Origin of the sequence: Tardiphaga sp. 619_E2_N8_4 (assembly GCF_051810905.1) — a bacterium.
Lineage (GTDB): Bacteria > Pseudomonadota > Alphaproteobacteria > Rhizobiales > Xanthobacteraceae > Tardiphaga > Tardiphaga robiniae.
This window is the reverse complement of sequence record NZ_JBPWQJ010000001.1, coordinates 4,379,012-4,436,682: the sequence shown is the minus strand read 5'-3', so window position 1 is coordinate 4,436,682 and position 57,671 is coordinate 4,379,012. Positions and strand designations below refer to the sequence as shown.

Annotated in this window: 52 protein-coding genes and 1 tRNA gene (2 of these 53 running past the window's edge); 24 read left to right on the top strand and 29 right to left on the bottom strand. The window is 59.7% G+C overall.

Features of this window, described 5'->3' with window-relative positions:
• On the top strand, positions 1-312 hold the 3' end of the coding sequence (locus AB8A23_RS21330) for a DUF262 domain-containing protein (protein WP_439058288.1). Its footprint begins 462 nt before the window's first position; the window shows 312 of its 774 coding nt (coding positions 463-774); the start codon falls outside the window, past its left edge; the stop codon is at positions 310-312.
• Positions 313-314: 2 nt separating this feature from the next.
• Here the strand turns inward: AB8A23_RS21330 and AB8A23_RS21325 are convergent, their stop codons facing one another.
• Together AB8A23_RS21325 and AB8A23_RS21320 are read right to left on the bottom strand one after the other, a co-directional pair.
• Complete coding sequence (locus AB8A23_RS21325) at positions 315-482, bottom strand: hypothetical protein (protein WP_439058289.1); 168 nt, start codon at positions 480-482, stop codon at positions 315-317.
• Between the two features lie 298 nt (positions 483-780).
• On the bottom strand, positions 781-1,125 hold the full coding sequence (locus tag AB8A23_RS21320) for a metallophosphoesterase (RefSeq protein WP_439058290.1): 345 nt from the start codon (positions 1,123-1,125) through the stop codon (positions 781-783).
• Positions 1,126-1,577: 452 nt separating this feature from the next.
• Here AB8A23_RS21320 and AB8A23_RS21315 point away from each other — a divergent pair, with 452 nt between their 5' ends.
• A complete protein-coding gene (locus tag AB8A23_RS21315) occupies positions 1,578-3,179 on the top strand; it encodes a hypothetical protein (RefSeq protein WP_439058291.1) in 1,602 nt (533 codons plus the stop codon).
• 49 nt (positions 3,180-3,228) lie between these two features.
• Here the strand turns inward: AB8A23_RS21315 and AB8A23_RS21310 are convergent, their stop codons facing one another.
• Positions 3,229-4,077, bottom strand: a complete 849-nt coding sequence (locus AB8A23_RS21310) for a SphA family protein (protein ID WP_439058292.1) — start codon at positions 4,075-4,077, stop codon at positions 3,229-3,231.
• Between the two features lie 1,011 nt (positions 4,078-5,088).
• Here AB8A23_RS21310 and AB8A23_RS21305 point away from each other — a divergent pair.
• The 7 genes from AB8A23_RS21305 (at position 5,089) to AB8A23_RS21275 (ending at position 10,507) form a co-directional block, all read left to right on the top strand.
• The gene (locus AB8A23_RS21305; RefSeq protein WP_439058293.1) at positions 5,089-6,063 is read left to right on the top strand and encodes a formylglycine-generating enzyme family protein; all 975 of its coding nucleotides are present in this window, start codon (positions 5,089-5,091) and stop codon (positions 6,061-6,063) included.
• Entirely contained in the window at positions 6,060-6,569 is a 510-nt protein-coding gene (locus AB8A23_RS21300; RefSeq protein WP_439058294.1) for a hypothetical protein, read from the top strand. Before AB8A23_RS21305 ends, AB8A23_RS21300 begins: the two co-directional genes overlap by 4 nt.
• A gap of 14 nt (positions 6,570-6,583) precedes the next feature.
• Positions 6,584-7,045 (top strand): YidH family protein, encoded by a 462-nt coding sequence (locus tag AB8A23_RS21295; RefSeq protein ID WP_439058295.1) that lies wholly within the window; start codon positions 6,584-6,586, stop codon positions 7,043-7,045.
• 94 nt (positions 7,046-7,139) lie between these two features.
• The gene (locus AB8A23_RS21290; RefSeq protein WP_439058296.1) at positions 7,140-8,684 is read left to right on the top strand and encodes an arylsulfatase; all 1,545 of its coding nucleotides are present in this window, start codon (positions 7,140-7,142) and stop codon (positions 8,682-8,684) included.
• Positions 8,685-8,789: 105 nt separating this feature from the next.
• The gene (locus AB8A23_RS21285) at positions 8,790-9,167 is read left to right on the top strand and encodes a DUF1622 domain-containing protein (protein WP_439058297.1); all 378 of its coding nucleotides are present in this window, start codon (positions 8,790-8,792) and stop codon (positions 9,165-9,167) included.
• 2 nt (positions 9,168-9,169) lie between these two features.
• Positions 9,170-10,159: an HAD family hydrolase gene (locus AB8A23_RS21280; protein WP_439058298.1), complete on the top strand. Its 990-nt coding sequence runs from the start codon at positions 9,170-9,172 to the stop codon at positions 10,157-10,159.
• 30 nt (positions 10,160-10,189) lie between these two features.
• Positions 10,190-10,507 carry a hypothetical protein gene (locus AB8A23_RS21275; RefSeq protein ID WP_439058299.1) on the top strand — a complete coding sequence of 106 codons (318 nt, stop codon included), beginning with the start codon at positions 10,190-10,192 and terminating at the stop codon, positions 10,505-10,507.
• A 99-nt stretch (positions 10,508-10,606) separates the two neighbouring features.
• Here AB8A23_RS21275 and AB8A23_RS21270 read toward each other — a convergent pair whose 3' ends face one another.
• Positions 10,607-14,548: an autotransporter outer membrane beta-barrel domain-containing protein gene (locus AB8A23_RS21270; protein WP_439058300.1), complete on the bottom strand. Its 3,942-nt coding sequence runs from the start codon at positions 14,546-14,548 to the stop codon at positions 10,607-10,609.
• A 1,496-nt stretch (positions 14,549-16,044) separates the two neighbouring features.
• Here AB8A23_RS21270 and AB8A23_RS21265 point away from each other — a divergent pair.
• Positions 16,045-16,227: a hypothetical protein gene (locus AB8A23_RS21265; RefSeq protein ID WP_439058301.1), complete on the top strand. Its 183-nt coding sequence runs from the start codon at positions 16,045-16,047 to the stop codon at positions 16,225-16,227.
• A gap of 181 nt (positions 16,228-16,408) precedes the next feature.
• Here the strand turns inward: AB8A23_RS21265 and AB8A23_RS21260 are convergent, their stop codons facing one another.
• From AB8A23_RS21260 to AB8A23_RS21225, 8 genes are all read right to left on the bottom strand, one after another.
• The gene (locus AB8A23_RS21260) at positions 16,409-17,887 is read right to left on the bottom strand and encodes a PAS domain-containing protein (RefSeq protein ID WP_439058302.1); all 1,479 of its coding nucleotides are present in this window, start codon (positions 17,885-17,887) and stop codon (positions 16,409-16,411) included.
• 308 nt (positions 17,888-18,195) lie between these two features.
• Positions 18,196-19,320: a metallophosphoesterase gene (locus AB8A23_RS21255; protein WP_439060481.1), complete on the bottom strand. Its 1,125-nt coding sequence runs from the start codon at positions 19,318-19,320 to the stop codon at positions 18,196-18,198.
• Positions 19,321-19,419: 99 nt separating this feature from the next.
• Positions 19,420-20,523, bottom strand: a complete 1,104-nt coding sequence (gene dinB, locus AB8A23_RS21250) for a DNA polymerase IV (RefSeq protein WP_439058303.1) — start codon at positions 20,521-20,523, stop codon at positions 19,420-19,422.
• Positions 20,502-20,771 (bottom strand): hypothetical protein, encoded by a 270-nt coding sequence (locus tag AB8A23_RS21245; RefSeq protein WP_439058304.1) that lies wholly within the window; start codon positions 20,769-20,771, stop codon positions 20,502-20,504. The genes dinB and AB8A23_RS21245 overlap by 22 nt, the downstream gene beginning before the upstream one ends.
• Positions 20,761-21,483: an SOS response-associated peptidase gene (locus tag AB8A23_RS21240; RefSeq protein WP_439058305.1), complete on the bottom strand. Its 723-nt coding sequence runs from the start codon at positions 21,481-21,483 to the stop codon at positions 20,761-20,763. The genes AB8A23_RS21245 and AB8A23_RS21240 overlap by 11 nt, the downstream gene beginning before the upstream one ends.
• On the bottom strand, positions 21,476-22,075 hold the full coding sequence (locus AB8A23_RS21235; RefSeq protein ID WP_439058306.1) for a hypothetical protein: 600 nt from the start codon (positions 22,073-22,075) through the stop codon (positions 21,476-21,478). The genes AB8A23_RS21240 and AB8A23_RS21235 overlap by 8 nt, the downstream gene beginning before the upstream one ends.
• 21 nt (positions 22,076-22,096) lie before the next feature.
• Positions 22,097-22,549, bottom strand: coding sequence for a hypothetical protein (locus tag AB8A23_RS21230; protein WP_439058307.1), 453 nt, complete (start codon positions 22,547-22,549; stop codon positions 22,097-22,099).
• A gap of 45 nt (positions 22,550-22,594) precedes the next feature.
• Entirely contained in the window at positions 22,595-23,002 is a 408-nt protein-coding gene (locus AB8A23_RS21225; protein WP_439058308.1) for a hypothetical protein, read from the bottom strand.
• Between the two features lie 364 nt (positions 23,003-23,366).
• On the opposite strand from AB8A23_RS21225, the gene AB8A23_RS21220 reads away from it, so the two are divergent.
• The 5 genes from AB8A23_RS21220 to AB8A23_RS21200 all read left to right on the top strand — a co-directional run bounded on the left by AB8A23_RS21220 (position 23,367) and on the right by AB8A23_RS21200 (position 30,427).
• On the top strand, positions 23,367-24,536 hold the full coding sequence (locus AB8A23_RS21220; RefSeq protein ID WP_439058309.1) for a metallohydrolase: 1,170 nt from the start codon (positions 23,367-23,369) through the stop codon (positions 24,534-24,536).
• Between the two features lie 2 nt (positions 24,537-24,538).
• Complete coding sequence (locus tag AB8A23_RS21215) at positions 24,539-26,839, top strand: ThiF family adenylyltransferase (RefSeq protein ID WP_439058310.1); 2,301 nt, start codon at positions 24,539-24,541, stop codon at positions 26,837-26,839.
• Positions 26,836-27,642, top strand: a complete 807-nt coding sequence (locus AB8A23_RS21210; RefSeq protein ID WP_439058311.1) for a hypothetical protein — start codon at positions 26,836-26,838, stop codon at positions 27,640-27,642. The genes AB8A23_RS21215 and AB8A23_RS21210 overlap by 4 nt, the downstream gene beginning before the upstream one ends.
• 27 nt (positions 27,643-27,669) lie before the next feature.
• Positions 27,670-29,430, top strand: a complete 1,761-nt coding sequence (locus tag AB8A23_RS21205; RefSeq protein WP_439058312.1) for a metallophosphoesterase — start codon at positions 27,670-27,672, stop codon at positions 29,428-29,430.
• Between the two features lie 244 nt (positions 29,431-29,674).
• The gene (locus AB8A23_RS21200; RefSeq protein ID WP_439058313.1) at positions 29,675-30,427 is read left to right on the top strand and encodes a DUF3800 domain-containing protein; all 753 of its coding nucleotides are present in this window, start codon (positions 29,675-29,677) and stop codon (positions 30,425-30,427) included.
• 22 nt (positions 30,428-30,449) lie between these two features.
• On the opposite strand, the gene AB8A23_RS21195 is transcribed toward AB8A23_RS21200, so the two are convergent.
• Together AB8A23_RS21195 and AB8A23_RS21190 are read right to left on the bottom strand one after the other, a co-directional pair.
• A complete protein-coding gene (locus tag AB8A23_RS21195) occupies positions 30,450-31,352 on the bottom strand; it encodes a hypothetical protein (protein WP_439058314.1) in 903 nt (300 codons plus the stop codon).
• A gap of 424 nt (positions 31,353-31,776) precedes the next feature.
• On the bottom strand, positions 31,777-32,682 hold the full coding sequence (locus tag AB8A23_RS21190) for a hypothetical protein (protein WP_439058315.1): 906 nt from the start codon (positions 32,680-32,682) through the stop codon (positions 31,777-31,779).
• A 108-nt stretch (positions 32,683-32,790) separates the two neighbouring features.
• Between AB8A23_RS21190 and AB8A23_RS21185 the strand changes: the two genes are divergently transcribed.
• From AB8A23_RS21185 to AB8A23_RS21175, 3 genes are all read left to right on the top strand, one after another.
• On the top strand, positions 32,791-33,315 hold the full coding sequence (locus AB8A23_RS21185) for a hypothetical protein (protein WP_439058316.1): 525 nt from the start codon (positions 32,791-32,793) through the stop codon (positions 33,313-33,315).
• Between the two features lie 9 nt (positions 33,316-33,324).
• Entirely contained in the window at positions 33,325-33,594 is a 270-nt protein-coding gene (locus AB8A23_RS21180) for a DUF968 domain-containing protein (RefSeq protein ID WP_439058317.1), read from the top strand.
• A 190-nt stretch (positions 33,595-33,784) separates the two neighbouring features.
• Entirely contained in the window at positions 33,785-33,910 is a 126-nt protein-coding gene (locus AB8A23_RS21175; protein ID WP_439058318.1) for a hypothetical protein, read from the top strand.
• Positions 33,911-34,059: 149 nt separating this feature from the next.
• Here the strand turns inward: AB8A23_RS21175 and AB8A23_RS21170 are convergent, their stop codons facing one another.
• The 3 genes from AB8A23_RS21170 to AB8A23_RS21160 all read right to left on the bottom strand — a co-directional run bounded on the left by AB8A23_RS21170 (position 34,060) and on the right by AB8A23_RS21160 (position 39,378).
• Positions 34,060-35,652 carry a hypothetical protein gene (locus AB8A23_RS21170; RefSeq protein ID WP_439058319.1) on the bottom strand — a complete coding sequence of 531 codons (1,593 nt, stop codon included), beginning with the start codon at positions 35,650-35,652 and terminating at the stop codon, positions 34,060-34,062.
• A 20-nt stretch (positions 35,653-35,672) separates the two neighbouring features.
• On the bottom strand, positions 35,673-38,714 hold the full coding sequence (locus AB8A23_RS21165) for an AAA family ATPase (protein WP_439058320.1): 3,042 nt from the start codon (positions 38,712-38,714) through the stop codon (positions 35,673-35,675).
• A gap of 268 nt (positions 38,715-38,982) precedes the next feature.
• Complete coding sequence (locus tag AB8A23_RS21160) at positions 38,983-39,378, bottom strand: hypothetical protein (protein ID WP_439058321.1); 396 nt, start codon at positions 39,376-39,378, stop codon at positions 38,983-38,985.
• A gap of 620 nt (positions 39,379-39,998) precedes the next feature.
• Between AB8A23_RS21160 and AB8A23_RS21155 the strand changes: the two genes are divergently transcribed.
• A complete protein-coding gene (locus AB8A23_RS21155; protein ID WP_439058322.1) occupies positions 39,999-40,391 on the top strand; it encodes a hypothetical protein in 393 nt (130 codons plus the stop codon).
• A 152-nt stretch (positions 40,392-40,543) separates the two neighbouring features.
• On the opposite strand, the gene AB8A23_RS21150 is transcribed toward AB8A23_RS21155, so the two are convergent.
• Positions 40,544-40,759 carry a hypothetical protein gene (locus AB8A23_RS21150; protein ID WP_068730943.1) on the bottom strand — a complete coding sequence of 72 codons (216 nt, stop codon included), beginning with the start codon at positions 40,757-40,759 and terminating at the stop codon, positions 40,544-40,546.
• A 344-nt stretch (positions 40,760-41,103) separates the two neighbouring features.
• Between AB8A23_RS21150 and AB8A23_RS21145 the strand changes: the two genes are divergently transcribed.
• Complete coding sequence (locus tag AB8A23_RS21145) at positions 41,104-41,343, top strand: BrnA antitoxin family protein (protein WP_149534053.1); 240 nt, start codon at positions 41,104-41,106, stop codon at positions 41,341-41,343.
• A gap of 22 nt (positions 41,344-41,365) precedes the next feature.
• On the opposite strand, the gene AB8A23_RS21140 is transcribed toward AB8A23_RS21145, so the two are convergent.
• The 8 genes from AB8A23_RS21140 to AB8A23_RS21105 form a co-directional block, all read right to left on the bottom strand.
• Entirely contained in the window at positions 41,366-42,796 is a 1,431-nt protein-coding gene (locus tag AB8A23_RS21140) for a caspase family protein (RefSeq protein WP_439058323.1), read from the bottom strand.
• A 130-nt stretch (positions 42,797-42,926) separates the two neighbouring features.
• Complete coding sequence (locus tag AB8A23_RS21135; RefSeq protein ID WP_439058324.1) at positions 42,927-43,805, bottom strand: DMT family transporter; 879 nt, start codon at positions 43,803-43,805, stop codon at positions 42,927-42,929.
• A gap of 221 nt (positions 43,806-44,026) precedes the next feature.
• A complete protein-coding gene (locus AB8A23_RS21130) occupies positions 44,027-44,524 on the bottom strand; it encodes a hypothetical protein (RefSeq protein WP_439058325.1) in 498 nt (165 codons plus the stop codon).
• 22 nt (positions 44,525-44,546) lie between these two features.
• Complete coding sequence (locus AB8A23_RS21125) at positions 44,547-44,906, bottom strand: hypothetical protein (protein ID WP_439058326.1); 360 nt, start codon at positions 44,904-44,906, stop codon at positions 44,547-44,549.
• A gap of 190 nt (positions 44,907-45,096) precedes the next feature.
• Positions 45,097-45,684 carry a formyltransferase family protein gene (locus AB8A23_RS21120; protein WP_089264406.1) on the bottom strand — a complete coding sequence of 196 codons (588 nt, stop codon included), beginning with the start codon at positions 45,682-45,684 and terminating at the stop codon, positions 45,097-45,099.
• A gap of 73 nt (positions 45,685-45,757) precedes the next feature.
• A tRNA-Lys gene (locus tag AB8A23_RS21115) sits at positions 45,758-45,832 on the bottom strand.
• Positions 45,833-46,023: 191 nt separating this feature from the next.
• Positions 46,024-48,693 (bottom strand): glycosyltransferase, encoded by a 2,670-nt coding sequence (locus tag AB8A23_RS21110; RefSeq protein WP_439058327.1) that lies wholly within the window; start codon positions 48,691-48,693, stop codon positions 46,024-46,026.
• Between the two features lie 200 nt (positions 48,694-48,893).
• Complete coding sequence (locus tag AB8A23_RS21105) at positions 48,894-49,472, bottom strand: beta-1-3, beta-1-6-glucan biosynthesis protein (protein WP_184516392.1); 579 nt, start codon at positions 49,470-49,472, stop codon at positions 48,894-48,896.
• Between the two features lie 202 nt (positions 49,473-49,674).
• Here AB8A23_RS21105 and AB8A23_RS21100 point away from each other — a divergent pair, with 202 nt between their 5' ends.
• On the top strand, positions 49,675-51,342 hold the full coding sequence (locus AB8A23_RS21100; protein ID WP_439060482.1) for a beta-(1-6) glucans synthase: 1,668 nt from the start codon (positions 49,675-49,677) through the stop codon (positions 51,340-51,342).
• Here AB8A23_RS21100 and AB8A23_RS21095 read toward each other — a convergent pair.
• Both AB8A23_RS21095 and AB8A23_RS21090 read right to left on the bottom strand, forming a co-directional pair.
• Entirely contained in the window at positions 51,302-51,682 is a 381-nt protein-coding gene (locus tag AB8A23_RS21095; protein WP_068730752.1) for a hypothetical protein, read from the bottom strand. The genes AB8A23_RS21100 and AB8A23_RS21095 overlap by 41 nt on opposite strands.
• 122 nt (positions 51,683-51,804) lie before the next feature.
• Complete coding sequence (locus tag AB8A23_RS21090) at positions 51,805-53,046, bottom strand: hypothetical protein (RefSeq protein WP_439058328.1); 1,242 nt, start codon at positions 53,044-53,046, stop codon at positions 51,805-51,807.
• A 171-nt stretch (positions 53,047-53,217) separates the two neighbouring features.
• On the opposite strand from AB8A23_RS21090, the gene glmU reads away from it, so the two are divergent.
• Positions 53,218-54,570 carry a bifunctional UDP-N-acetylglucosamine diphosphorylase/glucosamine-1-phosphate N-acetyltransferase GlmU gene (gene glmU / locus AB8A23_RS21085; protein WP_439058329.1) on the top strand — a complete coding sequence of 451 codons (1,353 nt, stop codon included), beginning with the start codon at positions 53,218-53,220 and terminating at the stop codon, positions 54,568-54,570.
• A gap of 22 nt (positions 54,571-54,592) precedes the next feature.
• Here the strand turns inward: glmU and AB8A23_RS21080 are convergent, their stop codons facing one another.
• On the bottom strand, positions 54,593-54,742 hold the full coding sequence (locus AB8A23_RS21080) for a hypothetical protein (protein WP_158550328.1): 150 nt from the start codon (positions 54,740-54,742) through the stop codon (positions 54,593-54,595).
• 266 nt (positions 54,743-55,008) lie between these two features.
• Here AB8A23_RS21080 and glmS point away from each other — a divergent pair, with 266 nt between their 5' ends.
• Positions 55,009-56,835 carry a glutamine--fructose-6-phosphate transaminase (isomerizing) gene (gene glmS / locus AB8A23_RS21075; protein ID WP_439058330.1) on the top strand — a complete coding sequence of 609 codons (1,827 nt, stop codon included), beginning with the start codon at positions 55,009-55,011 and terminating at the stop codon, positions 56,833-56,835.
• 148 nt (positions 56,836-56,983) lie between these two features.
• On the top strand, positions 56,984-57,671 hold the 5' portion of the coding sequence (locus AB8A23_RS21070) for a DUF502 domain-containing protein (RefSeq protein WP_374725664.1). 86 nt of this gene lie beyond the right edge of the window; only the first 688 of its 774 coding nucleotides appear in the window; it begins with the start codon at positions 56,984-56,986; its stop codon lies beyond the right edge, outside the window.

Here is a 57,671-nt window from a genome sequence, read left to right as displayed (position 1 = left end):
CTAAACCATGGCGACGTTGATTTCACGGAGCCATCGGTCCAGTACGAGCGATGCATATTTCCCGTGAATATGACGTTCGACTTCGATGCCTATGATCGCCAATATTCGAAGTTCTGGGACGAAAAGGAGTACGGCCCAGAACGGTCTGATGCCCTGAGCATATGGCGGCATTTTCGTACGGCTGTCGCGAGCGCATTCAAAACGTATCGGCTACCGGTGCAAACGTTGAAACGACCGACGAGTGTCGCAGCGCTGTGTCGCGTGTATGAACACGTCAACATGCCCCGGAAGAGTGCCGAATTTGTCGAGTGATCTCAGCCCGTGGCGGAGTGCAGTTCAGGCTCGATCCTGAGCCGGTGCGTTTCGTCCAAAACGGTGCCGAAGCCACGATCCAGGCGAACGGGCTCTACGGCTGACACGTTGCCATCCGCGCTGGTTGCGAAGAATTCGATGAAGTCCGTTTCCGTATCGATCACCGCCATTGACAGAATCCCACTCTGCCAAGCATTGGTGTCGAGCGAAATCCTATTTTCCGTCACAACAGGCTGAGGTGGGTCCTGAATAGAGTGACCGTGCACGACAATATGCGATAGCGGTCCAACGAAATCTAGAAACTTCGTGCGGACCTGGAGGAGGACGTTTCTTTCTTGTTTTGTCAGCGGAACCGATGGATCGATCCCGGCGTGCACGAAAACATACCGGCCGACTGGCAGGATTGTCGGGGCGCTTCTTAAGACGCTGACAAGCTCGGGAAATCGCCCGCCGATCGAAGTAATCTCGTCAGGCCAATAGTGCGTACCTTCGCCTAAATACGACGCGAGCGTTTTTGCCCCCCCCGAAGTCTGCAAACCACCTTTCGACATAGATCTGGCTGGTCATCGCATCCAGGAAAAGCTGATCGTGATTTCCTAAAAGCAAACGGCTCTGCGGCCAGCGTTTGAGGGTCTCGCAGACGATCGCCATCGCCTCCCGGCTATCGGGACCTCGATCAACGATATCGCCCAGAAAGAAGACACGCGGCTCTATGCAATTGCGTCGGGCGTGCTCGCTAATAAAATCGACGAGGGAGGAGAGTAGATCCGCGCGTCCATGGACGTCACCGATCGCATAAACAGTTGATGTCATTCTTTCAGCTCGCCTTTGGGGCAAAAGGGAAGGCGCACCGTGCAGGTCTTCGCGATTTGACGAAGCGTAAAGATCACACGCAGCCGAAAAATGTGCTGATGAGACATGTTGCATTTGATTGATCGAGCGCGCGCCGTGCTCGGGATGTTCTACTTTGAGTCAAGGCGGCGGCCGCTCAACGCGACGCGGTCTTCAATCAGTTTAGAAATGCGGAGATCGAGGATACGCACGCCTCATTGAGAGAATTGAAGGGTAGCGATTGCCACCGCGCCGCTATCAGATCTGCTTTTCCAATAAGTAGTCAGGGATCGTGCCGAACGCGGCAGGGCTCATTTCGCTCCGAGGTCCGGCATCGCGGAAGCTTTTGTTTACCCCTCGATAATAAGTCCAAGGAACCTCCTTGAGCGGCGCCCTCGCAGACCTTACGCATATTTCTGCAAACGGAGGTGGACATGCGACTACGTGTTGTTTCGCGCGCCGCGGGCGTGACCGCGGGTCTGGGCATTTCTTTACTCGGCGCGGGAACGGCGTTGTCTCAACAGTCTCTCTTCGAGTCGATTGACCAGAAGACGCTGCAGATGACCCTCCTGCAGAACGTTCAGTCGGGTTCTACCAAGCAGACATTCGAACAGGCGCTCCGGACTTTCTTCGTAGCGGCCGACGCCGATTCCGATGGGGAGATTACCCAGCGTGACGTTCAACTTCATAAGGCCATGGAGGAAACTCAGAGCAGGGCGCAGGCCATCCAGCAGGCGATGCGATACGATCTCGACGGTGACGGCTTCGTGACGGAGGTCGAAATCCAACGAGGCATATCCTACGAACTTCGATCCCAGACTTCTCCGAACGCCGGAGGGAATCCAGGGCCATCGGTCCGGGATGCGATCGCCGGTCAGATCGCATCCCGGGTTCGGGCGACCATGTCTCTCGACGCGGACAACGACGGCAAAGTCTCGTTGCTTGAAGCCGCCAAATCGGCGAAGCCGAACCGCAGCGGCGGTTTCTCCGCGCGTGCGCAGCAACTCCTCGAACTCGACGCGACCTCCTCAGGCGTCGTCACACTTGCCGCCTACGAGGCGATGGGCGCGAAACTATTCCAACTGATCGATACCGACCGTGATGGCGTCGTTTCCCAGCAAGAGATGAGCGACTACCGTACACGAGCCGAGCGAGCAGGCTGCGAGATGCCGATGGCGTCCGAGAAAGCGCGGGTCATCCTATTCGGTTCGTACGAGACCGAGACATTGTCTAATGTAACCTTGGGATCGCAGGACAACGTCGTCCATACCGGGCGAGTCAACATCGAACCCGGCGCGGACCCGGTATACGTCGTCTTGACGAGCCACGCTCCGACCATATGGCGGTTCACCGGCGCGACGGAGCGCGTCGAGCGGGTCGTCGTGGCCAGTCAGTCCACGGGGCCGAATAGAAGCGACCCCGGGCAGCGGCCTCTTGCTGGCGTGACGGGTCTCGGCAAAGAACGCGTAACGTTCTTCAATCGGCCCAATTGCCTGCCATATTTCTACGAGGTGCCATCCGCAGGATCTTTCCAGTCCGTCGGCACCGTGAGAACGGGCACCGGCAAGACCCCAGAGGTGACGTCAGCCGTCTACGAAGTAAGGTCGTTTGCCGCGCCCTCTGGCGCGTTTATCTCAGTGAAGAAGGATAAAAACGCCGAACCTGTTGGGCCCGCCAGCGAGACCATCACGAACGCTCCGAACAGCGAAGCAAAGAGCGACCTTTTCAGATTCTCGCCCGGCGGCGTCGTGGATATCGATCCACAGGCCGTGGTCGGCAGTGCCCCGGCCCAGAAGTACGAGGTGATGCCGCAACAGGCCGGGCTGGTGCAGTTGCTCTCGTCCGGTGCGCTGGTGCGTGCGAAGGGCGGTGAGTACATCGTCAAACAGAAGACCAGATTTCCGTCCGGCTTGCACGGTGCTCATTCCGTCACGTTCCTGCTCCCGACCGGCGTCCCTTATCCAGAAGGAGATCCGGGACATTCATGTGTGGTGATTGAAGAAACCGGTCTCACAAAGGGCGCTGGTTGCCGCTGAAATTCACCGCAAGATGTGCGTGAGGCAGCCCAAGTTGGGCTGCCTAGCATTATTTCGATTTGACCGCTCCGGCGCGAACGTTCGCGTCCATCGCGATCGGTAAGGACACTGTCAGAAAGCCGGAAGTGCCCTCCATCCGATTTTCTGCGGCAAACTCGCGAAAAATCTTGAGGCGCGTCGAAATGGGAAGCTTGCCGACTTCAAATGTATAGCCAAGCGACCCGCCCAGAGCGACGACGCGCCCTTGAAAAGATCCGAGGCGAGCGCCGCTTCCGGAATCAGCGGTCAACTGCTGATAATAATAGCCGACCAGGCCAAGTGTGAATTCCTTGGTAATGTACTTCGTGGCCGCCCACTCAAGGTGAAATTCGTCGCCGCTTTTGTAGTCCGTAGCGGTGTTGATCTGATTGAACGTGAAGCCCGCGCTCGCGGACAGATCCCAGCCTAGTGTCGGATCGAGCCACGTCAGCGCCGTGAAAACGTCAATCGCGGGGCGGTTCAGCGACGCGTTCGAGAGCTGCCCGGGTACGTAAGTCCCGGACGGGATGACACCGCCGACGCCGACCTGCCAGTGTAGATTTCCGGAACGCCAGCCGACGAAGGAGTTGATGAAAAAATCGCTGAGAGCGAGTTCGGAATCTACTGCGTTGACGCCGATCGGTCCGAAGCGCGGCGAATTCACCAAGAGATTTGCGTTTACGCGTGGCTCTCCGAAGGGCGTGGTCAACGAGAATGCCAGGTCGCCACCAAAGATCTTGGCGGGCGTCACCCAGATCGTTGTCGGGAGGTTGATCCAGGTCTGCTGCGACACATTTGCGACAAGCAGGCCGCCCGTGGGCAAGGTCCTGCCGCCGCCCAGTTTCCCGCTGTAGAAGTATGTGTCGTCCTGGAAGTACACGCCTGGTGGAGGGGTAATTCCGGCGCCAGGCCCTCGTGTCCCCAGCAAATAGGCGCCAGTCGCTCCTTCAGCGGCTCTCGCTGAACGTGGGGTACTCGAGATCGCTATTAACACAAGAGCCGCCGCACCGATTTCACGTCTCACCTGTCACCCCCACAGCATGATGGAAACGCTCGCTTCATTGGCCAATCGAATGGGCAATATGTAGTCACAGCTTCTGCGCTCTTACAACAGGGTCCAGTTTCCCGAAATGACCCAATGGTCTGTTCCATCCTCGCAATAGGACGCGTCCAGTTGAATAAAAATGACTACGCATTCGCGCGTGCTTTAAATGTGCGGCGCGACATGTAGCCTCACGAAATGAAGCGTATTTCCACGATTGACGTCCGAGATAATATGCGCAGACTGGAGCAAATCCGAAGATGACTGCGTCCGGTCGCGGACAAAAGCGATATCCCGAGATAGCTCTCCTGAAGTGTGCTGCATCTTGAAAGGGGTCGAAAATGCATTCGTTCGTGATGGACTCTATCCACCTCATCGGTCGTCCGCCGAAACTTTTCGGTAGATCAACATGCGCCGTCGCGATTTTTTGCGCCTGCGTTGTGTTGAATGTTGCACCCGCATCTGCATTCAGCTCAGACAGCGGCCTCCAACAGCAAGTTCGCAATGACAGTGACGTAACGCAGGTGCGTGCGCGCGGAGGCGTTGCGGTGCGTACGAGAACGGCGGTCGGCCCAAGAGGCGGAGTGTATCACAGTAGAACGGTTGTTCGCCGAGGAGCCGTGGTGCGTCCCGGGTATGCCGGGGGCGGCGTTCGATGGGCTCGTCCCTACGGCTGGCCGAGGGGCGGCGCGATAGCGGCGGGAGCTGCAATTGGAGTCGTAACCGCCGCGACTGCTGCAGCCTGGGCAGGCACTCCTCCGGCACCCGGGATGTGCTGGTACTACACGGACCCATCGCGCACCCAAGGTTTTTGGGATTATTGCCGATAGATGCCGGGAGCAGCCTGTCATGACCCTGTCGGACGCCGCTCCGGAACAGATTGAACGGCCGGTCGGCGTCTCGGACATGGTCCGGGTTCCGGGCGGCATATTCCGTATGGGATCCGATGACCATTACCCGGAAGAAGCCCCTGTTCACCGAGTAAAGGTGGAGGGCTTCTGCATCGACCGGACGCCAGTGACGAACCGCCAGTTCAAGGCGTTTGTCAGAGCGACCGGCTACAAGACGTTTGCCGAACTTCCGCCGGACCCGAAGGACTATCCGGGTGCGCTGCCGAACATGCTGTACGCCGGTTCATTGGTGTTTGCGCCGCAGCAGAATGTAACCAATCTGCGGGACTGGAGCCAATGGTGGCAATTCATGAAGGGGGCCGATTGGCGTCATCCCTACGGACCGAAGAGCAACATCAACGTCCTCGACCATCATCCGGTCGTGCATGTGTCGTTCGCCGATGCCTTGGCCTACGCGCAGTGGGCAGGCAAAGATCTGCCGACCGAGGCCGAATGGGAATTCGCGGCGCGCGGCGGTCTCGAGGGTGCTGAATTCGCATGGGGCGACGAGTTCACGCCGGACGGGGTCCATATGGCCAACACCTGGCAAGGTGAGTTCCCCCGTCAGAACTTGAACACGGACGGATATGAGCGCACTTCTCCGGTGACGGCATTCCCGCCGAATGGCTATGGCGTTCACGACCTGATCGGCAACGTTTGGGAATGGACGACAGACTGGTATGCGCCAAAGCATGATGCTGATGCGCCCAAGGCCTGCTGTATTCCGGAAAACCCGCGCGGCGCTCGGGAAGAGGGCAGCTACGACCCGGCCCAGCCTAACATCAGGATTCCGCGCAAGGTCATCAAGGGCGGGTCGCATCTGTGCGCGCCGAACTATTGCCGCCGCTACCGGCCAGCGGCGCGGCATGCGGAGCAGGTGGACACATCAACCAGCCATCTGGGATTTCGCTGTGTCGTGCGGGGCATGACATGACGGCTGCTCCTACTTCAGCGTTCGCGCGCCTCCTGACGTCCGCCGCGATCGTGCTGTCCGTCGTCCTCCTGTTGCTCGGCGCCTACCGATACGGGTGGTCGATGGAAATCCACCGTCGGTTCTGGGTGGACATCTTCGAGCGCCTCCACGGACCGATGACGTTCCGCTTCTATCTGCAGCCGACGATGGCGCTGCTGGCGGCACTCCCCGACGGCATCCGGGATGCACGGCTCGGCCACCGCTCGTTCTTCTGGTCGGCTTGGTGGGACCGTAACGCCTCCACGGGGCGGCTGCGGGAAGGTGTAACATCCGTCGCGCGCATCGTGCTGCTCGGCATCAGCATGGACGTGATCTACCAATTCAAAGTGCTCGACCGTTTCTACCCGGTGGAAGCGTTGATGATGGCGATCATGCTCGCTGTCATTCCATATTTCGTCTTCCGATGGATCGTCGAGTTGATTGCTCGTTGGTGGTTCGCGCGAACAGGCACGGGCACGGCTATGTAACACAAGGACGTTCGATGATCGAAAGCGTGTCCTCCAAGTCCCCCGCCGACCAGATATCGGTCGAACTGTCGTCGCGTCGGACCGGGATGTCGTTTCAAAGGACGCGCATGAGCGCGGATCGCACCCTGATGTCCGTGATCCGGACGTCACTGTCGCTGATCTCGTTCGGCTTCACGATCTCGCAAGTGTTCGAGAAACTGCGCGACCAGAACGTGATCACGCACGGCGCTCCCGCGCGCAATTTCGGCGTGACGCTGGTGGCGCTCGGCATCCTGATGCTGATCGGCGGATTGATTTATCACCTGCAGTTCATGGTCCAACTGCGTGAAGAGCGGAAGATGATGGCTGCCGACGGGTTGATCCACGCCCAGAGCGGCTTTCCGGTGTCGCTGACACTGATCACCGCGGTAATCCTGCTGTTCATCGGCATCGCCGCCATCGTCAGCATGATGTTCCAGGTCGGGCCGTTCGGTTGAAAGTGGAGCGCCGACGCGTCCCGTCGAGACGACAATCAGTTTGAGACCAGAAGCGACCTCGAATTCGACAGATGTAGGAATGGGAGTTGATCGAATGGCCAAAAGCAGCAAGCCGAACATCATCATGATCATGGCCGACGACGTCGGCATCTGGAACATCAGCGCCTATCACCGCGGCATGATGGGTGGCAGCACTCCGAACCTAGACCGTATCGCGCGCGAGGGCGCGCTCTTCACCGACTACTACGGACAGCAGTCATGCACTGCGGGACGCGCGGCATTCATCACGGGGCAGACGCCGTTCCGGACGGGATTATTGAAAGTCGGATTGCCGGCGGCGAAACAGGGCCTGCAGGACTCGGATCCGACCATCGCCGAATTCCTTAAACCCCTCGGCTATGCGACAGCGCAGATCGGCAAGAACCATCTGGGCGATCGCAACGAATATCTGCCTACGGTCCACGGCTTCGACGAGTTCCACGGTATCCTCTACCACTTGAATGCAATGGAAGAACCCTACTACCCGGATTATCCGAAAGACGAGAAATTCCGTACAAAGTTTGGCCCGCGCAACATTATCAGTACCGTTGCTACAGACGTCGACGATGCAACGGAGGATCCGCGTTGGGGCCGCGTCGGCAAACAGAAGATCACCGACGCCGGTCCACTTCCGCCGCATCCGGGCATGGACCCCGCCGCAAAGGTGAGCATGGAGGACATCGACGCCGATCTGGTGAAGCGCTCATGCGACTTCATTGAGCGCTCCGTGAAGGCCGAGAAGCCGTTCTTCCTCTGGCACAACTCCACGCGGTGCCATTCCTGGACGCATCTGTCCAAACAATGGGACGGCAAGACCGGCTATGGCTTGTTTGCCGATGCGATGGCCGAGTTGGACTGGGTCGTAGGCGAGCTGCTCGCCAAGCTGGACGAACTCGGCATTGCCGACGAAACGATCGTGATGTTCACCAGCGACAATGGTGCTGAAATCTTCAGTTGGCCCGATGGCGGCAATCATCCGTTCCGCGGCGAGAAAGGCACTGTCTACGAAGGGGGGTTCCGGGTCCCCATGCTCGTCAAGTGGCCTGGGGTCATCAAGCCGGGCACCATTATCAACGAAATCGTGTCGGCCGAAGACTGGATGCCGACCCTCGTCGCGGCGGCCGGCGGTGATCCGGATCTGAAGGCGAAGCTGCTCACCGGCTACAAGGCCGGAGAGAAGACCTTCAAGAACCATCTCGACGGCTACAATTTCATGCCGTTCTTCGAAGGAAAGGTAGCGGAAAGTCCCCGCCGGGAATTCTTCTACTTCAGCGACAACGCCGACCTCATGGCCGTGCGCTACAACGAGTGGAAGATCACCTTCAAGACCATCGTCGGCAACCTGTTCACGGGCAAGGAAGACTCTACCAATGTCCCGCTCGTAACCAACCTGCGCGTTGACCCGTGGGAGCGATACCAGACCGAGTCGACGTCCTACGGCGAATGGTGGGGGAAGGCACTGTGGGTCATGATGCCCGCCATGGGTATCATGGGTCAGTTCCTCGCTACCTTCAAAGATTACCCGCCAAGCCAAGCTTCCGGATCACTCAGCATTGAGAAGGCATTGCAGGCGTTGCAGGAGGGGGGCCGGAAGAACTGAACAGCGCGCAGCAATCGTGGAGCGACAGCGGACGATGACGGCATAGACATCGTCCGCTCGAAGCCGGTCGGGGCGACGTTCAGTCCGAAGCGGGAATGAAGACGCATGAAAGAGTGGCTGATCTATGCGACCGAGAACGCCATCGTCCTCATTGATGCGCTGGCGCTCGTCATCATCGTCGTGGGCACGGTGGAGGCCTTCTTCAGCGGCATGCGTGCGATGCTGGGGTCGCCGTCCGGGCATGAGCGGCGCGACGTCTGGCTGCGCTATGCACGCTGGCTGGTGGCGGGGCTGACGTTCCAGCTTGCCGCTGACATCGTCGAGACTTCGATCACGACCGATTGGAACGCGACAGGGCGGATCGCCGCGGTCGCGCTGATCCGTACCTTCCTCAACTACTTCCTCGATCGCGATCTGGAGGAAGTGCGCGGGCGGCAGCGCGAGACAGGCGCAGCGCCGGCGAAGCCGGTAGGAGGGAATTGACGATGCCCACCAGACGACGCCTGTTGGCCCTCCTGTTCGCGTTGTCGGTCATTGACCTGGCCGCCGCGCAGCCGTCGACGGATCCGCTGCAGTCGTGGAACGATGGTGCGGTCAAGAAGTCCATTACGGATTTCGTCTCGCGGGTGACGACGGAGGGCGGTCCGGACTTCGTGCCCCTCGCCGAGCGTATCGCCACCTTCGACAATGACGGTACGCTGTGGTCCGAACAGCCCGCTTATTTCCAGGCCGCCTTCGCGATCGACCGTGTCAAGGCGATGGCCCCGCAGCATCCGGAATGGAAGAAGCAACAGCCCTTCAAGGCATTGCTCGACGGAGATATGAAAGCGCTCGCGGCCTCGGGGCAAAGGGGCATGCTGCAGATCGTCGCCGCCGCCCATAGCGGCATGACTACGGATGAATTTTCGAAGTCGGTCGTCGAATGGATCTCGACCGCGCGGCATCCGCGCTTCGGCCGTCCCTACACGCAGCTTGTGTACCAGCCTATGCTGGAGCTTTTGGCCTACCTTCGGGCAAACGGCTTCAAGACCTTCGTCGTCTCTGGCGGCGGGGTCGAGTTCATGCGGCCATGGATGGAAAAGGTCTACGGCATTCCGCCCGAACAGGTGATCGGCTCCAGTGGCGTCGTCAAATTCGAGATGGGCGCGGATGGGAAACCGGCGCTGCGCAAGACATCCAAAATCGAGTTCGTAGACGACAATCAAGGAAAGCCTGTCGGCATCAACCGCTTCATCGGCCGCCGTCCGATCTTTGCATTCGGCAATTCCGATGGTGATCTCCAGATGCTGCAATGGACGGCGGCCGGTAAAGGCGCGCGTTTCATGGGGATTGTGCATCATACCGACGCCGAGCGAGAGTACGCGTATGACCGGCAGTCGAAGGTCGGCAAGCTCGACAAGGCGCTGAATGAAGGCACCGCGAAGGGCTGGACAGTCGTCGACATGAAGCAGGACTGGAAGACGGTTTTTCCTTGATCTCGAAGGCGCAATCTAAGGAGCAAACGAATGTATAGGCCGATGCTTGCTGCTATCTTATGCCTTGTCTCTTTTGCCGCGATAGCAGAGGAAGACTCGAAACCTGCGATCAAGAAATGGCGGGCCTGTGCCGATGCCACGGCAACCCGATACGCAAAAAGTGCGGAAAGCGCACTCGTTGTCTCGCGCTTGGCAATATTGTCGTGCCGCGCTGAGAAACAAGCAGCTTGGCAAGCGCTGTCACAGGAAAGCGGGGCACACTTTGCCGATGATTACGTCGAAACGGTCGAGCGTCGTTACACCGATTTGCTTGCAATCGATGTCATAGAAATGCGGCTGAAACATTGAATTGACACGCAAAGCATCTATGAAAATTGCAACTGCAAGAGGCCGTCAGAATGGTCTTAGAATGGTCTTGGGGAGATACATCCCGATGACTGCAGGCGCTTACCAAGCAAAACGCATTCCTACTTTGCCATCATATGCCGATCCTGCACCGTCGAAGCGGGCCTGATACGACGCGTTGGCGTAAAGAGTGACGTCGGCTGAAAGTTGTCCGCTGGCGCCGATATTAAGCTCCCCAAACAGGCCGCCGAGATCGGCACGAAAGGGAATGAACCCGGCTTCGGATGAGAATGATGTGACCGGATTGCCTCGGAATTCGTTCCAGAGATTGGGCCGAATCCATGCAGTCACGCTGCGCGGCCCGCCATCGATCGACCAGGTGCGGCCGAAGCGGGCACCGATGCGGCCGAGCAGAGAGTCGGCGTTGTCGAAGCGGACGAGTGCGGCTCCATCGCTCGCATTTGCGAATGCTATGCTCTGATAGATCATTTGCACCTGCGGCTCGATGAAATAGCCGTCCGCAAACCGGAACGGATGCCCGGCCTCGACCGATGCTGCCAGACCCTGGCCGTTGGTGTTGAGTGTCGCCAGTCCCCGATGGGCGCTACTATCGACGTCGTAGAATGTCCCTTGAAGGATCGTGTCGGTGTACCAGCCTTGTGGCCCGAAGTGGGTCCAGTAACCGCCAAGGCTGTAGGCATCGAAATTGCTATTGCCTTGCACCCCGCTGATATGGGTCACGCGGCCGCGGTCGTTGCCGATGGCAAAATAGACACCGGCCTGGTCCCGGCTGCCATCCGGTTTGTCGTGTCGATAGACGTCCATGCCACCCTGAAGACCACCGAACGAATAACTGTACTGCGGTCCGCTCCCGAAGATGCCGAGCCGGTCGCCATTCTGGTGGCCGGTGACGCCGATGATGCGCGCCCAGCCGACTTTTCCGTTCTCCGGATTTGGGCGATTGCGCTGGTCTTCTTCTTCGCCAACGCGCTCATGCAACGTGTCCAGCAGCGAACGTCCGTAGAGGAGCGCCATCGAGGGAATAGCTGCATAGAGCGACGTCTCGGGTCGGTAATTTGCGGGGTCCGGGGAGGGCTGGGCGCAAGCCGGGTTCGTCGGCTCCAGCGCGCAATTGATCCGGGAGCGCAGATACCAGTCATCGGGGTTGCTGGCATCGACGATGCTGCTGCGATGGAGCGTGTAGTCGTACGGCCCGGCCGAGACAGGACCCGCAAGGACGAAGGTGCCGGGCGCGGTCGTGCCGCCATTGACGGCATCGATCACAAGGATGCCATTGCCTCGGGTCAGATCGCCTCGGCCGATGGTGTTGGCGATGCGCAGCGGTGACAGGCCTGTCGCAGTGCCGCCGTCGATCACGAGGCGGTCCGATGGCGCGCTATCGTTGCCCAGATAGGTGTTCAGACCGATGATGCCGTTGATGCCGACGTAATTCACGGTCGTGAGCGTCTTGTAGCTCGACAGCAGATTGGCGTCTCCGGTCGGCGGCGTGAACTGGATCAGGCTCGGGTCATTGACCAGATTGGTGACGTTCGAGCTGCCGGTCATGATCCAGGTGCTGTTGTCGAGCAGCGTAACGCTCGAGACGCTTCCTGGCGCGGTGAAGGCAGAGCCGATCACGGTCGAATTTCTCAACGTCACATTGGCCAGTCCGGGAACGACCGGAAGGGCCGCGGGTGGAGGGAGGATCACCGGCGGCGGATCGAGCCCTTCTGGGTCTCCGACTCCCAATAATGGAGCGTCGGGCGCGGCCAGGGGTATGAAGTTGTTAAGCGTTCCAACTCTCAGCCACTGGCCGCTGCCAGACGCGAACGACCCGGTAAGGGTGACATTGCCGTCACCGGCGACACCGATCGTCGGACCGCTGACGTTGGTAAGAGTGCTGCCGTTAAAATTGGCATTGGAAACAAAACCGGGGGCGCCGGCGAGATGAAGTGCCGATCCGTTGGCGCCCATCGCCCGAACCATCGTTGCATTTCCCACAACCAGTCCGCCGCTATTCGCGAGCGCCCCATGGGCGTTGGGCCCGGTTGCCGTAATCAGGCTGTTATTGAGCGTCACGGAACTGTTGTTATCTCTCGCTTCCACGCCATGCGCAGCAAGGCCTTCGGTCAATGCCATGGTTCGGTTCGCAATGACTGTGCCTGAAAGAATGGCCCGAAGACCCATCGCGCCAGCGCCATGTGTCGTCAGTGATGAGTCGTTGAGGGTGATCAGCGCTTGCGCCGCCAGATCGTTTTGTTGGGCCTGAGCCCCATGCGCCAGAGCACCAGCGGTTTCGATCGTGAGATTGTTGCCTACAACCGAAGCCGCGAATTGCGGACCGGTCTGCTCGACCACGGCGAACAATCCAAGACTCTGGGTACCGAATGTCGTGATCGGGTTTCCGTTAAGGGTCGTTGTGCCGCCATCATCGGCCACGGCGCCCATGGCCCTGTTGCCAAGCGTGGTGAGCGGCGTCCCGTTGGCAATCAACTGCCCCCCAGGATTGCGCGATGCTACGGCGTGCGGGAAGGCCGCTACAGCTACGCCATTGCCGCTCGTCGTCACTTGTCCGCCATTGAGCTCCACGCGGCTGCCGCCATCAGCAAGCGCGCCCATAGCGTTGTTGTCGCCGTAGATTCTGATGTTCAGTCCGTTGGCTGTCACCGTCGAACTGCCGATGAAAAGGCCGGCGGCACTCGCTCCTTGCGTCGTAATCGAACCGCCGTTGATGACCACTTCGGAGCCTGACCTCGCTCTAATTCCATAAGCCGTGCCGCTTATCGTGTTGACGGACGTGTTGTTAAGCGCGAGCGCGGAACCGGTGCCCAACAGATCGATGGCGATAAAGTTGTTTGCGGATATCGCACTGTTGCCGACCGTCGCCGCGCCGCCATTCAAGAGGTTGATACCGACCGCACGAGACCCACTGACCGTGACGTTCGTGTTCGATACGATGGCTTGTGAGCCTGCGTCCTCCACGTGGAGTCCATAGCCAGCCTGACCGGTCGTGACGATGGTGCTACCCGGACCGCCCAGACTTATGGTGCCGCCTGAGGAGGCAAACGCGGCAGCGGACGGGAAGAGTTCACTGCCCGCACCGGTCGTGCTGAGCGTACTGCTGATCAGCGACACTGCGCCGCCTGCTTCTGCCCGTGCGGCATTGCCCCCGATGCCCGCCGAGTTCGCATTGATGCCCGTCCCGTTGATCTGGCTGCCGGCTCCGGTCGAGAAGAGAGCGTGGCTTCGGGTAACGGGGGCAGACAAGGTCGCCGCGCCAGACGCTGCGATCGTTGCGCCTGTACCAATGATTGCAACTCCTCCGGCCTCCGCCAGAACGCCAATCGCACCACGTCCCGCCGCTGTTACGGATCCACCATTGAATACGAGTTGACTGCCGGATCCGGCGACACGCATTCCGACAATTCCAGTGCCATTGGAAAGTCCACTGACATTGACCGTCGTGCTGTTGAGCGCGGCCGCTCCGCCATTGTCCACGTTAACGCCGATCAGATTCGAAACGCCGTTTCCGGTTCCGGAAGCGAGCGTTAGTGAAATCGCGGCGTTGGACGCGTTGATTGCGCTATTGGCGTCGGTTACGCGCAAGCCCGTTCGATTGCTGGCGGCGACCGTTGAACTGACAGTGCCGTTATCGAAATTGATCGTACCGCCTTGGGCAGCTAGCAATGCGGTGGTGTTGGCGCCATTGAGATTAACAAGCACAGCTGCTGCTGTGCTCATCACGTTCGGGCCAGTATCGCTGAGTCCGGTCGCTCCCGCCGCAACATTGATGGTCCCGGTGACCGTGCAAGGCGTGTTACCGGTCGTGCAAACCGTCTGCGCGGAACCTTCCCCGGCGAGCGAGGCGATCAGGCCCGTTGCGAGAACGGAAGAAGCGCTGTAACCGCTCACTCGAACCGATGATCGCCCGGGACCCAGCATCATCCTCTGCATTGGAAAATAGCGATGTAGCAGGGCTGCGATGGTCGTAAGTAGCTGGGAAATCGCCCCAGTATGCGATTCTTCCTTGCGCACGTTTGTCATTGCCATACGCCGAGATTGAGTATGTCGGCAGTCCTGCAAGTGGGCCGAGATCAGAAGTTGTGACCGGGCAGGGCGATGATAGCTTTGGTCGCTATTAGTCATCGCGATGTTTGATAAGCCCTGCCTTAGAAAACTGAGAACCGTCCACGCAAACGTCATCGTTGCACCTCAAGGCGCTTTCGAACGCTGTCATGTTTAAGTCAGGGCGCTCTCGGTGTTCTACGCTGGCGCCGGCATCAGCCTCATCAGGCTCGTATTCGACCGTTTCTCGGCCTTATTATTTGCTTATTTGCTTGGTCGAAGTAGACGGAATTGTGTCATGCAACTCCGGCGATCATTTCCGTCTGTCAGTGTGTCGGTCGAGCCACTAAATGGTCAGGGATGCGGACATATAGTCCGCGCAGCTTCATCCCCCACCGACACGATCGGCTCATCGGTGTCTTCTGGAAAGTCGATGCCGGTTATCGGATTTTGATGAGGCACGCGTTACTCGTTGAGCCTTAAAAACGTGGCTGTCTCCCGACCAGGAAGAATGCCGTTTCTACGAGACGCGTTCGCCAGAACGATGACAGCGATCTCCTTTGACAAGTTCTCTGGATTAACCGACGTCCACCAATGACCGAACCACCCATAAGCGGTCTTTATGGTTGGCGGCTTTCCGGAAGGCGAGGCCATAAACTCCTGATGAACCCTGTTCAGGACAGCATCGAGCCGAGCGTCGGTTCTAAGTAAAAATGCTTGGTCGAGAGAATTCATCAAGTCTTACCTGTGATTTTCTTGTAGTTTTTCAGCTATGAACTTTCGCGCTCTGCGTGTGCGAATGCCAGCGCTTTGTATTTTATTTCGCGAATGGAAATTCCATCGTTCGTGCGGAGCGATGCGCTGACGTGTTGCTCCTTCATGTTGCTGATCGTCAGGTGAAACGACGGCCCTGATAGCTGACATAGTCAAAGGTTATTGCCTCTTCGGCAATCGGTCTGAGACGAAGTATCTTGAAGATCGCTGTAATCACTTGATGACGCGAAGTTCGCTATCCAACGCGCAACCCCTCTGTCATCGTAGGCTAGATCGCCACTCGGATTTCGCACGCGACATCGTCGGCCGCCACACGGGCATCTCAGGTTTTTTCCAGCAGACGGCCCAACGTCATCGGGGGCAATGCCGTCGGGCCTGACCGGACTTCTATGTGATCTTGGGGGAACGGTATCCGGCTTTTCGAATAACTAAATTGCGTGAGCAATGTTCCTTGAAGCCCGGGGCTCGTGCTTCTGCCGCTAGTTTAGGCGGCAGAAGCTTAGAGAAGGTTAGTTCTCAGTGCACACCTTGATGGTCTTCATGCCGGTCTCGGCTTGATTCGACCGTTCGATGCAGCATTGGGCGCGCCCAATTCGGGCCGATGCCAAGCGCGCATCCGCACGAATCTTCGTTCGTGACAATTATGCCGATCGCCCAGAGATCATCTGTGCAATATTAGGCAGTGGAAAAAGGAACGATAGATGTTGAAGGATCGAGAAAAAGTTATGAGCGCGCTTCTTGAAAAGCCGATGAAGATCTTCGAAGTCATGAAGCGCGCCAACATGACGAACCAGGAAGCCTGCCAGTCGCTCCTGCTGAAGATGCGAGACGAGGGCGCAATCAAGTTCGACATCAATAAAGGTACTTGGTCGATCAAAACCTGATCTTGACGCCTTGGGCGGAGATCCGTCATTCACTTCCCGCCCTTGACCGAAAGACCCTTTAGCTGAACAGACGAGATGGCTCGAATGAACCGTGCAGCGGGAGCGTTTCGTCATCGAGGTCGCTGATGACGGCTTCCATGGCGACAGCGATGTCGCGGATACGAATCGAGCTTATGCATGCTCAAATTAACAGCCGTTCCAGCGGAATACTCAGCTTTAGCCTAAGACCATGTCTTCGCCATTCGTGCTCGAGCCGGCCTCCCAGTTCTCCGGTCACACTACGGTCGATGAGAGTGCTACCAAAGCCGCGCGTTTGCGGTTTTATATTAATTTCGGGACCGCCAGTTTCGTCCCAGTCCAGACTGAAGGAGTCACCGCTCGCGTTCCATGTGACATGGATCGAACCATCCGGCCGAGACAGAGCCCCATACTTGACCGCATTCGTCGCCGTCTCGTGCAATACTAAAGCAAGGCCCGTCGCAGCTTTTGCCCCCACTGGCACATTGGGTCCGCTTATGACGATGCGGTCAGGCGAGCCATCTTCATAAGGCTGCAACACTGTGCGTACCAGCGTGTCCATCGTTGTCTGCTCGCTCTCGTGCTCAGTACCCATGATACCTGGACGGACAAGATCCTTGGCTCGTAACAGCGCGTCCAATCGGCCACGAAGAGCTTGAGCCATCTCCTTTGGGCTTCCGGCACTCCGAGCACTCAGGCTAATCATTGCGTGGAAATTGGCAAAAATATTCTTTACTCGGTGATCCGCTTCGCGAGCGAGCAACCGTTGACGCTCTTGCGCATTCTTCTGATTGGTTACGTCAACCACTACGCCAACGAAGCGATCAGGCTTACCATTCTCGCTATACAGGCACTCGCCGCGCACCTCGACCCAGCGGATGCTCCCGTCTTTTTGAACAAGCCGGTATTCCTGAGCATATTTTTCTTGAGTGAGGACAGTGTGGTTCACGGCATCGGCGATCCGCCGAACATCCTCGGGATGAACGCCAGCTAGATAATCCGACAAGGGGGCACCCTTATCTCCTTTGGCAGGATCGACCGAGAACATCTCAGCAAATCGCGCGTCGGAATAGAAGGTGTCGGACTGTACATGCCAACTGAACGTCCCCACCATCCCAGAAGCGTTCAGAGCTTGACGTAGTCGCTCCTCAGTGATCGCTAAAGCTCGCTCGGCCAAAACCTGCTGCGTTGTTTCCACGACAATGGCGAGAACGCCTTCCGGACGACCATCCTCGCCCAACACTGGGCTGTAATCGAGGTTCATCCAGACCTGCTCAGGAACGCCTGAACGATGAAGGGTCAGTTCTTGGTTGCGGTACGAAAGCGTACCCCCACTCAAGCTCGTCTTCATGACGTTGTCGTTGAAGTCGGCGACCTCGGGCCAACCTTCGCGCACCTTTGACCCGAACAGGAGGGGATGGCGTCCTCCTGCAAAAACAGAATAGGCGTCATTGTAAATCATGATGCCGTCCGATCCCCACAGGAGCACAATGGGAACTGGGGAGCGCAGCAATACGCTCACCGTAGTCTTCAGGCTTTCGGGCCACTCGGGGATTGGTCCCAAGCCGGTGTTGGACCAATCTAGCGCGCGAATAAGAGCGCCATTTTCACCGCCGCCGAACGGGAAAGGTTCGTCAGACACCGAGCCCCTCACGGCCATATCCCCTCAATATTGTTGGCACCTGTTCCAATGCGGCGGAACGGCTATCCCTCACCATTTTAGGCGCGTTCACACAAGTGGGAAATGGCTATAGCTGGTCTCATGGCTGCTTTGGTCAAAAACTGACCTAGCCGGGCCGTCCGCGTCTGACGCGAAGCGCACGACTGAGCGCTGTCTACCGAAGTTTGACACACTGATCACGGTTGGCGGATTCAATGGGCTTTTTGGGGGGGCCTATGTTGTGATCGCTAACTTCCTTTCGCCCTTCGAATGTGGCTGTCGTTTCGATGTCAGGTGGTCTCGGCACGTCGCAGGGTGATCCGTGTTAACTCCGGCGGGCGTCCGAGCCGTAGCGCGAATCCCGGCCAAAGCCCGGTGCCGTTGTTCACGTAAAGCGTCATCCCGCCGACCTGGTAGCGGCCGGAGACATAGCCCGCGTTGGCGCGCGCGGCGAGCCGATCCAGCCCGACGATCAATCCACCATGCGTATGTCCGGAAAGTTGGAGTTTCACGCCGAGCGCTGCGGCGCGCAGAGCTTCGCTCGGCTGATGATCGAGTAGGATGACTGGAGCGCCGTCGGGGGAACCGTTGACAGCGGCCTTGATGTCCGGAGCGGTGAAGCCGCCGCCGCGCGCTGCACGATCTGTGACGCCAGCGAGAACGAGCCGCCCGCCGCGGCGTTCGAGAACGACGTGCCTGTTCTCCAGCGTGACCATTCCCATTGAAGCGTAGTGTTGCATCCAGGCAGCGTAGCCGAAGTAGTATTCGTGGTTGCCGGGGATCATGTAAACGCCGTCGGTCGCGCGCAGGTCCCGAAGCGGCTCGACGTCCGCGCGTCGGACGGCGAGCGTACCGTCGATTAGATCTCCCGTGATGGCGATCAGATCCACGCCGAGGAGGTTCGAGCGCTCCACGACGGCACGCGCCCATGCGGCGGGAAACAGGCGGCTAATGTGAAGATCTGTCAGTTGCAGGATCGTATAACCGTCGAATTGCCGCGGAAGCCCTTGGATGCGTACTTCTATGTCTTTCAGAGGCGGAATTCGTGTGGCTTGCATCACGCCGATCGCAGCCAGACAGGCCGCCAGACCCGCCATCGCGTACCGGAAGCCGTCGGGTGCGCTGAAGCTACCACCAGGGATCAGCGCACCGACGAGCGTCGCTGCGTCCAGCAGCAGTTGCAGTAGCGCGAGAAGAATGATGCCGCCGAAGGCCCAGTTGAAAAGGACAACAACCGGGCGGGGAAATTCGGGACAGAGCACCGAACCCGACGAGAGCTTGCTCCAGAAATGGAATTGCGATGCCACGAGCAGAAGCAGCGCGACCGCAAGTTTTGCAGCAAGTGGAAGATGAAGGGGCCAGAGGAAGCGGGTGACGACGAGCAGCCAGGGAAGGCCAAAAATGAGATGGAAAATCGGGCTTCTCCAGAATGGATCGACGCAGTGAGGAGCACTTATGTATGCCGGTGCGATACCGCAATCGCGCGCGAAGGGCGCGCGCTTGTTTGACGTGATCTAGATCGGAAGGTCCAGCTGTGGCTCGATATCAGCTTCGTTCTGAAGCGAGGAAAGCGATATGCCTAGTAGCCTTACCGCCTTCGGCATAGGCATCAGATTTTGGAGAAGGGAGATCGAGACACGTTCCAGGTCGCTGCGATCTGAAACAACAGCCGGCATCGACTGACTGCGTGAGATCGTCTCGAAGTCGGAGAACTTGACCTTCAACGTGACGGTTCGCCCGCGATTGCTGGTCCCCTCGCAATGCCCCCAGACCTTGTCGATGAGCGGTTGTAGGGCGGTCATCATGGCGTCGAATTCGGTGAGATCCTCGAAGAACGTGTTCTCCGCACCGATCGACTTCCGGATTCGGTTAGCCCGAACGGGCCGTTCGTCGATGCCTCGGGAGATCCAGTAGTAGTAGGTTCCGGCCTTGCCGAAGTGTGCCTCAAGGAACGCCAGCGTCTGATTGCGGATGTCGAGGCCCGTCCGTATCCCGAGCGCGTTGAACCTGGCTGCGGTCGCCGGTCCGATGCCGTGGAATTTGCCAACGGGCAGGGGTTCCACGAAGGCCGGTCCCATCTCTGGAGAGATGACGTATTGCCCGTTCGGCTTGCGATGGTCGGAGGCGAGCTTTGCGAGGAACTTGTTGTAGGAGATGCCTGCTGACGCGTTGAGGCCGGTCTCGGCTTTGATTTTCGCGCGGATCATCAGGGCGATATCTCGCGCGAGCGGAATATCCTGCAGGTTTTCTGTGACGTCGAGGTAGGCTTCGTCCAGCGAAAGCGGTTCGATGATCGGCGTATGCTCCTCGAAGATCGCCCTGATCTGTTGACTGATCTCCTTGTAAACCTCGAAGCGGGGCTTCACGAAGATCAGGTCGGGGCATTGACGCTTGGCAGTGACCGACGGCATCGCAGACCGGACACCGAACTTCCGGGCTTCGTAGCTTGCCGCGGCCACCACGCCACGCTCGCGCGAACCGCCGACGGCGACGGGCTTGCCTCGCAGTTCCGGATTGTCGCGCTGCTCGACTGATGCGTAGAAGGCATCCATGTCGATATGGACGATTTTGCGCTGTGGCGCGGAAGTGTGCTCTTTCAACGCGACATCGGCTTCCATTTGCCGTCCCGGATCGCCAGCATCATCTGCGCCACCGGCGTCAGAGTTCGATCGACCGGACCTTCGGCGGCGGCTTCGACTGCCCGCCAATCGACGAGGACGGTGCCGTCCGACCCAACCTCGTACAACCCGACACCGACGGGCGTACTGGTTATTTTCTCCGTCCGCACGGGCCGCTGGGTGATGTCCTGGGCCAGGCTAATGGTCGGCAGGATCAGTGCGAGCACGGCAATCCACTCAATTCGCATCGCTCCCATCCTTCTTTTGCCCCCGACCGACGATCTCCAGCGATCCATCGGGAAGCTGGCGTTGCAGATCCTTGGCTTCATCCCACGGGGCGTTCATCCATACATCGACTTCCTCTTGCTTGGTGAGGATGACGGGCATCGCTTTCGGATGGACGGCATACACCTCGGCATTCGCCTCCGTCGTCAGGAATGCGTACAGATCGTTGGTCGTCTCGCCTTCCTTGATAATCCGGACCGATGTCCAGTTCGTCCAAAGCCCGGCAAAGCAGACGAGGGGACGGCTCTCGTCGAGAGCGAACCAGATGTCGCCTCCTGCATCCTTATTGAATTCGCTGAACGACGAGAACGGGACGACGCAACGGTGTTTTACGCCGGTCCAGCGCGTCCAGTGTTTGCTCTCCAGTCGGCGAATGTTCGTCGTTCCCTTGTCGGGTTCCATCCGCAACAACTGCTTGAAATCGGCCTGTTTGCCCTTGGCTTCCAGTTTCTCAGCCCGCGTTTTGGCTTTCTTGAAAATCGCCTGTGACGAAGAGGGCATGCCCCAACGCAACATTGCGAGCTCGCGGCCGCCGTCGGCGTTCCGGACAATCGGGGCCATTTTGTCGGGAAAGATGCCGGGCATCGACGGTAGGTTGCCGGCACTGTCCTTCGTGACCGCGAATAGCTGGCGGATCGCGGCCTGGTTCTTCGTCATCGAGTAGAGGTTACACACGCAAACTTCTCGCTGTTTTGGCTCCGTCGCTGTCTATCCTGAGATCGAATGACGCCGGATTCTGCTGAACATCCTTGAACAGGGTCCGGAAGAGAGCGTTGTGGACCTCGTGCAGCAATATATCGGTTTCCAGGAGCAGAGAGCCGATGAGGGTGACGCCTTCGTCGAACACGGCTTGAAACAAATTTATCGGCGGTGTGCCATCGTCGAACGGAATGTCGAAGGGAGCGATGGTCATCCTCATCATCTCGGCGTCCGAATGGGCCATAATCTGGTTGCGCATCAGCATGAGCTGGTCGTGAAGCGCCAGATTTTCGGGCGTAGGTTTGAAGTCGATCATCTTCATGGTCAATGGCGGGAAGCGCCCCTTCGACTGCGAGAACGGCCGTGTATAGGCGATGACGAGTGTGGTCTCGAAGCAGCGGAAGCGACGGAGATCAACCTTCGAGTATTTTTCGCCCTCGTCGAGCTCATGAAGAAAGGCCGACGCGCTCAGAGCCTGCTGTAGGTCGTTGAGCGAATACAGCAGGCGTTGCCGCCGGAGCGTCGCCTGCTGTAGGGCTTTTTCCGGATCGGAATTATTGGGCTGCATGGTGTTTCCTCCGCCTGCTGTCTATTTCCGCCGACCGCCATCGTAGCGAGTGCGCTCAGCCAATTGGAGCAATGTCGCTGCGGGACGCTTGCCGGCCTGTTGGCATTTCTCGCATCTTAGCCTTCCGGCAAGATCATGCACGAACGTCGTGGGTGGGCGGCGCAGCGCGGCGAGGTCGACGTCGTTGGGACTTCTGCAGCGGGAGCATTCGATCTGCAGCCACGGGAAGCCGCCGTTCACGGCCTGATCAATCGTGGGGGAGGGGGTGATCGGCTCGCCGTCGGCCCACATGCGCTCGTTCCAGCTTTCGCACGACAGTCGATCGGCTTTCCGGATCAGGGCTTCGCCCTTGGCCCGGAATTCCTCAGCCTGCTGCGCGAACACCGTCGTCATCGCCCGCGCCTTGCCGAGCTCCTTTTGCAGGGCCTTGCGGTCTCCCCCGGAGAGGGGCGTCGGGTGATATTTCGGAGCCATCCGGGTCCCGGTGCAGACAATACGGGGATCGGCGACAGCCGAAGGTCAGGGCGTTTCGAAGTTCGGCCAGCAGCCGTCTTCTTCGTAGCGGCCCGTCCGCTCCCGGCACGTGTTGTCGAGGAGCCGCATCCCGACGTCCTTCCAGATCGCATGCTCACCGTATAGCCGGACAGCGTCGGTCTTCTGGATCTCGACGACGCGGTCGCAGCGGCGGCAGGAGACCCGCAGCACGTGGCGGGGGATCTCGGACAGGCGGCGTTGCTGGATCGGGACGCCGGCCGGTCTGGCGTCGGCGCGCGGGTCGCTCAGGACCGCCTCCCAATATTGCGGCGGCATCTCCGCCGCATCGGCTCCGGCGGGGGCTGCAGCGGGCTTTCTCCGGACGGCCTCGACGGCCAGCTTTTCCATCTGTTTGGGTGTCGGCATGCGCCAGCTCGCGGGATGATCCTTCATACCGAGAGTTAGAACATAAAGAGAACAAAAGTCGAGTCCGCCAAGGTTGAATCTAGCGCGCTTATCAGACTCCTGGATACCCGCGAAAGATGTTTGTCAGCCGCCCCACGTCCTAAAGGGAGTGTTGGAACCTAAAGCCGACAAGCCGATCAAAAACGGAACTATTTAGAACGGTAAGAGAACAGAAACATTTCTAAATTGCCTAAACGTTGAACGATATCATATATATAGGTTGATAAAGATAAATCGTGTCTACATCTTGCGTAGCCGATCTGCCACCATATCTGAATAGGTGTGGCCATCCGACCTTCAATCGGCGCCCCGTCAGAATCGTAGAATTCGCTGATAAATCAGGAGGATGGGAATGTCTGCTAAAGTTTCGCATTTTAAGGTCGATAACGGTGACATGACGCTTTTCGAGCTGGAGTCGGGAAAGCTCGTTCTGGTTGATATCAACATTCGCGAAGCTGCGGATGACGAAGACGACGATACGCCGGACGTCGCAAAGCAGCTTAGAAAGAAGCTGAATCGGGACGCGGACGGGCGCCTGTTCGTCGATGCCTTCCTGAACACCCATCCGGACTCGGACCATATCCGCGGTCTCGGCAAGCACTTTCATCTCGGGGATCCCTCCACGTGGTCCAAGGCCGACGACAAGATCATCATCAAGGAGATGTGGTCTTCGCCGATCGTGTTCCGCCGGGCGACCGCCAAGGACGACGACCACGTGCTCGGTGAGGATGCCGAGGCCTGGCGCGACGAGGCCCGCAGGCGCGCGAACAAGTACAAGAAGGACAAGACGGCCAAGGACGGCAACCGCATCCTCATTCTCGGCGAGGACATCGACGGTAAGACGGACGATCTGACGGACATCTTGGTGAAGGTGGATGAGGTCTTCTCGAAGATTTGCGGGACGAACGACTCATCGTTCGAAGCGCGTCTTTTGGCACCGATGCCGTCCGACGACGACGAGGAGGAGGACGTTCTCACCAAGAACAACTCGAGTGTCATCATCCGGATCGACCTCAAGGTCGCAAAAGTGACGAAGACCCGGTACCTCATCGGCGGCGACGCCGAGGTGGCGATCTGGGACCTCATCTGGGACCGCAACAAGAGCCGCGCCGAACGCCTTCAGTACGACGTGCTCATCGCCCCGCATCACTGTTCCTGGCACAGCCTGTCATACGACAGCTGGTCGAAGATGGGTGAGAAGGCGAAGGTCTCGGATCCCGCTCGGAAAGCTCTTGGCCAGGCTCTGGAAGGGGCATTGGTTGTCGCGAGCAGCAAGGCCATCAAGGACGACAAGAACGATCCGCCCTGCATCCGGGCGAAGCGCGAATACATCGACATCCTAGACTCGGTGAAGGGCGAGTTCAAATGTGTCGCGGACAGCGCCGGTGACGATCCGCTGGTGATCGAGGTTTCTTCGTCGGGCGCCAAGATCAAGCGGGCGGCATTCGCTTCGACCTTGGGCGTTGCCTCGGGTATCGGCAGCCAGCCGCTTGCTCACGGTTGCCCGGAAGACGAGGCCTGAAATTGTCGGCGGTCGCGATCTCAGTGCCAATCGCCCGTGCGATCCGGCTGATCAGAGCGCACAATGCGGTCGCCGGGGTCGAGGTCGGCCCCGGCGATGCGTCGGGCGCCGTCGTTGCCACCGTGCTGATGAAGACCGAGCTGCCATCGCAGTGGCGCGCAGACGGAAAAAGCCCGTCCGGCGTGCGAGGACTCGAACCGGTGACGTTCAGGTTCGGTCGAAACTATCCGGTCCTTCCACCGCAGATTCGGTTGCGCGCAGATTTCGATCGGAGCCATCCCCATATTCAGCCGGGTTCGGCTGACGAGCTTCCGGAGCCATGTCTGTTTGCGGGCTCGCCTCGCGAATTGCTGCGGCTGCGGGGTATCCTGGGGCTCGTCGAGCAACTCGCAGAATGGCTAGACAAGGCGTCCACGCTCGATCTGATCGACCCCCAGCAGGGCTGGGAGCCGGTCCGGCGCGACCACATCGACGACGTGATCATCGCCAACGGCGACTGGCTGAAGAGTCTCGCGAAAAGCGGAGCGGGGTGTTCGGCCTTCAATGCGCGATACACGTCCTTCACCGACAAGAACGACAGCATCTACTGGCTTACGGTCAGCAAGGCGGATCGCGTCCCGCTCGGCCCAAGTCTGTCGGGAGAATTCACCTTCAAGGATATCGGAGACTGGCGAACCGGCTCCGGCGTCGCGCTTGTCGCCTGGTCTGGAAAGAAACCGGACGGGACCACGTTCGTCGCCGACCGGTACATGCCTGAGAGCGTATCGACGATGGACGATCTGCTGGAACGCGCGCGGATGCTCGGCTGCAGGGAATATCTCGAGCCCATGCTGAAGTTGTTGCAGGACCGGTTCGCCAAGTCGCGGATGAAGGTGCCGGTGCCTCTCGCGGTCGTCATGCTTGCGCGTCGTCCGTACAACGTCATTGGCAGCGCGTCCGTCTACGAACTTTGTCCCTACGTCGTCGAGCTCAACGGGAAGGACAATCTCTCCGGGCGGAGCTCAAAGGATGTGAGGCCGGCCATGCACCGCGAGGATATCTCCGAGAATCTGCTTCGGGAGGCATCCGGAGACGGCACAACGTCGCCACCGCCACCATGGTCATTGATCGGGTGCGGCAGCGTCGGCTCCAAGATGGCGCTGCATCTGGCGCGCGCGGGGCGCGCGCCGGACCGCGTGGTCGACCGGTCGAACATGCTGCCTCACAATTACGCACGGCACGCCGTCTATCCGAACAGTTCACTGGCGAAGCTCGGAATCGTCGATGCTAAGGCGTCGTTGCTGCAGAGCGCATTGTCCGATCTCGGCGGCAGGGTGAAGGCCCACGATCTGGACATCGTGAACCACGTGCTGAAGACGAAGTCGGTCGGGCAGATCGTCAGCGACGGCTGTTTCGCCATCGTCAACACGACCGGATCGGCCACGGTGCGCGAGACCTTGGGGTCCACTCCGCTTACGGGACAGCGCCCTCCTGTGATCGAAGCTTGCCTGCTGGGTACAGGCGCTGCCGGCCTGATGACAGTGGAGGGAAGCGGCGCAAACCCGTCCACGACGGACCTGATCTGCGAGGCTTATCTGGAGATCCATCGACGGGGTGACATCGCCGAGCGGATATTCAAGACGGAAGCCACCGAAGTGGCTGTCGGGCAGGGGTGTTCCGCTCTGACGATGCCGTTGCGGGACTCCAGGCTTTCGCTCTTCAGCGCTGCGTTCTCGGAACGGTTTCATCGACTGCAGGAAGAAGGTTTGCCGACAGACGGAGGTCTGGTGCTTCTCGGAAACATCGGCGCGGACGGCCTCAGTCAATCGTGGTCCGAGACGAAGGTCGGGGCGCGCATTGTCGTGAAGCGCGGAAGTTCGGAGATCCGTATCAGTCCTGACGTCCACCAGACTATCGTGGAGGAAGTGGCCCGAAAGCCGAATTCGGAGACCGGTGGTATCATCTATGGGCGATATTGCGACGTCACCGGCAACTTCCACGTCGTCGGAACGCTGCCAGCACCTCCGGACAGCAAGTTCTCGGCTGAAGAATTCGTGCTGGGAACGCATGGTCTCAAGCCGTTGCTGCGCGATCTAGTGGACGGTACCGGTGGTGCGCTGTACCCGCTCGGCACCTGGCACAACCATCTGGTTTCCAGCGGGCCATCGCCAAAGGACATGCGCACGGCCGCGTTGCTGTCGGGACTCCAGTATTTTCCGTTGTTGATGCTCATCCACACGCCGACGGGCTACACCCATCTCGCCATCGAAACCGTGTCGGAGCTCATCGAGATGCCTGGCCCGTCTATGGAGTTTCTAGAATGAAGGGCTTCAAATCTCCGATCGACGCCTACACGATGAGAGCCCGCCTGGTGCCGGCGATCATCGCCGGCGCACCTGCCTTCGCTTTCGCCGCGATATTCGTGTCGTGGGGCAAGCTGGGGCTGACGCACCTGATCGCCGGCACCGCGCTGACTGTACTGTTTGCCGTCTTTGCGGACATTGCCAGACGTCGAGGCAGGGCGATCGAGCCATCGATCATTGCCAAGATGGGTGGATTACCAACGACGGTGACGCTGCGGCATAGCGATGCCACCTACGATGCCCACACGAAGTCTGATTTTCACAAGTTCATCGCATCGAAGCTCTCAGAGCCGGCGCCGACTGCGGAGGAAGAAGCGGCGGATCCAGAGAAGGCTGACGCATACTATGTGCGTGGCGTGATCTGGTTGCGTGAAAACACCCGTAACCAGAAGAAATTCGACGTCTTGTTCAACGAAAACGTAAGCTACGGATTCCGACGAAATCTCTTCGGACTCAAGGAATCTGGATTCTTGCTGAACGCCTTCATCGTCGTCGTCTGCCTAGCGATCTTCTGGTACCGGTGGCCCATCGACTGGTCGAACGGCTTCAATGGGAAATTGCTCGCCGTGATCGTGATTGCGGCACTTCACGCGGGATATTTGGCGATCTTCGTCACCGAGCGGAGCGTATTCGATGCGGCGCGTATCTACGCGCGCCAATTGCTGTTGAGCAGTCGATCACCTCATCTCAACAAGCCGGTGAAGGCAGCCAAGCCCGCGTCCCGGCCACGCGCAACGCCAGCGAAAAAGATGAAGGAAGCCTAAGAGCAAAGCTTGACGGGAGACGAATTGATGGCCGTGCCTCCACTCGACGACAAGACCACTTATCCGAAGATGGCGCACTGGTTCGATCCAGTGCTGCTGCTTAAGCTGATCAACAACGTGGTGCTGTCTTCGATCTTCGGTCAGTACGCAGACAGGCGGTTGATCATCGCTGCGCTTGATACCGTACCACCGGAAGAGCACATCAGGCGGGCGGAGGACTTCAGGCATCGGTTGAAGCCGGCGGCCGATGGAAGCACATGGATCGATTGGGTAGCCGATCTCGGCGATGGCTTCGACAGTACCTATGCCGTAGCGAGCCTCCTGGCGCAGAAGGAAGTCAAGCTGGGCGATGCGCCGCTGCCACGCGGGCAGGCTCTCATCATGGGTGGCGACGAAGTTTACCCGAAAGCCAGTCGCCAAGCCTACATGAACCAGTTGCGACAACCGTACGCTTGGGCGGCTCCGGATCACGACAAAAAGGACGACGCCGGCAGACCCGTCCTCGCAATTCCCGGCAATCATGACTGGTACGACGGATTGGTGCTGTTCCTAGCGCTATTCTGCAAGGAGAAGCCCTGGCATCTGGGCGAATGGCGGTCCTATCAGAGACGAAGCTATTTTGCCGTCAGGATCACGGAGGGCTGGTGGCTCTGGGCGACGGACATCCAACTTGCGGACGACATGGATCAGCCCCAGGCAGATTACTTCAAGCATATTGCCGCCCACATGCCCGAGAACTCGAAGGTCATTCTGTGCAGTGCCGAGCCCGGCTGGCTTTACACAGACACCCATCGCAGTTCCTGGGAGATTATGGAGTACGCCGTTGGCATCGCGCAAAATGCGGATCGCGGTCATACAGTTCCACTGCTGCTCTCTGGAGACACGCACCACTACAGCCGTTACGTCGGCAAGGAAGACCGGCAGTTCATAACCTCAGGCGGAGGCGGGGCCTTCCTGCACCCGACACATCATCTTCAACAGGATGTCTCGTTGAATTTCGTGGATCACCGCGAAGCGCTGAAACTCGGCACTATGCCTGACGCGGAGGACGCAAAGAAAACTGTGCCGGCGGCCTATCCGTCATTCGAGACAAGCCGCGGTCTGACTTGGCGCAATATCTACTTTGCCTTCAGCAACTGGGATTTCTCACTGCTGATGGGCGGCGTCTATCTTCTCTGCGCCATCTTAGTCGCTCTGCGCGACAAGCCCGATACGTACCTGGCGATCGGCGCGATGTTCGGCGTTTCCCTCATTGCTTATACTCTCAAGCAAGAGGTCTCCAACAAGTTTAAGATCTGGGCATCCAGCGCCGTCCACGCCGCGGCCCACGTGGCGGCGGTGCTGTCGGCTTCGCATTGGTTCGTAGAGCTCAACTCTCGCCATTTCAATTGGACCGGCGAATGGTGGGAAGTTTGGGCCCGGCTCGGCCTGCTAGCGGTCGAGATGATACCCGTCGGATTTCTCATCGGAAGCACGTTGTTCGGGTTGAACATGCTGATCACGAGCCGTTGGCTCCGCATGAACCGCAACGACGCGTTCAGCTCGCTTCGGATCGGATCGTACAACAACTTCCTGCGGATAAGGCTGGCTGAAGACGGTTTCGACATCTTTGTGGTCGGGCTGAACAAGGTGCCGAAGCGAGACGATTGGATTGCCAACAAGAACCACAACAAAGACACGCCAGATCCGGACGTACCGGTGTTCTTGCCCAAATCGAAGCTTGAACCTCACTTGATCGAGAAAGTGTCCATCCGGTTCGGCAGGACCTCAGTGGAAGCGGCAGAATAGTCAGACTGAAAGCTTGAACGAAGGCAATCATTGCTGTTCGCAAAATGCTCGTCGGACGGCCGGTTGGACGAATTGGATTGCGCTGTTCGTGTCATCCACGGCCGGTCGTTTGTCGAGGCCGTGCGGCAGGATGCGGTCGTTCAGCGTTGATGAGCAGCGGAATTTTTTGATGCGTTTTTTCGAGAAACCCAACGAGAACTCGGGCGTGCCGCGCCCCAAAGGGCTGTACGGAAGGGGATAGGCGATGCTCGGAGCGTTCTTCGACGATAGCGGCACCCATGATGGATCTCAGGTCGTGGCCATAGGCGGATTGCTTGGGACTGACCATCAGTGGGATGTGTTCGAGCAAGGCTGGAACGAGGTTCTTAAAGCACCTCTGCCGGGCCGGCCGCCACTTAAGCACTTCCATTTGACCGAGTGCCGTAATGGCACAGGGGACTTTCGAGGGTTTAGCCAGGCAGAGCGCGACCATCTCACGTACCGTTTTCGGCAAGTAATTCTAACTACTGGTATGGTAACTGTCGCGGTGGCAGTCGACAAAGTCGTCTGGGATGAATTGATAACTGAGGAGCTCGGGGAGCACTACGAAACCGCACTGGGCTTTTGCTTCTTCAAGTGCATTGAAGAGGTGACCAACATTATCCGTGCCAGAAGGCCTGGTGAGCCAATCGACATGTACTTCGACGCAGGCACCGAAGATCGACTCGGTGAGTTTGCTCGAAGATTTAGGGACGTGCGACCTTTCATGTGGAGAGAGATTGAATGTCTTTCATTCGCGCCGGTAAAAAGGGTTGTTGCGCTGCAAGGGGCGGATATGGTGGCATATGAGACCTACACGTATGCAATTGAATCCTTGCGCAATCCCGACAATCCGACGGTTCTTGCTCATTTCAAGGATTTCATTTACCGCGAACTTACCATAGGTCTCCTCGCGGTGCGTGGGCACATTGAAGAAATAGTTTCCCGGATTCGCGAGACCATCGATAAAACGGCCTGATAAACTGGTAGTAACTTCGATACTACATGGGTATCCCGAAGTACTGGCTCAACCAGTGCAGGGCTGTTTTCTTGGCGACCTCGACGCCAACCTTGACGCCTTCAGTTCCGATATATTTCCCAATCTGTAATGCCCACTTCTTGGCTTTGTCGGCCTTCTCTTCTGGCTCGCCATCAGCAACGGCTTTCTCAAGCGCCTTGAGACCGTCTTTCGTGACGCCCAACTGCTGCATCGCCTGGACTAGCGAGGGAAGGTCATTTTGAGTGATAGACTGTTGGACGACCTGCGACACTTGGGCGGTGTTAGTGGCTATGAGATTATTGCCGCCATAGAAGATGTTTACTACGGACTTATCGACCTGGGCTGCAGAGACGCTGCTTGCGGTTTCTGCTTCAGCTGGCAAGCTATCCTTCAGATCAAGCGCAAACCTGAGGACGCGGGTGCGAACCTGTTCGAGTAAGCCAATCAGAATCGAACCTGGTATTTCCTGCCAAGCCCGCATCATTGCTGGCTCTCCGTTGCGGTAGATCTTATGAGAGTAATGGTTGACCAGCGCCTGCGGCCAAGGGAGGGCGGCATCGTCCGAATGATCGGGACGCGCTTCGTAGGCGGCGGCGGGTTGATGCAGATGGACCCGCTCCATCATCTCGCGATGTTCCGTGCTCAGCACGGATAAGGAAAATGGTTGCGCCGCTGCCTTGACGGTCATGCCGTGAAATTCGCCCTTATTGACGCAATTGAAGACGCGGTAGCTCGGAAATTCTGCCTCCCTGTCGCGATCATACCCGTCCAGCTCTTGATCAACCCAGGCTCTTAGCTTGTCGTTTCTGAGTTGCCTCTCCAGAACGAGGCATTTCCTCAGCAGACTTCCAACCGGCTCTTTATTGTCGGAGGCCATATCAATGATGTCGTCGAGAAGCTTCATGCGTGGGCCTGTCCGTGAGGAATCGCAAGAAAGTTACCAGAAGTTGTGCCGCAGGGTATAGTGGAATGCCCTGTCCACGCGGGTACGCCGCACGGGGAAGTCCAAAGTCGGGAAACGGCACAAGGTCATCGGGTATCCGCAAGTTTAGCTAGTGCCTCCGCCAGCCGCTCCGCCACGATGGCCTTAGCGGCGTTGAGCTTGGCGTCTGCGGTCACTGCATCATTAGCGAAGGCACGCGCACACTTGCATTCGTAGCAATGGCACGCAGGGTGTGGGTCGAAGCAATTCTTCGCAGCTTTGTAATCCGCCGCGTGTTTCGGACTGGCAGCGAGTGATTGCAAGGTGACGCGGGGGGGCGGCTCCGGCCCCAAACAGCCTCGTTCGTGCTGGCCCCGTGTCTTCCGTCAAGCACAGCACGGAGCCGTCAGCCATTGGGTGGCGGAGTGCTTGTTGGAAGGTCAGCAGGACGGGCTTCGATAACACCTTCCGGACCGAGCTTGGAAAGTATTAGCTGCGCTGCCCGTTCAGCTTCATCCCGTACGTCAGGGTCGAGCAATTGAAGCATGCGAATAACGGCGCCCCACGACTTAGCACGCAGGTAGTCACCCTGCATTTCGGACGACTGAATACCGATGATTTTCAGTGGCACTTCGGCGCTCCAGAACGACCGCTCGATCCAACCACGCTTACGATATGCCCAAATTGAGCAACCACTCATTCCCTTCACGCTGACAGCGGATACAACTTCGCCTGTGTACTCGTTCACGGCGTCCTGATAGTCGATGAAGAAGTCTACGCCCTTTGTCAGTCCATGCGCCAAGGCGCTTTGTGGGGTCTCGATGCGATACTTCTGCCGCAGGATGAATATCTTGGCGCGAAGGTTCTCGTCCTCGAACGTGGCCCGCACGGAGGGGTAGCCAGCAACGAGCACGGCGTCGGCCGAGTAATCAGGAAGCCAGACGTTGTCGAGAGTGAGGAAACGCCAGTTCTCTTCGAGTATCGCGAGAGCCGCAGAATCTCTTAATTCCAGAACAGCAAAATCCAGGGCGTCTGTGTCGCTTGCAGGCTGGATGTATTCGGCGAGACCGATTGTGTGAATACGCCCCTTCCTTGGGTGAGAAGGGAAATGCCAGGTGCCGGGGTGATAGTCCTCGTAGGTGTGGGCGGCCGTAACGAGGAAATGCCGCCCGGCTATTTTGAAAAGCGTGGCCGTTGCTGCGATGCCGAATTGGTCATCCTGATGGATGAGGATGGGAAGCGTAACGCTGATAAAGAAGTCGTGGATGGCACGCTTCTCGGCTTCGTTTTCACCCATCGAATCAAAAGACATTGCCGCCCCCTATGGAGCGGCGAAGTTAGCCTACCGGGAGTTGAGTCGTCACTGTTCCTCCTCAGCGGGGTTGGCGGAGACCCGTGCGGAGTTTTGGTCGACTGTCAGATGAACGGCATTCCGGACATGCTGAGCTGGATTTCCTACTGGGGAAAGTCCGGTTGGGATTATCAGGTAGAAAATGGTTCGATCATCCATGTGCGATTTATCGGTGAAATGGAACGCGGAAGGGATGACGCTATGACTTTGGCTAACGTTTTTGGCGTATTGGGACCAGCTCTTATTTGCGTAAGCGTCGTTCTGCAGTTCCGCGACTGGCAACTTTCGGGCGAAGAGAGGCAAGCCATCGAGGTGCGGCGCGGTTTCATCGAAATACTCGACGACCATCTTGGGGATCTACGAAAGGAAGATAAGACGCGCGGACTGGTTACAGAGGAGGGGATTGATATTGGACATACCTTTGAGATCCTTCAGGCCGGAGTGGAAAGTGCAATGAAGATCAATCGAAAGAACTTGCGAAAATTGGTTGATCAGATCGATGACGCGGCGGCTAAGAGGGCTCGTTCGGTTAAACTCTCGCTTGCGTGCACCATTGTCGGCACCATCGTTTGGGGCGCGGCTTCGTTCGTTTGAGAAAGTCACGTGCCGCGCGACTACCTCGGCATGGTGGCCAGTCTGCCATGTTGCGTCTACGGAGCCTGGCCCGTCGAAGTCCATCACCGCACGGGTGCCGGGATGGCGATGATGGCGCCTGACACCTCCACAATGCCGCTCTCTCCAGTCCATCATCGGTCAGATGGATACGGTGTCGCCATTCATTCCAGGCAGAAAACGTGGGAGCGCAAGTTTGGCTCGGGACGACCATATCGCCGCGACCAGCGAATTGATCACCGGCAAACAGGCTGTGGATAACGCGAGAAAAGGTGAGGGCGCCGAAACGTGCGAATAGGTGCAGGAACGTGCCGATAAGGGCCGCAACGTATCGAATGGGCGCGAAAGGTGCGGGATGCAAAGAATCTGCAAGGATTGACGCGCCACGCAAATCAGCAGCAACTAAACAAATCCCCCCGAACGGTTCTCTCGATTTTTAAAGGAGAGAACCATGTCGGACCACCAACTGAAGTTCAAAGGCCCTGGCTTTGATTTCGACGCCAAAGGGTGGATCGGGATAGGAGCCGCAATCCTGATTGTCGTGCTCGTGCTGCTTGTACCGAGACTGCTCTATTGAGGATTGGCTGGCCAGCCACTCCATCCGACGAGTGTCGCCAGAAAGTTATAACCCAGCGCCCCCCCCCCCCGCGAAGAGCGCAGGCGATACCCAGGGGGAGGCCTCGACGAAAGCGATGAGCCTGGAAATTCGCGTTCTCGCCATTCAGGCTATTCAGTTGTCTCCGCCACTGTACTTTGCGAGACCGCTGCCGCGATTTCTGGACTAATGATTGACATCATTTTGGCCAATCTGCTTCTCGCCTGCTCGTCGCCGAGTGGACTAGGACAGAGAAGCGTGCAGTCGCTTGCTCCCGGAAGGCGCTGAAGGTAATTCCATGACACCGTGGGTGGTGGAAACAGCACGAAGCCGCCGAGTGGGTGGCACCTGACAACCTCGCTACCAGTCGCCCACCCTATCGTCCGTCGATAGTTTTCCACGGTGTAAGGCTTTGAATCTCGCTTGTTAGGAACTCCATGGTGTTTCGGACTGGCTAGACTGGCATCGCCGACCAAGAGCGCGCGCCCCGAAGGACCGCTGATCCTGATCAGATAGTCGGGCGAACATTTTTCTTCCGACCCGAAATAAGGTCGGTCCTCGTCGAACTCCTGGTTCAATGCGGCCCACTCGAGAACGGGCATCCCACGATCATGGATCTCCGATACTCGGGCGTAATCGACAAGCGACGGTTCGGCCTCGTAATCCAGCTCGAGCACCACATCGTTGCGCTCGAGCTTCCATGAGCACGAATGAAGCATGTCCGCTGGATTAACGATGCACGTTCCAACGAAGCCCCATCGTCTGAACTCCCTTACCAACCAGACCGCTCCCCAGAGCTCCCACAACGTATTCAGATAGATGGGAGGGTAATGGGATCTCGTCGATTCGACTGCCGAGAGCGCCTCGGAGAGGCGGGGCGCGAAAGCGCGCAGCAGTTGGCGAAGGCGGTGGTCCCGTTGGAATACGGGACCTGGATATATCGCTGTCTGCAGTTCGACTTCGTTGCACAAACGGGACAGTTTTCCCTGCAATTCCGAGATCCTGTCCGACAACGCTTCTAGCCGACCGATGGAGAGATTTATGTCCGGCAGGCGGCCGTCAGGATTGTGTCGTTTGGCTTTGTCCCTGAACACCGACAGTTCCCGCGCGACATTGTCGGCCGAGCTTTGCAGCTGACCATATCTCCGAAGGGCCCAATGGGAGACGATCGCGTTCTCAGGCAACGGGACATCACGTTTGGACTTTGGACTCAATTCCGAAAAGGGATCGCGGCGGATCGAATTAGCGAAGCTCCGCTCTTCTTCGACGTGCTTGACGAGTTCGCTGGCTGCGATATGGCCGCCATTGATGGATCGACGGCTCCAGGATCGATCGGTTCGTTCGGTGATCACGTCCCATGTGGCGGTGACTCCCAGCTCGGATTCTATATCCTCGATCATCGCGATCACGTCGCGAAAGCTGATCAGCAGAGTGGGTATAATATAACACCGCAACTCGACACTTTCCGGAATCTTCAAGGATAGGGTCGCCTCGCCGAAGCGACGGTTGCGACCGACCTCTTTCTCGAGGTTCCAGCGGTGCCATCTTCGGCCTTCAGGCGCGAGCTCCGAAAGCCGCTCGAACTTGTTGTGCTTTTCCATTGCTTGCGGATCGTGGCCCCTGACGAGAACGTCCAAATAGGGACAGTCGTCTCGTATGACGTACCAGGTTGACGGTTTCCATTCGTACTCGGCGGGCAGGCCATCCTCGCCCGCGACACGCACTACCTCGATTTCCGAACTTACTAATGCCATGGCGAGACGAAACCAAGGCGCGATTGCTGCCGCGCCAGCTTCAGGCGCCGGCGTGTGCGTTGCAATTCCTCCATTCCGTCGACGGCTTTGTCCAACGCGTCAAGGGCCGGCTGCACCTGGTCGAACGCACCTGATAGTTTGACAAGAACACGACTGGCGAGGACCCGGTCCACCAGGTCGTCGCGGCTCAGAAGGTCTTTTCCTTGAAGATCCAGCCGGTGGTGAAGGCCGAGGAGAGCCTTGATGTCCGAGAGAGCTCGACGGGAGGGGAGAAGATCGTGGCGGAGATCGTTCTCGACTACCGCCACGTGCAAGGCTTTCAATACTGAATCGATCCGCTCGTCTGTGCTTGCACCGTCTATCGACGCGGCTGGAAGGCCCGGCAGAGGCTTTATCGCGCTAAAATCCGGCAGGCCGATTGGTCTCTCGACGTCCCAGGGCACCTGCGCCAGTTCGAGAAGAAAGCACCTATCGATGACTTTCGGCGACGGCGGGCGCGAGGAATCGTCGATGTTCATTGTTCCGAACACGCGGGATGGCGCGATTCTAGTGCCGGGCGAGATCGATCCCTTCCCGCCGTCCAACGCATGAAACATCCGCGAAAGGTAGTATTCCGGGCGCGTCAGATTGAATTCATCGAATAAGATGATGTGCGACCGGTTTTGATTGACGACAAGATGCCGAAGTAAACCATCCTCAGCGAAGAGAACTTCGTCGTTCTCCCAGTGTGCCTGTACGGCAATTTCGTGAAAGGTCTTGCCCGATTCCGCGCCGAGGATCCGTGCGATCATCCGGACTAGCGTTGATTTCCCGCAGCCGGGCGGACCCGCGAGGACCACTATCGGACGCACTGCGAGCGCGAGGAGCGCCACGACGATGTCGTCGAACCGCTGGTGCGGAGCGACATCCTTCAGCGAGTCCCTAAGCCCGACGAGCGCATGTGAAAACTGGGAATCCGAAACCCGCGTATCCCAGTCGAAGGTGGTTTCCGGAATTCGATCCGTCGGCGACACAGAGGCGGCGTCGACCGTTGGTTCGGACTCGACCGGCGGGGCCGAGGGGGGGTGGACTTCATTAGAAACGTCAGACGCGTTCGTCGTTTCGGCGGCGGATACAGCGTTTCCCGGTCTTGCGTCGTTCGAATAGCTTTTGGCTCCCGCCTCGGTGTCCGTGTCGGGCCGATGGTCGATTATTTGCGGTCCATCTGCGACATCGGCGATGATGCGTCCGTCGTCCGGCAATGGTTGATGATCCGATATCAGTTGCTCGTCGTCCAACCCGTCCCTCACCAGACGTTCGAGCTCTTCCGCCGAAACCCAGCCCCGATCGGCGGTCAACGCTACGATCTTCGACATGCCGAGGTCGATGACGACGTCCTGAGCCTCATCTACCGCCAATGTGCCTGGCGGCAGCTCGCCATCATCGAAGGGGTTCAAGACGGGCTCTTCGCGCTTTCGGAGGGTGTTCGCGTCGATCCAAAGCGTGGATTTGGTGTCGTGCACCTGGTCGGATAGAACCGTTGCCCGCTGCTTCGCAGGATCCCATTCGATTCTCATCTTGCCCGGAGACTGCCTAACTTCCAGCGCCTTGAATTTGCGTCCTTTGCGAGCATCCACGCCTGCCGCACCGCCAGGCACAAGCCTCATCTTCGGGTGCGTCCCCGTCGCGAGCAACGGAAGACCATCGATGAACCGCGTCCCACCGTCATCGATAAACGCCTCGTTCTGGTCGAGGACCGTCACTTGTTCTTCAAGGCCCGCCGCCTGTTTTATTCCAAGGAGCAGAGGATAGGGGAGGGTCGATTCCAGCGCGGGCTGGAAGACGTTTCCTCCCCGGCCATCTGGTTCACGCAATCGAGGAGGGGTGTAATTGTGGAGAATATGAGCCAGTCCGCCGGCGGCTGCGGCGATTGCGAACGAAGTTCCGACGTGGAGAACCTTGGGTCGGTCTTCACCCGGAAAAAACGTCGAGAGCATCGCCTCCTGGAAGCCAGGAAGCAGACTGGTTCCGCCCGCGAGAAGGATGCTGTCGATGAGGCGGTAGGCCTCTCCCGAGCCGCTCACCCGGCGCTCGATAAGACGCGCCTCGCTCTTTTTCTTGGCGTCTTCGGTGGACGTCTGGTTGTCGTAAAGCCGCTCGCAGAGTTTCTCGAACAGAGGCAAAAGCGATTCCGCGAGCTTCTTTGAAAGGAATTGAAGCGTCGCTTGGGTGACTACGATGGGGGCGCCTGTCGATGGAATGCCGACGGGCGTATCGACACCAGTACGGCTTGCGTTGACCTTCGCTTTTTCTATTGCCCTGAGAACCCGGTCCCGGTTTTCGCGGTCCCGCTCCATCAAAGACTCAGAGACGCCCAGTTCGTTGGCGAGTTGGGAGTCGACCCACCGCCCGGCATGATCGACGCTGTCGCCACGGAGCGCACGGATGCGTTGGTCACGCTGCGCGCCGGTCGTATCGATGTCGACGATGGTCTGATCCCGGCGACTGAGAACCAAAGTCATGTTCGCCGTCGATGCCCCTACGTCGATCACAAGAATGACGTTGTTCGCACCGGTCTCGAGTTTCAACGTGCGTTTCAAAAGCCGGAAGTACTCTGCCACCATCTCGGGCTCGGGTATGACGGTGACGCCAGGTAATGCCGCCTCGATGGCGTCCTTGTATCTCGAACGCGTCTTGTCGTCGGAGATCGACGGCATCAGCGCGTACTTCCGACGTTGGCGATATTCACCGGGTAGTTTTTCAAAAATCTTGCGTAGATACTCTCGGAAGACTTCTTCCCGGTCCAATTCCCTGAACGGCGTGCGTGGGTTTTTTGTGTCGTAGAACATCTGGCGAACCGCCTTGCTGCCGTGCAGCATCCAGTCCTTGATGTCGTCGATCTGGATGTACCACTCGGCGCCCTTCGGCTCCTCGAGCTCGAGCGTCCAGAGCTTGCGATCATTCACTTTCGGATCGGCGACGATGAAACAAGTCGAGGGACGAAACGGCTGCGCATCCTTTTGCAGGAGAAACTTGAACGCGCGCTCCGACATGAGTGTGTGTACCTTTTCGAAAGTTTCGGGAGCAACGGCGGGCTCGCAGCAGCCCTTCGCGCAAGCATCGTTCCGTCGGCAAGGATGCAACGATGGCGTGTTCCCATCTCGCGCGCAACCACCTTCAAGGCGCCGGCGCTGCTATTTCGTTGAAGAATTGTGAGTAGGGCAAGGAAGGCGAGCCGTTAGAGTGGTTCGGCGAGGCCGATCCGCTTGGTACCAATCGCTGGGGGAGGTCCGAGCTAACGTAGACCTCGGTGACCATCGTTTAAAAGTCCGTTTGGAGAAACTCGCGGGTAACGAAGGCCGGGCCGCTGTCAATCGCAAAATTTTGGGGAGCGCCAGCGTTCGGCCATTCCAATGTCTTATCACCGGACGCGCGCAGGAGCTGACGCCAGTCTCCGGATTTGAAGGCAACAACGTCGATCGTATCGACGTCATTCCAGTTCACACTGAAGACCTTGCGGCCGTGATAGACGTCCAGGATCTGCTCGCCCATCGGTGCGCTCTGCATGATGCGGAGGTCACCAACTTCGAGCTGACGGGTCTTGATCTTTCTGCTCCTGTCCACGAGGACAACGTTAGATCCATGGCGATCGAGCAGAGCGAGCGCGATATCGCGGAGTTCTCGGGCTTCATTCAGACGAGCAAGTGAGACTTTCACGGAAACTCCAGCGAGTTCATTGGCGAACCGGCTGAAGCTGTATATGGCTCGGTTAAGTCACATCAAGGTCTGAACGTGATCGGAGATCGGGCAGGGTTAGCGTTTCGTTCGCGCGTGGATATCATTTCATCCTTTTTGATCTTATGAGACTTCGCTAATGCGGAGCATCAGACTGGTTCGCTGTTGAATGATCGGCCGGTCAGGCTTACGGCCGGAATTTGATGTCTTCCACAACGGCGCGCCGTGGGAAGTCCAGATAGCCCAAGCCAAGTAGGTGAGTATGTCCCGGCTGGAATATCCGTCGTCAGCCGGACGAGGCCCTCAAGGTTCTCGCCAGCAGGCCTACTGCCAAGTTCGCTGAAGTCGAGTGTCGCCATCTTAGCCTCGAATTCTGCACTGTCGGCACCTCGCCCGGACGCCGCTTTGCACCGTCTCGTCGTTCCACTTGGGGGCCGCCATGACGAATGGATGGCCACCCGGCACGGGAGCAATTGCCTCAAATGTTGCACGAATTTAGCGCTCAGTTTCCATAATTTCGAGATAGACCGCTCAGGCGCTCGTCCTAGTCTCGTGACTTGCTTGGCTGACAGCCATCCTGATCCCAGCAATGGGAGGACAACATGAGCTACGAAGACATCAGAATTGAAGGCTCGCTCACGGAAGCGATGGAAGTATGGGCCGCGCGCCGGTACGGTAAGGTCGTCGATATCGAGATGAGCGGGATCAACGAGGGCAACTACGCCGCTGTCGGTTACGCGGCCGTTGAGAACGCCGAGGCGGGAACGGTAGAGGCAGTGGTCCTCATGCTCCAGCACGATCCGGAAGCCGGTCCCGACCGCTATCGTCTGAAAGACATGGCAGAGGAAGAGGGGCCCGTGCTGGATTTCTGTCCGGAACGGATCCTCGACCTGCTTTCGCCCACCGATGACGTTCTCGCGTCACACTGGCGAGAGCGCTGCCGGGATCAGGCGGCCGAGGTTGCGCGCAACTCCGCATTCGCGCTGAACTCGTAAGCGCCAGACCGACCCACCTGATCGACCAACCAGGAAGGCGAAAGCCCGCTGCCTTGGCGAGTTTTATTGTGGGTGCTTATGCGATGGTCACCAGAGACGTTCCAACACGGTCAAAAAGACCTCAAAAATGGACGATCTTCCCGTTCGTCACATTAGTTGCAGACCGTCCGGCGAAAGGCGTGCTTGGTCACGAAACCATAGCCGCATGTATCGCAGGTCCAGAGATAGCTGACGACGTCGTCGGTGAGAAAGGCTGACGCCTCGGCAGCAATCATCGAGTCGGCACAAACAGGGCAGGTCGGAAGATCGCTGCCGCGCGGCGCGGGATGGGACGTTTTGGTCGTACGGACTTCAGCTGATGCTGACATCGTGACCTCCTTCGTCGTCTCATCGGACATGACATAATCCTAATCCGATTTGTTTGACCGTGTCGCAACACAAATGCGTTGCTTTGAAGTTTTTTAAGTCAGCGCATGTTTGTGCCGCAGCGCGGTCACCTTTGTGCGATGCCACGCGCGTCACGAAGAATGCGCCTGTTACGATGAATGACATTTGTAAAATTTGCTGACATTGCCGGTCGTGCAGCAGAGGCGAGTAGCCGCCACGTCGCGCCCTTGTGCGGATGCATCTTCGGCAACACCGTGGAAGCGATTGTGCAGGCGCTCAGCGGGCGCTATCTCTCGACGGCAATGTTGGAAGGAATCTGAACGAGATGGCACAGCCCCCGCGACGCCCGCGCACGCTCCAGGATGCCCGCACCGAGGCGGAGGCGGCGTTCAAGAAGACGACCACCAAACCGGTCGAGGCACCGGTCGCCAAGGCAGCCGTTCCCGGCGTGCGCGAACTGGTGTCGCTGCGGATCGATCAGGATGTCCTGGAATATTTCCAGGAAGGCGGACCGGGCTGGCAGGACCGTATGAACGACGCGCTGCGCAAGGCGGCAGGCAAGTAGGCTGCCGCTCCAGGTAGCGGGCCTAGCGGTTGAGGAAGCCGCCAACCACGCCGCCGATGAACCGGCCGGGACCGGCGGGATCGATGGCCGGCGCGGGCGCGGGCGCAGCCTGGCGCCGGACCACGGGCGCTTCCTCATAGGTCTGCTGTTGCACCTGGCGGCGCACCGGCTTCGGTGCGGGTGCCGGTTCCTCCTTCAGCGCGACGACCTCGGTGAGTAGTGCGGCATGCTGCACCTTATTGAGATAGCCCGACGTCGGGTAACCGCGTGCCGCCTGCCACCGCGTGATCACGCCACGGGTCCCGGCATCGAAGCTGCCGGTCGCCTGGGTGTCGAAGCCAAGGCCGTTGAGGCGGCGCTGCACGTCGCGCCGCTTGACCTTGTCGAGACCGATCTTGTCCTCGGTGAGCTGGTTGGCTTGCTCGGTAAACACGGCCTTGTCCACGCCCGGCGCAGCAGTACGCGGGGCCGTCGCGGCTTCCTGGAGCGCGGCGATGCGGGCAAGGGCGAGCGGCTTGAACTGGCCGTTCGGGTACATCGAGATGTAGGCGTTGAGTTCCTCCGGTCGGTTCGAGTCCTTGATCGAGCGCCAGAACTCGAGCTCGACATCGGAGCCGGCGGTGGCCGCCGCGGGCATGGTGGCGGTGGGGCTGGCCGCGGCAGCGGCGACCTGCGCCTGCACGTCCGGATTGAGATAGACTGCGCCGATCAGATTGGTGTGGCCCCAGGGCAGCTGGCCTTTGTTGGTTTCGTCCTGCACCTGTGCGCGCACTTTCGTCATCGCCTGCTGGATCTCGGCGCCGGGCGTGGTGATGTTGTTGAGCAGCGCGCGGGTAAACGGGCTGTTGCTTCCACTCTTGCCGTCGAGGGCGGTCTGGCCGGGGCTGGTGGCGAATGCGATCAGCGTGCCTTCGCCGGATTTCATCTCCGCAAGGCCGGACGACACCGCGACGCTGCGCGTGGCAGATCCGCTGGAGCGGATCTTGGCGGCAAACGGATTGTCGCGGCAGGCATCGAGGAATACCAGCTTCACCTTGGCATCGCCCATGGTCTGGTCGAGGGTGGTCTCGACATTGATCGCTGCGCCGAGCTTGACGTCCATCTCCGACTTCAGATTGGCATCAATCGGCAAAAGGTAGTTGATGTTGTTCACCGAGATACCGTGGCCGGCATAGAAGAACACCGCGACATCGGCGCCCTGCGCCTTGCGGCCGAAGTCGAGCAGCTTTTCGGTCATGCCGTCGCGCGTCAAGTTCGATCCTTCGATGACGTCGAAGCCGACATTGCGCAGTGCGCTGGCCATGGCCTTCGCGTCGATCGGCGGGTTCGGCAACGGATCGACATTCTTGTAGCTGCCATTGCCAACGACGAAAGCGACGCGCTTGTCGGCAAGCGCTACATCCGCGCTGAACAGGATGGACAGCGCAGACAGGGCAAAAGCGAAATGGCGCACGATACGATCTCCCCCACGAATCCGGTCATTCGACCCTAGACACATTGGGAAAAGTACCAATTGCGGGCGTGCGCCAAAATGTCGAGACACGCACTCGGAGAATAAAATCGAAAAAGGGGAACCCGATGCGTCAGGCAGTCGCACGGATAGGCGGTCGATCGGTACTAAGCAGGTTCAGCGTGTTGCCGGCGAGGATCAGCGCCGCGCCCAGTAGCGTGAACATGTCGAGCCGTTCAGAATATAGTAACCATCCAATGGTGGCACTGAGTGGTACGCGCAGGAAGTCCATCGGCACGACCACCGTCGCATCGGCGTAGAGCATCGCGCGCGCCATGCAGAAGTGGGAAAACGTGCCGCAGAAGGCGACCACGACAAGCCAGCCCCAGACATAGGCCGATGGCCACTGCCAGGAGTATAGCGCGGGGAAAACGCCGGCCACCGACTGCACCACGATCATCCAGAAGATGATCTTCAGCGCGCTGTCCGTGCGCGTCAGTGACTTGATCAATGTGATCGATATGCCGAAGCCAAACGCGGCGGCCAGCGCGATCAGCTGGCCGGGATTGACGACGCCCGTGGTCGGGCGAACGATGACGATCACGCCGATCAGGCCGAGCACGATGGCAACGATCTTCCAGAGCGTCATGCGCTCGCCGAGAAAGAACGCCGCCATGATCGCGATCCAGATCGGCATGGTGAACTCGATGGAGACGAGCTGGCTCAGCGGAATGAGCGTAAGTGCGTAGAACCAGCCGAGCTGCGCGCCGTAATGCACGAGGTTGCGCGACACATGCGCCAGCGGCCGCGTGGTCTTCATGGCGCCAAAGCCGCCGTTGAAATACAGGATCGGCAACAGCATGACGAAGCCGAAGACGGATCGGATCTCCATCACCTGGAAGACATTGAGTTCGCGCAGCGTCTCGCGACCGCCGATGGCGACGAACAGCATCAGAAGCAGCCAGCCGGACATCCACAGCGCGGCGCGGGCCTTCGACGGGGGGCGATCCATAATCCCTGAGAACCAGTTTCTTGCGCTGCAACGATTCACGCAGCGGTGTAGCTTTACGGACAGGCTCTATCGGCGACATCGCCCGGCTTTGCAACGGACGAATCCGGTGGGGCTGCGTTGCGAGAGATCGTGCGGACGCTCTCAGTCAGAGGACATACAGGCAAAACAAAACCCCGGCTGTTTGAAACAACCGGGGTTCTAATTCCAAACGTGCGGAACGATCAGCTGCGGCTGAGCGAAATGCTGGCGCCCCTGAACTGGCCTTCGGAGGTGATCGAGACCTGCTGCTTGTTACCGGTCGTCGTCAGGATCAGCTTCGCGCTGAAGGCTGGCGATGAGACGTCAACATTGAACTTGCCGGCGGTTGCCCGACCCTCAAGCGACCCTGTCACGCCGCGGGTCGTCTCAGCCCAGCTGCCAGACAGCTCGCCGCCTCTGGCCTTCACGTCACTCTTCAGCTCGAACTTGTAGCTGTCGCTGGCGCAGAGCAGGGACTGGTTCAGTCCCGCGCCGTCGCCGCTCACGGCATAGGTGGCCTTGCAGCGAATGCGCTCCTTGGAGCCGTCCTCGAGCGAGATCGTCCCGTTGCCCGACCATACTCCGGCCATACCGGCGAACGGCGCTGACTGGGCATATGCCGACGCCGACGTCAGACCGAGCGTGGCGCAGAGCACCGCCGTCCGAACGAGCGAACGCGGAGAGGTCGAGGTAGGCATCATGGGGAGCATTCCTGGTTGGGGATTACTGACGCGAAGCTTCCCACCGGCCGCTGCAGGGGACGCCGCCCGAGGCGCCGTTCCACTTGCCCGATCCGGTGTTGCCGGACAGTTGGCCGTTGGCGAAAGCAGGTCCGATCGACACGCGCACGGTGCCCTCGCGGCCAACCTTGCCGTTGACGTCGGCGCCGGGCGCAGTGATGCGGCCTTCGGTGACGGTCAACGGATAGCGAGCCGTCGGCTCGCAGCTGCCGGTCTTGGTAACGATGGTCACATTCCAGAGCCCGTCATAGGCATTGTCGGCTGCGAACGAAGGAGCCGAAATCAACGTTGCGCTGGCAATCAGCGAAACGGACAAGGCGGAACGGATGCGGTCAAAACGCATTGAATCAAATCCTCGATGTTGTGATGGCCACCTTATTGGGGGGTAATGTGTCCAAAATTTGCTGCGTTGCCGCATAGACCCAAAACAACTCACGGGATGCAAGCCGCGACGGGCAAAATGGTTCCCTTTATTGACAGATTTGGTTGATTCGGGCGGGTTCCGGCGCCTTTTTAACCAGTTTTGGAGGCTTCTAGGCCAGTTTTGGAGCATTGGTCGCGAATTGCTCGTCCTGGTAGGTTGCGGGCAAACGCTTGTGGACAGTCGCGAAGTCCACGACCTCGCCGAGCAGCTTGAGGCCCAGCGGCGCCAACGCGCGCTCCCAAAGTTCGCGAGCGGTTTCGCCTTTTTTCACGAAGCACCATTCCTGCGCGGCGATGGCGCCACCGTCCATGACATCGGCAAGGTGATAGATGGTGCCGCCGGCGATCGGATCGCCTTCCTTGATGGTCCATTCCACGGCAGCGATGCCACGGTGACGGGGCAACAGTGACGGATGGTAGCCAATGCCGCCAAGGCTGGCTGCGGCGAGCGCATCCTTGCCGATGCGGGCGTGGCTGTGCGCCGTGATGATCAGCTCGGTGCCCTCGGCGATCTCGGAGGCCACGACGAGCTTCGGATTGGCCTGAACGGTCACCGGGATGCCGGCAGCCTTGGCGGCTGCGGCGAGACGGTCCTCGGCATCTGCAACCACCACGGACGCGATCTCGACGTTGTGGGTCTTCAGCATATCGAGGGTCGTGACGCCGAAGTGTTTGGAGCCGACGAGGGTAATCCGCATGTTCGATTGTCCGGTGTTCAGAGGCTGAGGATGGTGTGAAAACCGGAAGTTCCGGCGTGGCTCATTGCGGCGATGGTGGGCGGGGAGGGGATCGAACCCTCGACCAGTCGATTAAAAGTCGAATGCTCTACCACTGAGCTACCCGCCCTAAAGTGCCGTATTGACGAAGCTAAACGGAGGAAACCGACCCTTGCGGGGCGCGGTGAGGCCGGTCAGCCACGGCCGCGATGGCGCCCGCAATGCAGCGTATCGCGTGACCGGCTGTGTAAAAGGCGGGTCCGCCGGGGTCAAGGGCAGGGCTTGATGTTATGGACATGAACCGCGCCCCATTGGCGCGGTTCAGCTTGCTTCGCGCTGGGCCTCGGGACGGGACACATCGATCGGCGGCATCGCCACCGGGCGAAGGCCGATCAGCTCGGCCGTGCGAACCGTCGTGTTGCGCCACCACTGGAAGTCATTGGCGCGCGAATTCTCCAGGATGGCAATCATCACCGCCGACAGGAACGGCAGGCTCTGCAGCACCAGCACGCCGGCGAAGATGTAGATCTCGGTGACCTGCTTGGAGTTGTTGGAGAACACCAGCACGCCGCAGCTGATCAACAGAAGCACACCGATCACCGCTTCCCAGAAGGCCTGGAATTCGATCGACATGGTCGACTTGCCGCCCTTGGAGGTCACGGTGAAGGGCAGGTGATCCTTGATCAGGCCATCGGCGACGGCGCGCGACACGGTCCACTGCACCGACATGGCGGCGATCATCGCGCCCAGCATCTGCCACAGGCCGATCCTCACGCGCAGCCGGTACAAGACGATGAAGTGCGCCAGCGACACCACGAAGGAGGCGATGATCGGCAGCGTCAGGATCTTGTCGGGGATTGCGATATCGGCGAAGGCGATGATCGGCACCCAGATGATGTTGAGGATCGCCACCACGACGCCGAGGCTTTCGGCGCCGAGCCAGTTCAGCCAGCCCATACCGAATTCGCGCTTCTGATCCTGGGTCATGCGGCTCGCGCCGGGCATGAAACGGCGCCAGTGCTTCTTGATGATCTGGAAGCCGCCATAGGCCCAGCGATGACGCTGTTTCTTGAACGCCTCATAGGTGTCCGGCAGCACGCCGTAGCCGTAACGTTCCTTCGTGTAATGCGTCAGCCAGCCATGCTGCATGATGGCGAGGCCGAGATCCGAGTCCTCGCAGATGGTGTCGCCGGCCCAGCCGCCCGCCATGTCCATCGCGGAGCGACGAATGAGGCACATGGTGCCATGGACGATGATCGCATTGGCCTCGTTGCGCTGGACCATGCCGATGTCGAAGAACCCGGCATATTCGCCGTTCATGATGTAGTGCATCAATGAACGGTCGCCGTCGCGGTGGTCCTGCGGCGCCTGCACGAGGCCGACGCGCGGATCGTTGAAGGCTGGGACGAGATCCTTCAGCCAGTTCGGCTCCACCACATAGTCGGCGTCGATGATGCCGATCACCTCGGCATCCGCCGCGGTGCGGTCCATGGCGATGCGCAGCGCGCCGGCCTTGAAGCCTTCGACCTTCTCCGCATTGATGAAGATGAACCGCTCGCCGAGCATGCGGCAATGATCCTGGATCGGCTGCCAATAGGCCGGATCTGGCGTGTTGTTGATGATCACCACGCATTCGAAATTCGGATAGTCGAGCCGGGCGACCGCGTCCAATGTCAGCTTCAGCATGTCGGGCTGTTCCCGATAGGCCGGAATGTGGATCGACACCTTCGGGTATTTCTGCTCGGCGTCGGCAGCGGCACGCAGCTTTTCGCTGCGTTCGGCTGTCAGCAGCCGCAATGGCTTCCTGCCGAAAGCGATGGCTGCAATCTCCTCAATGCGCGCCAGTGCGATGAGGAGCAGCGGGATCAGCAGGATGCAGCCGAGTGTGAGGGCGAAGGCCGATCCCCAGACAAAATAGTGGGTCTGCTGATAAGCGAAGATGGTTGCCGCCCAGGCGCCAACGGCATTGGCTGCGGCCGAGAGCACGAGAGCCTGCATCGCTGTCGCGCCAACGATCTGCAGGATCGGCAGCGACAGCAGGATGCCAACCAGAAGCGCAATACTGGCGTTCTTCCAGTGGTCCGGATCCACGACCGGACCGGTCCATGGGAATTTCGGTTCCCGCGACGCGTTGAGAACGCCCCAATAGGGACCGACGCCGCCTTCGAAGAATTTCCAGGGCTGATCGATGGCTTCGACGATGTTGTAGTCCATGCCGATCGCTTCGGCGCGGGTCACGAAGTTGCGCAGCACGACGGCCTGCTTGAACGGGCCGGGCACGGCCCTGCGCAGATTATAGCCTTCGCTCGGCCAGCCGAATTCCGCGATCACGATGCGTTTGCCGGGAAAGGTCTCGCGCAGCACGCCGTAGAGGTGGACAGCCTGGTCGACGGCCTGGGTGTCGGTGAAGTTTTCCCAATAGGGCAGGATGTGCGCGGCGATAAAGTCCACCGACGAGGCGAGCTGCGGATTGTCGCGCCAGATGTTCCAGATTTCACCGGTCGTGACGGGAACCGTGACCTGGCGCTTTACCCGGCGGATATATTCGACGAGGTCCTCGAGCTTGAGTTCATCGCGATACAGCGTTTCGTTGCCGACGACGATGCCGATGACATTCGGGTTCTTCTTCGCCAGCTCAACGGCGGAGGCAATTTCACGCTCGTTGCGATCCGCGTTCTTGTCGATCCAGGCGCCGACGGTGACCTTGAGGCCGAACTCGTTGGCGATGGCGGGTACCATTTCCACACCGCCGGTCGACGAATACAGACGGATGGCACGGGTGATGGTCGACAGCTTCTTGAGGTCGGCGCGAATCTTCTCGACGGTCGGAATGTTGTCGACGTCGGGATGCGCCGTGCCCTCGAACGGCGCATAGGAGAGGCTGGGAATCATGCCCTTGAAATCGGGAGCTTCCTGCTTCTCGCGCAATACGCCCCATAGGGCGGCATGAACGGCGGTCACGAATAATAAAACGGCGACGACAGCGCGCATCGCAACTGAACCATAACGGGGCGAGCGTGGCCGGGAAGCGGACCCGTCCCCGAGGTCCGACCAGTACAACGGTAACGGAGACTATATCCGCCACACGAATTAACAACTCATACGCTGCCGTGGCCTTTTGAGGGCGGCACCATTATTCAAATGCGATTAGGCGCCGCCAGCTGAATGCCGCCTGAACAGAGCGCGCCACATTACTTCGGCGCTTCAGCAGGCGGTTTGGCGTCCGGCTGCGGAGTGGCCGCCGGCGCTGCTGCGCCGCCACCGGCAGGCGCAGGCGCTGCGGGCTGGCTCAGCGCGGCAGGCTGCGGCTGCGCATTCGGATTGATCCAGCAGCCATGGACGCGGCTGTTGAGGCTGTCTGCAATTTTCGGATCGATCAGCGGTCCGAATTTGACAAGACAGCGGAACGTCGCCTGCACATGACCGCCGGGGCAGCCGAATCGGTCGTAGAGATCGAGGTGACGGAACGCGGTGTCGAGATCGTCGCGCCACATCAGCACCACGACGCGGCGGCCAAGCCAGACGCATTCGGGATTGCCAGCAGGACCATTGATCGCCTGGGTCGCCTCGACAAATTCGTCGGATTTCTTCTGGCTTTCACGGGCAACGTCGGCAGGCGTCACGGGCGCATTTGCCGCAGGCTTCTGATCCTGCGCGCGAACTGGGCCGCTCTGGGCCAACGCGCAGCCAACACCCAGCAGCAGAGCAAGGCCTGGAACGGCGAGACAACGCAGAACCGCAGATTGGAACCCGAACACCAGTCGACGCATAAAGTCCCCGATAAGTTGGCTGCCAGGCAGTTCTGACGCCCTCGCCAGATGCCGTTCAAATGGGCCCCCAATACGGCGGCGACCACGGCTGAATCCCATGACGGACATTTTTGATTTTGTCCAGCAACGCCGGAAGTTTGTCTGATTTTCGTGGCGTGTCGGGCCGACAAGTCCGTGATTGCCGGCATGACGCACTTGGCAGATTGGCGATGACCGGCTAATCGACGGACGACTTTGGAGGACGGAACCAATTTCCACCCGCACGCCGCTGGCGCTTCTCATCCTTTCCCTTGGTACGATCGCAGCGGTTTGGTGGTGGCTCGCCACGCCGGTCACGCTGGTGCGCGCGCCGATCGATCCTGCCGCCAAACTGGAATGCGTCTCCTATGCGCCGTTCCGCGGCGAGCAGACGCCGCTGAACTCGACCGCCATCATTCCGGCGAGCCAGATTGCCGCCGACATGGCGCAACTGGCCGGGATCACCAAATGCGTGCGGACCTATTCGATCGACAACGGTCTCGACCAGGTGCCGGAACTGGCCGGCAAGGTCGGACTGAAGGTCATTCAGGGCGTCTGGCTCGGGAGCAACCGGCTCAAGAACCTGGCGCAGATCGCCGGCGTCGTCGATCTCACCAAGCGCTTTCCGAACGTGATCAGTTCCGTGGTCGTCGGCAACGAGGTTTTGTTGCGCGGCGAAATGACGGCGGCCGATCTCGTCGGCAACATCCGCTCGGTGAAGGCGCAGGTCGGCAAGATCCCCGTGACCTATGCCGATGTCTGGGAGTTCTGGCTGAAGAATCGCGAGATCTATGACGCGGTCGATTTCGTCACGATCCACATCCTGCCCTATTGGGAGGACTTCCCAATTCGCGCGAAGAGCGCCGCCGCCCATGTGGACTCGATCCGCAAACGTCTCGCCGTGGCGTTTCCATCCAAGGAAATCCTGATCGGTGAAACGGGTTGGCCGAGCGCCGGGCGGATGCGCGACGGCGCGTTGCCGTCGCGCACCAACCAGGCGCGGGTCGTGTCCGAAATCCTCGATCTGGCCAAGCGTGAGGGATTCCGTGTCAATCTGATCGAAGCGTATGACCAGCCGTGGAAGCGCGACCTTGAAGGTACAGTCGGCGGCTATTGGGGCCTGATCTACGATGAGCCGCGCGAATTGAAGTATCCACCGGGCGTTCCGATTACCAATTATCCGTCGTGGAAGCTGCAGATGGGGCTCGGCATGGGCCTGAGCTTCCTGGTTTTCGTGACGGGCATGTTGACGCTTCGTCGACGGCCATGGTCGCCGCGTCTGTCGGCCTGGCTGACCGTTGCCGTATCGGCCACGGTAGCCGGCATCCTGCTGGGCGTTGCCGCAGACAAGCTGATCTATGAAAGCTATGGCGTCGGCCGCTGGATCCAGTGGAGCGCGCTGCTGGCTGCCGGTGTCGCGTCGCCGCTGCTGTGCGCCTATGCGACGATGTCCGGCCGCTCGCTACCGACCTTCCTGCAACTGGTCGGACCGAGCCGGTTCCTGGCCCGTTCGTGGTCGACCGTCCTGCTCGGGCTGACCCTGGCTGTGGCGGCGCTGATCGGCGCTGAGACCGCGCTCGGTTTCGTGTTCGATCCGCGTTACCGCGACTTTCCGTTCGCGGCGCTGACCATGGCGGTCGTGCCGTTTGCGGGACTGATGGCCGTCAACCGTCCGCAGGAAGGCGTGCGGCCGATCGCCGAGTCGGCGTTCGCCGGAGTGCTCGTGCTGTCGGCCCTGTATATCGGCTTCAACGAAGGGCCGGATAACTGGCAGTCGCTGTGGACCTGCGCGATCTATCTGCTGTTCGGCATCACGCTGTGGCGGGCGCGGGCCGTGCAAAGCCCAGAATGAGCAGGCCGATCGCGATGCCCGACAGGGCAACGTTATAGAGCACGATCCCGAAACCGGCTGCGATCAGTGCGACAGTGATGAGCACGATCGATGGCCGCAGCAGATTCAGCGTCGCAATGACGATCGCGGCGATGCCGAACACCGAATTCTTGAACAGATAGGTCATCACCAGCCGGCTCTTGCACAGGGTGCTCTGCAGGCCGGCGTCGCAGGCGAGCGCCGTCGTCGACAATTCGATGGCGAGATAGCGCAGATAGATGGCGTAGCCGACCGACAGGAAGCCGACGATGAGAAGCCATTGCACCTGACGGGCGGTGAGCTTGAACGGATCTTTTTTCATGCGGAAACCATGGTTCAAAACGCGGTGCGGAACAACCCGGCATGCGGTCGCGGTGAGAGATCGGACCTAGATAGCACTTTAGCCGAGGGCGCCAAGAGATTGAAAATCTGATCTTTTGGTCCTTAGCGCAGCCCCAGGAACGAGGTCAGCGACGATTGCGGCTTGGGCGGCGCAACTTCTTCAACGGGCTTGGGCGGCGGCGCTTGTTCGGTGCGTTCCTGTGGCTTGGGCGCGGCGCGCCTGCGTGGCGCCGGCCTGGCTGGTGCAGGCGCAGCTTCCGCAGGCGCCGTCTCGGCCTTCATAGCAAGGCGCTGACCATCAAAGATCGACGTCTCGCAGGGCCGGCTGCTTTCGGTCAGCGCGGCGCAGATCTTCGCGGCGGCTGCAGCATCGCTGAGTGGACCGGCGACGAGGCGCAGCTGCATGCCGAGTCCGGTCGGGCGTTCCTTCACCATCATGATTGGGCGCAGTCCGTTCAGCGCGCGTGACTTGGACATGCCGCGCCAGATCGCGCGCAGGCCGTCCACCGAATTGGCGCCGCCGATATCGACGCCGAACTCCGTGCGCGCGACCGGCGTCGCCACGGCTTCGACGGCTACGGGGGCGGGCTCGGGCGCGGCCGGTTGGACCGATGCCGTTGTCTCCGGAGCGGCCGGAGGAGCTTCGATGGTCGGCGCCGGTTCGCTCAATTTGGCGGCCGCAGCGTCGGGCGGCGCCGTCATCGATTTCCATGCAACGAGCGGCGCGGAGGCTGGTGGATTGATTGTCGATGAAGCCGCTGTTTGCGCCGGTTTGGCGGGTGTCGTTTCGGCAGGCGGCGCGATGGCAGCCACGGGACCGATGACCGGCGTCGACGGAATGCTCGGCAGCTCAGCCACCGGCTTTGGCTCGGTGGCTGCCGGCGGGGCAACGACGGATGCGGTGGCAGATGGCTGCGGTGCTGGCGTGGTTGTGGCGGCTGTCGGCGTTGGAATGGTCTGGCGCTTGATCGATCCGGTGACTGAATCCAGTCCCTGTTCGACGGAGGTGACGCGGGCATAGAGCCGGTCACGGTCGCTGTTCAGCGTCTCGATAGCCAGCGTCAGGCGCCGGGCCTCGGCCTGGGTCTCCTTGGCGACGAGCTGGATCTGCTGCGACTGCCGCGCAAAGGTATCGGATGTGGCGACCTGATCGCGACGCAACTGGACCTGCGACTGGCTGGCCAGAATGGCAACCACCACCGCGCCCACGGCGGCAAAGCCCCAGGAGCCCAGCCGCCACATCATGCGGCGGTCGACCTTGTCTTCCTCAGCCAGAAATCCGGTCAGCCAGCCGCTATGCTCGGCTGAGAGAGTATCGGCCCACTTGTCGTGCTTATCCGCCATTCGACGTCTGCGTCGCCCCATCGCCCCTGCGAATCACAGTTCAACATTATCAGGAAACCGGCGGGAACCTGAGGTTGTCGGGCCACACGGCGAGCCAAACCGGTTTCCAGATTGGCCCAAAACCATTTAAGACGGCCGCGGCGCATGAGCGCCGCCACAACGGGGATTCGGATGACGGGCAGAACCAGCCTCACCATCGTGCTCGCGGCCGGCGAGGGAACGCGGATGCGGTCCTCGACGCCGAAAGTGCTGCATCAGGTCGCCAGCCAGTCGCTGCTGGGCCATGTGCTTGCGGCGGCGCCTCATGGCGCAGGCTCTGCGCTGGCCGTCGTTGTTGGTCCCGATCGTCAGGACGTGGCGGATGAAGCCAGGCGGGTGCGGCCCGACGCCGCAACATTCGTTCAGCACGAGCGTCTCGGCACCGCCCATGCCGTGCTGGCGGCAAAGGACGCCATTGCAAAGGGCGCGGACGATCTGCTGATCGCCTTCGGCGACACGCCGCTGATTTTGGCCGAGACGTTCGAGCGCCTGCGTGCGCCCTTGAAGGCAGGTGCTGCGCTAACCGTGCTCGGCTTTCGTGCGGCCGATCCGACCGGTTATGGCCGGCTGCTGGTCGAAGGCGATCAGCTCGTCGCGATCCGTGAACATGCGGATGCTACAGCGGCCGAACGCGAGGTGGATCTCTGCAATGCCGGCGTGATGGCATTCGCCGGCAAGACCGCGCTCACGATCATCGAGCAGATCGGCACGTCCAACAGCAAGGGCGAATACTATCTCACCGACGCCGTGGAGATCGTGCGCAGCATGGGATTGCGGGCGAGTGTGATCGAGACCAGTGAGGACGAAGTCCGCGGCATCAACACCAAGGCGCAGCTCGCGGAAGCCGAAGCGATCATGCAGGCCCGGTTGCGCAAGGCTGCGCTGGATGCCGGTGTGACCATCGTCGCACCGGAGACCGTGCATCTCGCGGCCGATACGACGTTCGGCAACGACGTCACCATCGAGCAGTATGTGGTGATCGGGCCCGGCGTCAGTATCGCTGACGGCGCTGTCATTCACGCCTTCTCGCATATCGTGCAGGCGGCCATCGGCAAGAAGGCCTCGATCGGTCCTTACGCACGCATCCGGCCGGGAACGTCGGTCGGCGAGGGTGCGCGGATCGGCAACTTCGTTGAAGCCAAGGCGGCCATTCTGGAAGCGGGCGTGAAGGTCAACCACCTGACCTATGTCGGCGACACGCATATCGGCGCCGGCGCCAATATCGGCGCAGGCACCATCACCTGCAATTACGATGGTTTCAACAAGAGCAAGACGATCATCGGTGCCGGTGCCTTTGTCGGTTCGAATTCGTCGCTGGTCGCACCGGTGAAGATCGGTGTCGGCGCTTACATCGGTTCGGGCTCAGTGATCACCCGCGACGTGCCGGACGATGCGCTTGCGGTAGAGCGCAACGAAGTGTCGATGAAGGAAGGCTGGGGCAAGCGCTTCCGCGACAAGAACGCGGCGAACAAGAAGCCGAAGTGAGCGCGCGGTGTTCGCGATGACGTCAGGTCACCGGGGTCTTCAGGTGCCAGCCACGGCGGATCGGACGCTTGGCGACAATTTCTTCCTGCGGCGTATGGGGCTCGGCGACATGCGGTTTCACCGCAATATCACGCTGCGGCGGCGGCCAATGCGCCAGTTTGCTCTGCGACATCTCGACATGTCGCAGCCGTGATCCGGCGATCGATCGGGGGGCTCTGGGGTCTCGCTCCTCCCACATGGACGTCTACTCCGGTCAGGCGTAGATGCTTTCGCAAACACGTTGATGGTTTGTTAAACGCGTCGCGCAAAATGCCCCTACAACCGCGGTAACTTGTCTCAATCGGCAATAATTATTGAGTAACAGTCGATTTGCGATTCTCGCTAAGAGAGTTCCAGTATTTCTGGGCAATTTGATACCACTTGGAGAGATAACCCCGCATGTGCGGCATCGTCGGAATTTTGGGACGCGGTCCGGTTGCTGACCAGATCGTGGACTCGCTGAAGCGCCTCGAATATCGCGGCTACGATTCCGCTGGCGTTGCCACGCTGGAAGGCGCGCATATCGATCGCCGCCGCGCCGAAGGCAAGCTGAAGAATCTCGAAGCCAAGCTCGGCAAGTCGCCGCTCGCAGGTCATATCGGCATCGGTCACACGCGCTGGGCGACGCATGGCAAGCCGACCGAAGCCAATGCGCATCCGCACGCCGCCGAAGGCGTCGCGGTCGTGCACAACGGCATCATCGAGAATTTCCGCGAATTGCGTCTCGAGCTCGAAAAGAGCGGCGCCAAGTTCGCCAGCGAGACCGACACCGAAGTCGTCGCGCACCTCGTCAGTTCCTACCTGCAGAAGGGCTCAACACCGGTCGATGCCGTGAAGCAGGCGCTGCCACGGCTCAAGGGCGCGTTCGCATTGGCTTTCGTGTTCAAGGATCACGACAACCTGATGATCGGCGCCCGCAAGGGCTCGCCGCTTGCAGTCGGCTATGGTGACGGCGAGATGTATCTCGGCTCCGACGCGATTGCGCTGGCGCCGTTCACCGACGACATCAGCTATCTCGAAGACGGCGACTGGGTGGTGCTGACCCGCAAGGGCTGCGAGATCCACGATGAAGCCGGCAAGGTCGTGAAGCGCGACGTGCTGAAATCCGGCGCGTCGGCCTTCATGGTCGATAAGGCCAACTATCGCCACTTCATGGCCAAGGAAATTCACGAGCAACCGGAAGTCGTCGGTCACACGCTGGCGCGTTATGTCGATCTGGCGAACGAGCGCGTTGCGCTGCCGATGACGCTGCCGTTCGACTTCAAGGACATCCAGCGCATTTCGATCACCGCCTGCGGCACTGCGAGCTACGCGGGTTTTATCGCTAAATACTGGTTCGAACGTTTTGCGCGCGTGCCGGTCGAAGTCGATGTCGCCTCCGAATTCCGCTATCGCGAAGCCCCGGTGCGCAAGGGCGATCTGGCGATCTTCATCTCACAGTCCGGCGAGACGGCCGATACGCTGGCAGCGCTGCGTTACGCCAAAGAGCAGGGCATGCACACGCTCGCTGTCGTCAACGTCACGACCTCGACGATCGCGCGCGAGAGCGAGACCGTGATGCCGACACTGGCTGGTCCGGAAATCGGCGTGGCTTCTACCAAGGCTTTCACCTGCCAACTGATGGCGCTTGCGACGCTTGCGATCGCAGCCGGCAAGGCCCGCGGCGAGCTGTCCGACGCCGACGAAGCCAAACTGGTTCACGGTCTCGTCAAGGTCCCCCGTCTGATGACCGACGCGCTGACGCACGAAGCTGCGATCGAGAAGCTGGCGCGCGACATCGCCAAGTCGAAGGACGTGCTCTATCTCGGCCGCGGCACCAGTTATCCGCTGGCACTGGAGGGCGCGCTGAAGCTGAAGGAAATCTCCTACATCCACGCTGAGGGTTACGCGGCCGGCGAACTCAAGCATGGTCCGATCGCGCTGATCGACGAGACCATGCCGGTGGTCGTGATCGCGCCTTATGACCGGGTGTTCGACAAGACCGTGTCGAACATGCAGGAGGTCGCAGCGCGCGGCGGCAACATCATTCTGATGACCGACGCCAAGGGCGCGGAGGAGGCCACCGTGGACTCCATGGTGACCATTGTAATGCCGGACATGGACGCAGCATTCACGCCGCTGGTCTATGCCGTGCCGGTGCAGTTGCTCGCCTATCACACCGCCGTGGTGATGGGCACTGACGTCGACCAGCCCCGCAATCTGGCCAAGTCGGTCACGGTGGAATAGGTCGGCGAAGCGGCAAGATTGTCGCAGGCGGCCGGTTTGGCCGCCTGGCGCCGCCAAGTGGCTTCCCCCGCACTGGCGAAATCCTGCTAGGATACCCATAAGGACTGACGGCGCGGTTTCGCGCGCCGCGCCAGATGGATTTGAAACGCTGATGGAACGCCCCGATTTGCCGTTGACCCCGCCCGTTGGCGACCCGCCGCCCGAGGCGCCGCGCGGCTTCATGGCCCGGATCCGCAACTATTTCCTCACCGGTCTGATCGTTGCCGGTCCGGTCGCGATTACCTTTTACCTGACCTGGTGGTTCGTCACCTGGGTCGATGCGATCGTGCGGCCGCTGGTACCGGAGGCCTATCGGCCCGAACAATATCTGCCTTATGGCATTCCGGGGTCCGGCCTGATCGTCGCTTTCGTGGCGCTGACGCTGCTGGGTTTCCTCACCGCCAACCTGATCGGCCGCTCCCTGGTCGATCTCGGCGAGAACCTGCTCGGCCGCATGCCGGTGGTGCGCGCGATCTATCGCGGGCTGAAGCAGGTGTTCGAGACGCTGTTCTCGGGTTCGGGATCGAGTTTCCGTAAAGTCGGTCTCGTCGAGTTCCCGTCGCCCGGCATGTGGTCGATCGTGCTGATCTCGCAACCACCAAGCACCGAAGTGGCGAAGAGCCTGCCGGGGCAGGAGGAGCACATCTCGGTGTTCCTGCCTTGCGCGCCGAATCCGACGACGGGATTCTTCTTCTATGTGCCGAAGAGCAAGATCATCGACATCGACATGTCCGCCGAGGATGCCGCGACGCTGATCATGTCAGCGGGCGTCGTACAGCCGGGCTCCGATTCGCAGA

Bases quoted from the DNA above. Each gene is read 5' to 3' on its own strand.
- AB8A23_RS21150 (WP_068730943.1), bottom strand. From the start codon at position 40,759: ATGTCAGCATCAGCTGAAGTCCGTACGACCAAAACGTCCCATCCCGCG.
- AB8A23_RS21105 (WP_184516392.1), bottom strand. From the start codon at position 49,472: ATGCGTCGACTGGTGTTCGGGTTCCAATCTGCGGTTCTGCGTTGTCTC.
- AB8A23_RS21245 (WP_439058304.1), bottom strand. From the start codon at position 20,771: ATGCGAATTGAGTGGATTGCCGTGCTCGCACTGATCCTGCCGACCATT.
- AB8A23_RS21120 (WP_089264406.1), bottom strand. From the start codon at position 45,684: ATGCGGATTACCCTCGTCGGCTCCAAACACTTCGGCGTCACGACCCTC.
- glmS (WP_439058330.1), top strand. From the start codon at position 55,009: ATGTGCGGCATCGTCGGAATTTTGGGACGCGGTCCGGTTGCTGACCAG.
- AB8A23_RS21295 (WP_439058295.1), top strand. From the start codon at position 6,584: ATGATCGAAAGCGTGTCCTCCAAGTCCCCCGCCGACCAGATATCGGTC.
- AB8A23_RS21145 (WP_149534053.1), top strand. From the start codon at position 41,104: ATGGCACAGCCCCCGCGACGCCCGCGCACGCTCCAGGATGCCCGCACC.
- AB8A23_RS21195 (WP_439058314.1), bottom strand. From the start codon at position 31,352: ATGAAGCTTCTCGACGACATCATTGATATGGCCTCCGACAATAAAGAG.
- AB8A23_RS21155 (WP_439058322.1), top strand. From the start codon at position 39,999: ATGAGCTACGAAGACATCAGAATTGAAGGCTCGCTCACGGAAGCGATG.
- AB8A23_RS21290 (WP_439058296.1), top strand. From the start codon at position 7,140: ATGGCCAAAAGCAGCAAGCCGAACATCATCATGATCATGGCCGACGAC.
- AB8A23_RS21285 (WP_439058297.1), top strand. From the start codon at position 8,790: ATGAAAGAGTGGCTGATCTATGCGACCGAGAACGCCATCGTCCTCATT.
- AB8A23_RS21175 (WP_439058318.1), top strand. From the start codon at position 33,785: ATGTCGGACCACCAACTGAAGTTCAAAGGCCCTGGCTTTGATTTCGAC.
- AB8A23_RS21080 (WP_158550328.1), bottom strand. From the start codon at position 54,742: ATGTCGCAGAGCAAACTGGCGCATTGGCCGCCGCCGCAGCGTGATATT.
- AB8A23_RS21275 (WP_439058299.1), top strand. From the start codon at position 10,190: ATGTATAGGCCGATGCTTGCTGCTATCTTATGCCTTGTCTCTTTTGCC.
- AB8A23_RS21205 (WP_439058312.1), top strand. From the start codon at position 27,670: ATGGCCGTGCCTCCACTCGACGACAAGACCACTTATCCGAAGATGGCG.
- AB8A23_RS21225 (WP_439058308.1), bottom strand. From the start codon at position 23,002: ATGAAGGATCATCCCGCGAGCTGGCGCATGCCGACACCCAAACAGATG.
- AB8A23_RS21125 (WP_439058326.1), bottom strand. From the start codon at position 44,906: ATGCGTTTTGACCGCATCCGTTCCGCCTTGTCCGTTTCGCTGATTGCC.
- AB8A23_RS21305 (WP_439058293.1), top strand. From the start codon at position 5,089: ATGACCCTGTCGGACGCCGCTCCGGAACAGATTGAACGGCCGGTCGGC.
- AB8A23_RS21265 (WP_439058301.1), top strand. From the start codon at position 16,045: ATGTTGAAGGATCGAGAAAAAGTTATGAGCGCGCTTCTTGAAAAGCCG.
- AB8A23_RS21095 (WP_068730752.1), bottom strand. From the start codon at position 51,682: ATGAAAAAAGATCCGTTCAAGCTCACCGCCCGTCAGGTGCAATGGCTT.
- AB8A23_RS21220 (WP_439058309.1), top strand. From the start codon at position 23,367: ATGTCTGCTAAAGTTTCGCATTTTAAGGTCGATAACGGTGACATGACG.
- AB8A23_RS21135 (WP_439058324.1), bottom strand. From the start codon at position 43,805: ATGGATCGCCCCCCGTCGAAGGCCCGCGCCGCGCTGTGGATGTCCGGC.
- glmU (WP_439058329.1), top strand. From the start codon at position 53,218: ATGACGGGCAGAACCAGCCTCACCATCGTGCTCGCGGCCGGCGAGGGA.
- AB8A23_RS21230 (WP_439058307.1), bottom strand. From the start codon at position 22,549: ATGGCTCCGAAATATCACCCGACGCCCCTCTCCGGGGGAGACCGCAAG.
- AB8A23_RS21315 (WP_439058291.1), top strand. From the start codon at position 1,578: ATGCGACTACGTGTTGTTTCGCGCGCCGCGGGCGTGACCGCGGGTCTG.
- AB8A23_RS21200 (WP_439058313.1), top strand. From the start codon at position 29,675: ATGCTCGGAGCGTTCTTCGACGATAGCGGCACCCATGATGGATCTCAG.
- AB8A23_RS21110 (WP_439058327.1), bottom strand. From the start codon at position 48,693: ATGCGCGCTGTCGTCGCCGTTTTATTATTCGTGACCGCCGTTCATGCC.
- AB8A23_RS21130 (WP_439058325.1), bottom strand. From the start codon at position 44,524: ATGATGCCTACCTCGACCTCTCCGCGTTCGCTCGTTCGGACGGCGGTG.
- AB8A23_RS21325 (WP_439058289.1), bottom strand. From the start codon at position 482: ATGGCGGTGATCGATACGGAAACGGACTTCATCGAATTCTTCGCAACC.
- AB8A23_RS21210 (WP_439058311.1), top strand. From the start codon at position 26,836: ATGAAGGGCTTCAAATCTCCGATCGACGCCTACACGATGAGAGCCCGC.
- AB8A23_RS21320 (WP_439058290.1), bottom strand. From the start codon at position 1,125: ATGACATCAACTGTTTATGCGATCGGTGACGTCCATGGACGCGCGGAT.
- AB8A23_RS21300 (WP_439058294.1), top strand. From the start codon at position 6,060: ATGACGGCTGCTCCTACTTCAGCGTTCGCGCGCCTCCTGACGTCCGCC.
- AB8A23_RS21185 (WP_439058316.1), top strand. From the start codon at position 32,791: ATGAACGGCATTCCGGACATGCTGAGCTGGATTTCCTACTGGGGAAAG.
- AB8A23_RS21280 (WP_439058298.1), top strand. From the start codon at position 9,170: ATGCCCACCAGACGACGCCTGTTGGCCCTCCTGTTCGCGTTGTCGGTC.
- dinB (WP_439058303.1), bottom strand. From the start codon at position 20,523: ATGGAAGCCGATGTCGCGTTGAAAGAGCACACTTCCGCGCCACAGCGC.
- AB8A23_RS21090 (WP_439058328.1), bottom strand. From the start codon at position 53,046: ATGGCGGATAAGCACGACAAGTGGGCCGATACTCTCTCAGCCGAGCAT.
- AB8A23_RS21165 (WP_439058320.1), bottom strand. From the start codon at position 38,714: ATGTCGGAGCGCGCGTTCAAGTTTCTCCTGCAAAAGGATGCGCAGCCG.
- AB8A23_RS21235 (WP_439058306.1), bottom strand. From the start codon at position 22,075: ATGCAGCCCAATAATTCCGATCCGGAAAAAGCCCTACAGCAGGCGACG.
- AB8A23_RS21190 (WP_439058315.1), bottom strand. From the start codon at position 32,682: ATGTCTTTTGATTCGATGGGTGAAAACGAAGCCGAGAAGCGTGCCATC.
- AB8A23_RS21270 (WP_439058300.1), bottom strand. From the start codon at position 14,548: ATGACAAACGTGCGCAAGGAAGAATCGCATACTGGGGCGATTTCCCAG.